The organism is Pseudomonas putida (genome assembly GCF_028682475.1).
GTDB classification, from domain to species: Bacteria; Pseudomonadota; Gammaproteobacteria; order Pseudomonadales; family Pseudomonadaceae; genus Aquipseudomonas; species Aquipseudomonas putida_AG.
The window spans coordinates 57,066-113,564 of record NZ_JANHLE010000009.1 but is presented as its reverse complement, the minus strand read 5'-3'; the positions used below and the strand labels follow the sequence as shown (position 1 = coordinate 113,564).

The window sequence follows — 56,499 nt, the reverse complement described above, 5'->3', positions numbered from 1 at the left end:
GCCACCCTCGAAGGCGACGACATCCTTTATATAGCCCGCTCGGCAACGGTGCAGCGTTTGATCTCGGTGGACCTCTCGGTTGGCGGCCGGTTGCCGGCCTATTGCACCTCCATGGGGCGGATCCTTCTGGCGGCGCTGGACGACGCGACCCTGCACGAATACCTGGAGCATGCCGACCTGCAGGCCAAGACCAGTCGTACCATCCACGATCCGGTGGCGTTGCTCGAATGCCTGCAACAGGTTCGCCAGCAGGGCTGGTGCGTGGTCGACCAGGAGCTGGAGCAGGGCCTGCGTTCGATTGCCGTGCCGGTCTACGATGCTTCCGGCCAGGTGCTGGCGGCGCTAAACGTCAGTACCCATGCTGGCCGGGTCAGCCGCACCGAGCTTGAGCAACGCTTCTTGCCAATCATGCTCGCCGCCAGCCGCGACCTCAGTACCCAGCTGTTTGCCTGAGTCTGTACGTTCCTGTTCGATAAACGCACAGTGTTGCGTTTATCGAATTGCGCAGTTTTCGACCTGTTATTAATGTCCTTCGCACCGATCGATCTGCCTGGATCGATTGAGTTGCTCACGCGCGCCCCGCACATAAGCGCGCTCAAACTGGATAAAAATAATGAACAGTCCACACGCTGCTGTCGGGAACTGCCTTGATGTGCAGTCCTTTATCAATTCGCAACCCCTGTCGCGCTATCAATGGCGCGTGGTGATCCTGTGTTTCCTGATTGTCTTTCTGGATGGCCTGGATACCGCTGCCATGGGCTTTATTGCCCCGGCGCTGTCCCAGGATTGGGGCATCGATCGCGCCAGCCTCGGCCCGGTAATGAGCGCGGCGCTGATCGGCATGGTCTTCGGCGCGCTGGGTTCGGGCCCCTTGGCCGACCGTTTCGGGCGCAAGGTGGTGCTGGTGGGGGCGGTGGTGGTATTTGGCGCCTTCAGCCTGGCCTCGGCCTACAGCACCACTGTCGACCAGTTGCTGGTGCTGCGCTTTCTGACCGGTCTGGGTCTTGGCGCTGGCATGCCCAACGCCACCACGCTGCTGTCCGAGTACACCCCGGAGCGGCTCAAATCGCTGCTGGTCACCAGCATGTTCTGTGGTTTCAACCTGGGGATGGCCGGTGGTGGTTTCGTTTCCGCCAAACTGATCCCGGCGTTCGGCTGGCATAGCCTGCTGTTGATCGGTGGCGTGTTGCCGCTGGTGCTGGCGGTGGTGCTGTTGCTGTGGCTGCCGGAGTCGGCGCGCTTTCTGGTGGTGCGCAACCGCGGTACAGACAAAGTGCGTCAGACCCTGGCACCGATCGATCCGGCCATTGTCGGCCAGGCCTCGAGCTTCAGCGTACCCGAGCAAAAGACCGTGAAGGCGCGCAATGTCTTTGCGGTGATCTTCTCCGGCACTTACAGCGTCGGCACCTTGTTGCTGTGGCTGACCTATTTCATGGGCCTGGTAATTGTCTACCTGCTGACCAGCTGGCTGCCGACCCTGATGCGTGACAGTGGCGCGAGCATGGAACAGGCCGCCTTTATCGGTGCCTTGTTCCAGTTTGGCGGAGTCCTCAGCGCCGTGGCGGTGGGCTGGGCCATGGACCGCTATAACCCGCACAAGGTGATCGGCACCTTCTATCTGCTGGCCGGGGTGTTTGCCTACGCGGTGGGCCAGAGCCTGGGCAACATTACCGTGCTGGCGACCCTGGTACTGATTGCCGGTATGTGCGTCAACGGTGCGCAGTCAGCCATGCCTTCTCTGGCGGCGCGCTTCTATCCGACTCAGGGCCGTGCCACGGGCGTGTCGTGGATGCTTGGGATTGGCCGCTTCGGCGCCATTCTCGGAGCCTGGATGGGCGCGACCCTGTTGGGACTGGGCTGGAACTTCGAGCAGGTGCTGACGGCGCTGGTTATCCCGGCCGGGTTGGCTACGGTGGCGGTGCTGATCAAGGGTATGGTCAGCCACGCCGACGCCACCTGAGTGAGTTATCGCGGGGCAAGCCCGCTCCCACCGGGCCAGAGATGACCCTGTGGGAGCGGGCTTGCCCCGCGATCGTTTCACATCATTAGGACAACAACAATTTGTTCGATAATCGAACAGTTAGTCGATTATCGGATTGTACCGCCCGCAGCCCCGTCTTAATCTGAAGTCCTACCGGCGCCATCCAAGGCGCCATGCACACCGACCTCGACTCAGCATATCCAGGAGTCTGCAATGGCTGAAATCCTCTCGCTCCACGATGCCGTGAAGCAGTTCGTCCACGACGGCGACAGCGTCGCCCTCGAAGGCTTCACGCACTTGATTCCGACTGCCGCCGGGCATGAAATCATTCGTCAGGGCAAGAAAGAGCTGACCCTGGTACGTATGACTCCAGACCTGATCTACGACCAGCTGATCGGTGCCGGTTGCGCGCGCAAACTGATTTTCTCCTGGGGCGGTAACCCCGGTGTCGGCTCGCTGCACCGTCTGCGTGATGCCGTGGAAAAGCAATGGCCGCAGCCTATGGAGATCGAAGAACACAGCCACGCGGACCTGGCCAACGCCTATGTCGCCGGCGCCTCGGGCCTGCCGTTCGCGGTGCTGCGTGCTTACGCCGGTTCCGACCTGCCCAAGGTCAACCCGCTGATCAAGAGCGTCACCTGCCCGTTCACCGGTGAAGTACTCGCCGCCGTACCTTCGGTACGCCCGGATGTCACCGTGATCCACGCGCAGAAGGCCGACCGCAAGGGCAACGTGCTGCTCTGGGGCATTCTCGGTGTGCAGAAAGAAGCGGCGCTGGCGGCCAAGCGTTGCATCGTCACTGTCGAAGAAATCGTCGACGACCTCAACGCCCCGATGAACGCCTGTGTGCTGCCGACCTGGGCACTGTCGGCGGTGTGCCTGGTGCCGGGCGGCGCCCACCCGTCCTACGCCCATGGCTACTACGAGCGTGACAACCGTTTCTACCAGGCCTGGGACCCGATTGCGCGCAATCGCGAAGCCTTTACTGCCTGGATCGACGAATACATTCGCGGCACCGCCGACTTCACTGAATTCAAGGCAAAACTGGCCAGCGCTTCGGAGGCTGCACAATGAGCTACTCCACCAATGAAATGATGACCGTCGCCGCAGCCCGTCGTCTGCGCAACGGTGCAGTATGCTTCGTCGGCATCGGCCTGCCTTCCAAGGCCGCCAACCTGGCGCGCCTGACGTCCTCGCCCGACGTGGTGCTGATTTACGAATCCGGCCCGATTGGCGCCAAACCAAGCGTTTTGCCGCTGTCGATCGGTGACGGTGAACTGGCGGAAACCGCCGACACCGTGGTGCCGACCGGCGAGATCTTCCGCTACTGGCTGCAGGGCGGGCGGATCGACGTCGGCTTCCTCGGCGCCGCCCAGGTCGACCGTTTCGGCAACATCAACACCACCGTGGTGGGTGACTACCACAACCCGAAAGTACGCCTGCCTGGTGCTGGTGGCGCGCCGGAGATTGCCGGTTCCGCCAAGCAGGTGCTGATCATCCTCAAACAGTCGAACCGCGCCTTTGTCGACAAACTCGACTTCATCACCTCGGTCGGCCACGGCGAGGGCGGTGATTCGCGCAAACGCCTGGGCCTGCCAGGCGCAGGGCCGGTTGGGATCATCACCGACCTGTGCATCATGGAGCCGGAAGCCGGTACCAACGAATTTGTCGTGACCTCGATCCACCCGGGCGTGACCCGCGAGCAGATCATCGACGCCACGGGCTGGGCGATTCGCTTTGCCGACAGCGTGCAGACCACTGCCGAGCCAAGCGACGTCGAGCTCAGCGCCCTGCGTGACCTCGAAGCGCGCACTGCCGCCGCCCACGGCCAAGCGCCAGGAGAAGCCTGATGCGTGACGTATTTATCTGCGATGCCATTCGCACCCCGATTGGCCGCTTCGGCGGCGCCCTGGCCGGTGTGCGTGCCGATGACCTGGCGGCAGTGCCGATCAAGGCGCTGATCGAGCGTAACCCGCAGGTGCAATGGGATCAGGTAGACGAAGTGTTCCTCGGCTGCGCCAACCAGGCCGGTGAAGACAACCGCAACGTCGCGCGCATGGCGCTGCTGCTGGCGGGCCTGCCGGACAGCGTGCCGGGGGTGACCCTCAACCGTCTCTGCGCCTCAGGCATGGACGCGGTCGGCACTGCCTTTCGCGCCATTGCCAGCGGCGAGATGGAGCTGGCGATTGCCGGTGGCGTCGAGTCGATGTCGCGTGCCCCGTTCGTCATGGGCAAGGCCGACAACGCCTATTCGCGCAACATGAAACTGGAAGACACCACCATCGGCTGGCGCTTCATCAACCCGTTGATGAAAGCCCAGTACGGCGTCGATGCCATGCCGCAGACCGCTGACAACGTCGCCGACGATTACCAGGTCTCGCGTGCCGACCAGGATGCTTTCGCCCTGCGCAGCCAGCAACGTACCGCAGCCGCCCAGGCCGCAGGTTTCTTCGCTGAAGAGATCGTGCCGGTGCGCATCGCCCACAAAAAAGGCGAAACCGTTGTCGAGCACGACGAGCACCCGCGGGCCGATACCACCCTCGAAGCGCTGACACGTCTGAAGCCGGTCAACGGCCCGGACAAGACGGTTACCGCAGGCAATGCCTCGGGCGTCAATGACGGTGCCGCAGCACTGATCCTGGCCTCGGCCGAAGCGGTGAAAAAACATGGTCTGACGCCACGCGCGCGGGTCCTGGGCATGGCCAGCGCCGGCGTTGCGCCGCGGGTCATGGGCATCGGTCCGGTGCCCGCAGTACGCAAGCTGACCGAGCGCCTGGGTGTGGCGGTGAGTGATTTCGATGTCATCGAACTCAACGAAGCCTTTGCCAGCCAGGGCCTGGCGGTGCTTCGTGAACTGGGCCTGGCCGACGACGCGCCGCAGGTCAACCCCAATGGCGGCGCCATCGCCCTGGGTCATCCGCTGGGCATGAGCGGTGCGCGACTGATCCTCACTGCCTTGCATCAGCTGGAAAAGTCCGGCGGCCGCAAGGGCCTGGCGACCATGTGCGTCGGCGTGGGGCAGGGCCTGGCGCTGGCCATCGAGCGGGTGTAAAGCCAATACCCCCGGACACGCGGCTCCCACGCAGGGTCGCGGGGCCGGGGGGATTGTTTGTGGAACGAGGGTGTTACTGATTGTGTCTAGACTCCAGTAACCCTCCAGGAGTGAATTGCCATGACAACAGCCTATTACACCGGTGAGGAACGCAGTAAGCGCATCTTCGCCATCGTCGGTGCCTCCTCGGGCAACCTGGTGGAGTGGTTCGACTTCTATGTCTATGCCTTTTGCGCCATTTACTTTGCCCCGGCATTTTTCCCTTCTGACGATCCGACGGTGCAGTTGCTCAACACCGCCGGGGTGTTTGCCGCTGGCTTTCTGATGCGGCCGATTGGTGGCTGGCTGTTTGGGCGGGTGGCCGACCGGCATGGCCGCAAGAATTCGATGATGATCTCGGTGCTGATGATGTGTGCCGGCTCCCTGGTCATCGCCTGTTTACCGACCTATGCCACGATCGGTGCCTGGGCGCCGGCGCTGCTGTTGCTGGCGCGGCTGTTCCAGGGCCTGTCGGTGGGCGGTGAATACGGCACGACCGCGACCTACATGAGTGAAGTGGCCTTGCGCGGTCAGCGCGGGTTCTTTGCCTCGTTCCAGTACGTGACCCTGATTGGCGGGCAACTGCTGGCGGTGCTGGTGGTGGTGATTCTCCAGCAACTGCTCAGCGAGGATGAGCTGCGTGCCTGGGGCTGGCGGATTCCGTTCGTGGTGGGGGCGGTTGCGGCGGTGATCTCGTTGTTCCTGCGCCGCTCGCTGGAAGAGACCAGCAGCGCCGAAACCCGTAACGACAAAGAGGCCGGCAGTGTCGCCGGGCTGTTCCGTCACCACACCGCAGCCTTCATCACCGTGCTGGGCTACACCGCAGGTGGCTCGCTGATTTTCTATACCTTCACCACCTACATGCAGAAGTACCTGGTGAACACCGCCGGCATGAGCGCCAAGACCGCCAGTTTCATCATGACCGGCGCACTGTTCCTGTACATGTGCATGCAGCCTTTGTTCGGCATGCTCTCCGACCGCATTGGCCGGCGTAATTCGATGCTGCTGTTCGGTGCTTTGGGTACCGTGTTTACGGTACCGATCCTGATGGCGCTGAAAACCGTCACCAGCCCGTTCCTGGCCTTCGTGCTGATCACCCTGGCGCTGTGTATCGTCAGTTTCTATACCTCGATCAGCGGCCTGGTTAAAGCCGAGATGTTCCCGCCGCAGGTCCGCGCCCTGGGTGTCGGCCTGGCCTATGCGGTGGCCAACGCAATCTTTGGCGGTTCGGCCGAATATGTGGCGCTGGGGTTGAAGTCGATGGGCATGGAGAACACCTTTTACTGGTACGTTACCGCCATGATGGCGATCGCCTTCCTGTTCAGCCTGCGCTTGCCTAAACAGGCGGCGTACCTGCACCACGATCAATGACCTGTTGAAGGACTAGGAAATGAACCCGCGACCGGGCAATCAGCTGTTCGATGCCTACTTCACTGCCCCCGCCATGCGCGAGGTGTTTTCCGACCGAGGCCGGGTGCAGGGCATGCTGGATTTCGAAGCGGCCCTGGCGCGCGCCGAAGCGGCCGTGGGGGTAATTCCGCGGGTGGCGGTGGCGCCTATCGTGGCGGCCTGTCAGGCCGAACGCTACGACTTTGCCGCGCTGGCCGAAGCCATTGGCATTGCCGGCAATTCGGCGATTCCGCTGGTCAAGGCGCTGGGCAAGGTGATCGCCAGTGGTGTGCCGGAAGCCGAGCGTTATGTGCATCTGGGGGCTACCAGCCAGGATGCGATGGACACCGGCCTGGTCCTGCAACTGCGAGCAGCTTTGAGCCTGATCGAGACTGATCTGCAACAACTGGCCGACGCACTGGCACGTCAGGCCGAGGCGCATGCCGATACACCGCTGGCCGGGCGTACCTGGCTGCAACATGCAACGCCCGTCACCCTGGGCATGAAGATCGCCGGCTGGCTGGGCGCTTTGACCCGTCATCGTCAGCGTCTGCAAGAACTCAAACCACGCTTGCTCACCCTGCAGTTCGGCGGTGCCTCCGGGACCCTGGCGGCGCTCGGTGAGCAGGCCCTGCCGGTGGCCGAAGCCTTGGCGGCGCAGTTGAACCTGCAGTTGCCGGAGCAACCCTGGCACACCCAGCGCGACCGTCTGGTGGAATTCGCCTCGGTGCTTGGTCTGATTGCCGGCAGCCTCGGCAAGATGGGTCGCGATATCAGCCTGCTGATGCAGACCGAAGCGGCGGAAGTCTTCGAACCCGCAGCGCCAGGCAAAGGCGGTTCATCGACTATGCCGCACAAACGCAACCCGGTGGGTGCCGCCGTGCTGATCGGCGCGGCAACGCGGGTGCCGGGATTGCTGTCGACCCTGTTTGCCGCGATGCCGCAGGAGCATGAACGTAGCCTGGGTTTGTGGCACGCCGAGTGGGAGACCCTGCCGGACATCTGCTGTCTGGTCTCCGGTGCGTTGCGTCAGGCGCAGATCATCGCCGACGGCCTGCAGGTCGATGCCGCGCGGATGCGCGATAACCTCGATCTGACTCAGGGCCTGGTGCTGGCTGAAGCGGTCAGCATTGTTCTGGCCCAACGCCTGGGTCGCGACACCGCGCATCATTTGCTGGAAACCTGCTGCAAACGCGCAGTAGCCGAACAACGCCACCTGCGCGCCGTGCTTGGCGACGATCCGCAGGTGAGCGCCGAACTTTCGGCAGACGAACTCGATCGTCTGCTCGATCCGGCCCATTACCTCGGTCAGGCCCGTGTCTGGGTCGAGCGGGCGCTGGCCGAACATCACCGTTTCAATGCCTGAAGGAGGCTGCAGTGGCACAGGTACAACTCGCCGATGGCGCACTCAACTATCAACTCGACGGCCCTGAAGGCGCGCCGGTGTTGGTGCTGTCCAACTCCCTGGGCACCGATCTGCACATGTGGGACACCCAGATGCCGGCCTTCGCCGCGCACTTTCGCGTGCTGCGCTACGACACCCGTGGCCATGGTGGCTCGCTGGTAACCGAAGGGCCGTACAGCATTGAGCAACTGGGCCAGGATGTACTGGCACTGCTGGATGCCCTGAAGATCGAACGTGCGCATTTCTGTGGCTTGTCCATGGGCGGCCTGATCGGTCAGTGGCTGGGGATCAATGCTGGCCAACGCTTGAACCGGTTGATCGTCTGCAACACCGCCGCCAAGATCGGCTCGCCGGACACCTGGAATCCGCGCATCGAGATGGTCTTGCGCGAGGGTAAAGAAGCGATGGTCGGTCTTCGCGATGCCTCGATCGAGCGCTGGTTCACCCCGGCCTATTCCTCGACCAACCCCGACCAGGCCAAGCGCATCACCGACATGCTCGCCGCCACTTCGCCACAAGGTTATGCGGCCAACTGTGGTGCGGTACGCGATGCCGATTTCCGTACTCAGCTGGGTGTGATCAAGGCGCCGATGCTGGTGATCTCCGGCAGTCACGACGCGGTGACGCCGCCGGCGGGTGGGCTGTTCATCCAGGAGAACGTGCAAGGCGCCAAATACGCCGAGTTCCATGCCGCGCACCTGTCCAACGTCGAAGTCGGCGAGCCGTTCAGCCGCCGGGTGATCGACTTTTTGCTGGCCCGTTGAGGAGCAATTCGTGGACGAAAAACAACGTTACGAAGAAGGCATGCAAGTACGCCGTGCAGTACTCGGCGACGCCCATGTCGACCGCAGCCTGAACAACCTGACGGCGTTCAACAGCGAGTTCCAGGAAATGATCACCCGCCATGCCTGGGGTGATATCTGGACGCGTCCGGGCTTGCCACGGCATACCCGTAGCCTGATCACCATCGCCATGCTGATCGGCATGAACCGCAACGAAGAGCTCAAGCTGCACCTGCGCGCAGCCGCCAGCAATGGCGTGACCCGTGAGGAGATCAAGGAAGTGCTGATGCAGAGCGCGATCTACTGCGGTATTCCGGCGGCCAATGCGACCTTCCACCTGGCCGAGTCGGTGTGGGATGAGTTGGGAGTTGAGTCCAGAGGTTGAGCCAGATCGCGGGGCAAGCCCGCTCCCACAGGTTTTCATCATCCCGGTGGGAGCGGGCTTGCCCCGCGACAAATTTTCAGCGAATCGCCACCGGCCCGGCGTTGTGTTCGATAGCCTGCTTCAGTTCCGGCCGCAGCCCCAGCACAAACCCCAACTCCGCAACCACGAACAACGGCCCGATGATCAATCCGCTCAGATCATCGACAAACGCTGGTTTGCGTCCTTCATAGTGATGACCGACAAACTGGATCACCCAGCCGACCACGAACAAACCCAGCCCTGCGCTCAACCAGACAAGGGTGCTTTGCAGCGCCAGCACCTGGCCGGCCCACAGGCACAGGCCCAGCAGCAACGCCATGATCAGACCAAACTGCTGATCCAGGCGCAGGTAGAACCAGGCCGTCACCAGTGCCACCAACAACGCTGGCGACAGCCACATGCCAGCCAGATCCAGCCCCGGACGCGATAACAACACCGTCACCGCCACCACGATCATCGGAATGCCGACGAAGTGGGTGGCGATATTGCGTGGGTCACGGTGGTAGGCCGCATATTGACTGAGGTGTTCGACGAGGTTTTTCATTATTGTTCCTCCTGAAGGGTGACGTGAGCTTGCCCTGCAGACATTCCGGCTGTCTGTCGGCTAGCCGACAGAGTTGACCTTCGAGGCGTTATGAACAGCGATCCCGCCTGGCGCCAGACCCTGCTCCAGGGCCACTGGTTCAAGCATCTGCCCCTGTCCCTTCAGGATAGCCTGCCGGGCTTGGCGCGGCTGCGCGAGCTGGCGCCGGGGCAGTACCTGTTCCAGCGCGGCGATGCGCCCTGCGGTTTGTACGCGGTACTGTCCGGCAGCATGCGCGTCGGGGCGGTCAGCAGCGAAGGCAAGGAGGCGTTGCTGACGCTGGTCGAGGCACCCCACTGGTTCGGCGAGATCAGCCTGTTCGACGGTCAGCCGCGTACCCATGATGCCCAGGCCGAAGGGGCGGTGCGCCTGTTGTGGATACCGCAGGCCGCGCTGCTGTCGTTGCTGGCGCAGCACCCTGAGCATTGGCGCGACTTCGCCTTGCTGATGAGCCAGAAACTGCGCTGGGTGTTCGTCGCCCTTGAACAGCAAAGCCTGCTGGCTGCGGCGCCGCGGGTCGCCCATCGACTGCTGCAGATTGCCGCCGGTTATGGCGAGATGGACGGCACCCGGCGGGTGCTGCAGCTGTCCCAGGAGCAACTGGCGCTGATGCTGTCGCTGTCGCGCCAGACCACCAACCAGATCCTCAAGTCGTTGCAACAGGAAGGCGCGCTACGTTTGGGCTATGGCGAGATCGAGATTCTCGACCTCGCGCGCTTGCAAGCCCTGGCTAGTCCGGCTGGAACGGCGATTCGCTGAGGATCACCCCGGTTTCCTCGACGTACTTTTGCCACTCGGCCAGCAGTGCCTGGAGCCTGGCCGGTTGTGTCTGGGCCAGGTCGTCGATTTCGCCAGGATCGCTGGCCAGGTCATACAGTTGCCAGGTCGCCGGACCCGCAGGTCCCGGGATATACACGGCCTTCCACTGCCCTTGGCGAATCGCCCGACGGCCGAACAGTTCCCAGCCGGTGACGGTGTTGTCGTCATGCACCTGTTCGGTCTCGCCGGACAGGTAACCCAGCCATGACTTGCCGCGCAGCGCCGCGACATCGCGTCCGCGCCAGCGCGTGCCGGGATGGCGGACACCGGCGAGGTCGAGCAGGGTCGGGGTGATGTCCATCACCGTGCTGAACTGATGGCTGATCTGCCCCTGACGCGCGAGGGCTGGGTAATGCACCAGCGCCGGCACCCGAATGCCGCCTTCGCTGGTGAAGGCTTTGTACAACCGCGATGGCGCGGTGGCTGCCTGCGCCCACTGCGGGCCATACCAGACGTAGGAGTTGGCCCGGCCGATGTTTTCCAGGCTGTTGTCGTAATGCTGGTCGAGGTAGCTGGCCAGGTGCGGGCCGAACTTGGGGAAGGCTTCGAGCAGTGCGCCTTCGGCACCGTTATCGGACATGAACAGCACCAGGGTGTTGTCCAGCTGGCCCTGGTTGCGCAGATAATCCAGGACCCGGCCGATGTTCCAGTCCATGCGCTCGACCATCGCCGCGTATACCTCCATGGACCGTGCCGAACGCTGGCGCTGCTCATCGCTGAGCGTATCCCAATGGTTGTCCACCGGGTGGGCACGGGTTTCGGCTTTGATCAGGCCGCGCTGGCGCAGTTTTTCCAGGCGTTCCTGGCGCAGTACTTCAGGCCCTGCGTCGTAGCGGCCCTTGTAGCGGGCGACCACTTCGGCCGGCGCCTGCAGCGGCCAGTGCGGCGCGGAGAAGGGCAGGTAGGCGAAGAACGGCCGGCTCTGGTCGCGTTCCTTGAGGTACTGCAGCAGTTTGTCGCCAAAGGCGTCGGAGGAATAAAAGCCTTCGGGCAGTTGCTCGACGAAAGTCTGGTCCTCGATGTACAGCGCCGGGGTCGACTTGAGCAGACGCGGGGTCTGCTCGTCGTAGGTCGGCTCGAAGCCATAGTGGTTGGCCGCGCCGGGCAGCAGGGCGAAGGAGCGTTCGAAACCACGGGCATGGGGCGCCAGTTCGGCTTTCAGGCCCAGGTGCCACTTGCCGCTCATCAGCGTCTGGTACCCGGCTTCGCGCAGCAGCTCTGGCAAAGCCACCACCCGGTCGTTGAGGTAACCCTCGTAGCCGGGCTTGCCGATCAGCTCCGGGGTCAGCGCCTCGGCCATGGTGCCGATGCCGGCGATGTGGTGGTCGGTGCCGGTCAGCAGCATCGAGCGGGTCGGCGAGCAGGTTGGTGCGGTGTGGAAGTCGGTCAGGCGCAGGCCGGCTGTGGCCAGGGCATCCAGGTTCGGCGTGGCGATTTCACCACCGAAGGCACCGAGGTCGGAGAATCCCAGGTCATCGGCAACGATGACCAGAAAGTTGGGGCGTTGGCTCATGGTCGGTTCTCAATAGGCAAGGTAGGACAGGGGCAGGTTGTGGATCTGTGCCGGCGCGGCCGGCAGGTAGCGGTCGTCGGCGGTCAGTTCGTGCAACAGCGCTTCGCGCAGACGGTGGAAGTCGTAGCTGGAGCGCTGGCGCGGGTGCGCCAGGTCGATGCTGTTGATGCGCTTGATGCGCCCCGGGCGCGGCTCCAGCACCACCACGCGGTCAGCCAGGAACAGCGCTTCTTCGACATCGTGAGTCACCAGCAAGGTGGTGATGCGCGCGCGTTGACGGATCGCCAGCAGTTCTTCCTGCATCTGCTGGCGGGTCAGCGCATCGAGGGCCCCGAAGGGTTCGTCGAGCAGCAGAATCCGCGGGCTGGCCACCAGGCCGCGGGCAATCGCCACGCGCTGGGCCATGCCGCCGGAGAGCTGGTGCGGGTAGGCCTGGCTGAAGTCCTGCAGGCCGACCAGGGCGATGTACTCGGCAATCCGTTGCTCGCGTTCGCTGGTGGCTAATGTGCTGTTGACCAGGCCCAGGGCGATGTTTTCGTGCACGCTCAGCCAAGGGAACAGGCGGTGTTCCTGGAACACGATGCCGCGCTCGCTACCGATGCCGGTGAGCGGCTGGCCGTCGATCAGAATCTGGCCCTGGTAGTCGTTGTCGAGGCCGATCAACAGACGCAGCAGGGTGGATTTTCCACAGCCACTGGCACCGACAATGGCGACGAATTCGCCGTCGGCGATCTGCAGGTTGAAGTCGCGGATGGCCTCCAGCTCACCACCCGCCACGGCGAAGTGTTTACCGACCTGATTGAAACTGACCAACGGATGGGCAATGGCGTTCATGCTCGTCTCCAGCGCGTGGCGCGCGATTCGATGTGTTGTCCGAGGGCGCCCAACAGCGCGCCGGTGAGGCCGACCAGGAGCATCCCGGCCATGATCAGGTCCATGCGCAGCAGTTGCTGGGCACCGATCATCAGGCTGCCGATACCGCCGCCGGAGGGCATGAAGTATTCGGCGCCGATGGTGCCCAGCCAGGCATAGATCAAGCCGACGCGCAGGCCGGCGAAGATGCCCGGGGCCGCGCCGGGCAACACCAGACGCAACAGGCGCTGGCGCAGGTTCAGATGGAGTACGCGAGCGGCTTCATCCAGCTGCGGCGAACGGTTGGCGACACTGCGCTGGGTGGCGATGAACAGCGGAAAGAACGCCGCCAGGCCGACAAACACCCATTTGGCCAGCTCACCCAGGCCGAACCAGGCCGTGAGTAGCGGCACCCAGGCAAAGATCGCAATCTGCCGCAGACCGGCCAGGCTTGGCCCCAGCAGGCGCTCGGCCGGTCGCGACAAGCCCAGCCACAAGCCCAGCGCAAAGCCCAGGCCGCCGCCGAGCAGCAAACCCGCCAGGGCGCGACCGACACTGACCGCCAGGGCCGCCGTCAGCGAGCCATCGACTACACCGTTCCAGGCCGTACTCAACACCTGCACGGGGGCTACGAGGATATTGCTGTCGACCCACTGCAACTGATTTGCCAGCTGCCACACCACCAGCAGTGCCAGGGGCAACAGCAAGGCTTGCAGGCGTTCGCGGCCGTGCAGACGCTGCACCCGCAGTTCGGCACCGGGCGGATGCGGCCAGTGCACCAGCCGTCGATCCAGCCAGCCGAGGCCGCGGTCCATGGCAAAACCGAGCAGGCCGATAACAGCGATGCAGACGAAGACGATGTCGAGCATGAACAGCTGCCGGGCCCAGACCATCAGGTAGCCGATGCCCTCACTGGAGGCGAGCAGTTCTACCGCCAGCAACGACGACCAACCGGTGGCCAGGGCCAGGCGCACCCCGGCGAGAAAAGCTGGCAGCGCGGCGGGCAGGATCAGTCGGGTAACCAGCAAGCGGCGTGGCAGCTGGAGCACGGCCGCCGCTTCGCGCAGACGCGGTTGCGCGTCACGCACGCCGACCAGGGTATGCAGGGTGACCGGCACGATGATCGCCTTGACCAGCACCACCAGCTTGAGCAGCTCGCCAATGCCGAACAGCACCATGAACAACGGCACCCAGGCCAGCGTGGGGATCTGCGCCAGGGCGTTGAAGGTGGGCAGCACCAGGCGTTCGGCGCGACGGCTGCAACCCAGCCAGGCGCCGAGCAGGGCACCGCTGCTGACCCCGGCCAGCAAACCGATCAGCAAGCGTTGCAGGCTGATTGCCAAGTGCGCCCACAACTCGCCGTGGGCCAGCTCCTGCGCGCTCTGCCAGACCAGACTCGGCGCTGGCAGTATCTGTTCGCTCATCCACTGATTGCGGCTGGCCAGCCACCACAGCAGGGCCAGGGCCAGTGGCAGGTACCAGGCCTGGAGGCGTGCCTGAAACGGTGTGCCGACTGTTTGCAGTCGCCTTGCAGGTATGGCCAGGGGCAGACTGGGGAGTGATGCTCGGGCCATGGCGGACCTCCGTGGATTGGCTATTTCTATATTCTATTCAGGTATATTTTTCTAAAAATAAATTCGAATAGGTGATAAGAGAATGCATTTAAAGCAGCCCCGTAGCGCGGTATCCAATGCATTCCAGGCATATTTTGCGTGTGCCTGAGGCATAGCCCGTCGCAGCCCCCGTGGCCGCTTGTTTATGTGTTTAAGTTATTAAAATGTAATTTATTAGTATTTATTTGCTTGTCGAATATCTGGTTAGCGTGGCCGCATCACTACAAGGAGTCGCGTGCCATGAACCTGTCGATCAACCGTGTTTTCAGTCTGTTTGCCGCTCCCGCCCTGGCCGCTGTGGTGGGCTGGCTGCCGCCGCTGGCGCACGCCGCTGCGGTCCGCGAGATTCGCATTGCCGTCCCCGATCTGAGCGCCGGCACCCAGCACTCCGGAGGCGGGGTCACCGATGTCCTGCGCAATCAGCAACTGCTGGAAAAAGCCTTCGCCGCCGATGGCATCACGATCCAGTGGAATTACTTCAAAGGGGCGGGGCCGGTGATCAACGAAGCCTTTGCCAACGGCCAGGTGGATTTCGCTTATCTGGGCGATCTGGCGGCCATCATCGGCAAGGCCAACGGTGTCGATACACGCCTGCTGGCCGCTACCGGGCGTGGCATCAAGCACTATCTGGGCGTGGCACCGGGCAGTGGCATCAAGACCTTGCAGGATCTCAAGGGCAAGCGCGTGGCGATCTTTCGCGGCACCGCCAGCCAGCTGTCGTTTGATGCCGCACTCGCCAGCCAGGGCCTGAGCGAGAAGGACTTCAAGGTCATCAACCTCGATTTCAATGCCGCGGTCGCTGCCTTGGCTGCCCGGCAGATTGACGCTACCTGGGGCCTGTCGGGCTTGACCGCGCTGCAGGAACGCGGCCTTGCCGAACTGCCGTTGAACACCAAAGACCTGGGGGGCGCCGGCAGTATCCAGGCGGTGCTGGTGGGGGCCGGAGCCTTCGTCGATGCCCACCCCGAACTGGTCCAGCGCCTGCTGGAAGCCCAGCAGCAAGCGGTGCAATGGCTCAGTGACGAGAGCAACAAGCAGGCTTACATCCAGCTGGTCTCAGGACTGGCCAGCTACCCGCCGGTGATCCTTGAGCGTGACCTGCAGGACGAAGTCCTCGGCCAGACCTTCCGTTCCAGCCTCGACCAGCCGTTCCTCGACCAACTGCAGGCCTCGGTCGACCTGGCTGCCGAACAACGGCTGATCCGCAAACCGTTCAAGGTCAGCCAGTGGCTGGCGCCGCAGGTTACCCAGCCAGCACCTGTAGCGCTGGCTGCTGATCGAGGCTGATCAGGGTATCGATCATCGCCCGCGCCGCCGGCGACAGGCGATAACCGCTGCGGCTGACAATGCCGCAGCGGGCATTGAGGCTGTCGAGATTGGCCGGCAGGTTGCGCCAGTGCAGGCGCACCAGGCGGCCCTGCTGGATCTCCTCGGCAAAGGCTTCTTCGGTACCGATACCGATGGCATCGCTGTCGAGTACCAGGCTGACCAGGGTCGGCAAGTGTTCGGTGAGCAGTTGCGGGGTGAAATCGGTCTTGCCGCTGAGGTTGGCCAGCAGCTTGCGCACCCCCGGCGGAATCAGCGTGGTGGCCAGCGGATAGTCGAACATGTCGTTGGTTGACAGGCTGTCCTTGGCCAGCAGTGGATGCCCGGGGCGGCAGAAGAACAGGCCGCGGCGCGGACTCAAGGGCAGGGTCTGATAGTTCGGGTCCGCCTCGAACTGGCGGATATCGGCGATGAAAAACTCGATCTCTTCACGGTTCAGCGCGCGGCTGAGTTTCTCCCAGTTATCCACCTCAAGGCAGGTGCGCACCTTGGGGTGCGCCTGAAGAAACCGCGCCAGCGCGCGCGGCACCAGCTGCACGGCAGGGGCCGGTCCGCAACCGAAATGCAGCTCGCCCGCATCGAGCTTGGTCATCTGCAGCACTTCACAACTCAACTGTGCCGCCCCCTGAACCAGGCGCAAGGCGTGCTGCAACACCACCTGGCCTTCCGGCGTCGGGCGCAGGTCCTTGTTGCCACGGTCCACCAGCACACAGCCGAATTCCTGTTCCAGGCCCTGGATACTGCGGCTGAAGGCCGGTTGAGTGATGCCCATGGCGTCCGCGGCGCGAACAAAACTGCGGTGTTCAGTGAGGGCGATGAAGTAACGCAGTTGGCGAAGATCCATATGCTTTCCCGGCATTCCAAAAATACGGCGAAGGTATTTGCCGCCACGAAGCCTCAGGTTTTAAATGCAAGCTCTTATTCCGTCAATGAAGCATTTGAATATCTATTAGAGCTTATTTGCATATAGATAGCGCAAGTGCTTCATCGGCATTTTTCCTAGAGCAGCCAGATGAGGGTCATACCATGAGCAATGCCGCACACGCCGTAGCGCCCGTCAGCCACGTGCTGGACATCCACCCGGTGGCCGGTCGCATCGGTGCCGAGATTCGCGGGGTGCAACTGAGCGCCGACCTCGAGCCCGCTGTGATCGAAGCTATCCAGGCCGCCCTGGTGAAGCACAAGGTGATCTTTTTCCGCGCTCAGCATCACCTTGACGATCAGGGCCAGGAAGCCTTCGCGCACTTGCTGGGTGAACCGATTGCCCACCCCACGGTGCCGGTCCGTGAGGGCACGCGCTTTCTGCTGGAACTGGACGGCGAGCGCCGGGCCAACTCCTGGCACACCGATGTAACCTTCGTCGATGCCTACCCCAAGGCCTCGATCCTGCGCTCGGTGGTCGCTCCGGTGTCGGGTGGCGATACGGTCTGGGCCAATACGGCGACGGCCTACCAGGACCTTTCCGCCGAATTGCAGGCGTTGGCCGACCAACTCTGGGCGGTGCACAGCAACGAATATGACTACGCGGCGGCGAAGCCGAATGTCAGTGCCGAGCGGCTGGAAGATTACCGCAGGATTTTCACTTCGACCGTGTACGAAACCGAGCATCCAGTGGTCCGTGTGCACCCGGTCAGCGGAGAGAAAACCTTGTTGCTGGGGCACTTCGTCAAACGCCTGAAGGGCTATTCGCTGTTTGATTCCTCGCACCTGTTCAACCTGCTGCAGAGTCATGTCACCCGCCTGGAGAACACGGTGCGCTGGCGTTGGCAGGCGGGCGACGTGGCGATCTGGGATAACCGCGCGACCCAGCATTATGCGGTGGACGACTACGGTACTCAGGAACGCGTGGTGCGTCGGGTGACCTTGCAAGGGGATGTGCCGGTTGCGGTGCAGGGGCAGCGTAGCCGGACTGTTCGCGGGGTGTGAAGCTGATCGCGGGGCAAGCCCGCTCCCACCGGGATGAATACATTCTCGGTGGGAGCGGGCTTGCCCCGCGATGCTTCAAAGAATACTGATCGGGTAGCTGATGATCAGCCGGTTCTCGTCAAAGGCATTGCTGCTGTAGTCGCGACGCATGGTCGAGTTACGCCATTTGAACGACAGGTTTTTCAGGCTGCCCGACTGGATCACATAGGCCAGCTCCGATTCCCGGGCCCATTCCTTGCCGTCGTTGACCGTCGCGGTGTGCACATTGTCACCGCTGATATAGCGGTTCATCAGGGTCAGGCCAGGAAACCCGACACCGGCAAAGTTGAAGTCGTGGCGCAGTTGCCAGGAGCGCTCTTTGGCGTTGTCGAAGCTGGAGTTGTAGCTGTCGTTGGCCAGGGTGCCGCCACTGGTGCCGTTGACCCGCATCCAGCCATCGTCGCCGCTGACCTTTTGCAAGCCGACATAGAACGTGCTGCTGCCGTACCTGGCCGAGAGCAATGCCGAGGCAGTTCGGTTGTCCAGCTCGCCGGCCCGTTCGGCGCCGTCTTCCTTGCCGATGAAGTAACCGAGGTTGGCACCCAGGGTCCAGTCGCCCAAGGGCTGGCTGTGCACCAGGTTGATGTACTGCTGGCTGTAGATGTCCTTGAGTTCGGCATTCCACAGGCCGATCAGGGTGCGCTTGTCGTTGAAGCTGTATTCGCCACCGGCAAAGTTGAAACGGTCGGAGGTGAAGGCGGCTTTGCCATTCAGCGACATGTCTTCCATGCTCGCGTCATTGCGCGGGCTGTTGGCGCGGAACTGGCCGCCATACAGTGTCAGACCGGCAATTTCCTGCGAGGTGATCTGCCCGCCGCGGAAGGTCTGCGGCAGCGAGCGGCCGTCATCCGAGCGCAGGATCGGCAGCACCGGCATCCATTCGCCGACTTTCAGTTCGGTGTTCGACACCTTGGCCTTGAGCGCCACACCCAGACGGCCGAAATCGTCGGCAGGGCGGCCATCGTCATGCACCGGCAACAGGTGCGTACCTGTCGTGCCCTTGCCGCCATCGAGCTTGAGCGAATACAGGCCGAGCACATCGACACCGAAGCCGACGATGCCTTGCGTGAACCCGGAGCGGGCGTCGAGGATGAAACTCTGGGTCCATTCCTCGGCCTTGCCTTGCGGGTTGGCCGGGTCGACGAAGTTGCGGTTGATGTAGAAGTTGCGCAGGTTGAGGTTGACCTTGGCATCGTCGGCAAAGCCGCTTTCGGCCGCCAGGGCCGGCAAGGTGAAGGTCATGGCCAGCAGGCCGGGAAGCAGGTGTCGTGCGGGTGCGGGTGTGTTCATCTGATGTGTCTCTTGTTTTTATTCAAGCCGAAGCCATCCGCTGCGACGTTTATGGGTCGCAGGCCGGGCAACGATCTTTGGGGTGTGCTTTGGAAAAGCTGCGAAGGGATGGTGCGGCGGCGGGAGGGGCGAATCAATTCGCGACAAGCGGTATTGGGCGGTAATCGAACGTTAACTGAACGGTTAAATAATTATCGCGGGGCAAGCCCGCTCCCACCGGTGGGAGGTGACTTTCGGGGGGAGCGGGCTTGCCCCGCGATAAAGACCTGCACAAAAAAGCCCACCGCAAGGGTGGGCTTGATCACACAACTAACACTCAGCCTTTAGCCGACTCCGCCGCAGCCTGTTGCTGCGCCTGACCGGTCTGCTCGTACCAGCCGCCACCGAGGGCCTTGTACAGGTTGACCTCGCTGACCAGCTGCGACAGGCGGTCAGTGATCAACGACTGCTGGCTGTTGAACAACTGACGCTGGGCGTCGAGGAAGGTCAGGTTGCTGTCGACACCGATACGGTAGCGACGCTCGGCCAGACGGTAGTAGTCCTGGTTGGCCGCAACCAGATCACGCTGGGCCTGCAACTGCTCGTTGAAGGTCTTGCGCGCGGCGAGGCCATCGGAGACTTCCTGGAAGGCGGTCTGGATGGTTTTCTCGTACTTGGCGACGTTGATGTCCTTCTGGATCTTCGAGTAGTCGAGGCTGGCACGCAGGGCACCGGCGTTGAAGATCGGCAGGTTGATCTGCGGCTGGAACAGCCAGGTGCCAGAACCGCCCTTGAACAAGCCACCCATGTCCGGGCTCAGGGTACCGGCGTTGGCGGTCAGGCTGATGCTCGGGAAGAACGCTGCCCGGGCCGCACCGATGTTGGCGTTGGCGGCCTTGAGCAGGTGTTCGGCTTCCTGGATGTCCGGACGCCGGTGCAGCACGTCGGACGGCAGGCCGGCCGGTACCTCGGCAAGCATGTCGCTGTCGAGGTCCTTGGCCGCTGGCAGGTTGTCCGGCACGCCGGTGCCGAGCAGTACCGCCAGGCTGTTCTGGTCCTGGGCAACCAGGCGCTGGTACTGGGCCAGCTTGACCCGCGCGCCTTCTACCGAGGTCCGCGCCTGGCTCAGGTCCAGCGCCGAAGCCACACCCACTTCGTTGCTGCGCAAGGTCAATGCGTAGCTTTGCTCGTAGGTCTTGAGGGTGTCTTCGGTCAGCTTGAGCAGGTCCTGGTCGGCCTGCCAGGTGAAGTAGGCGTTGGCCACACTGGCTACCAGAGCAATCTGGGTCGAACGCCGGGCCTCTTCGCTGGACAGGTAGATTTCCAGTTGCTGCTCGGTGAGGCTGCGCACGCGACCGAACAGGTCGAGCTCATAGGCGCTCACCCCGAGGGTTGCCGAGTACTGGCTGGTGATCTCGGCATCGCCGGTTTGCGACACATTGCCCGGCACCCGCTGACGGCTGCCACTGCCATTGGCGCTGACCGCCGGGAACAGATCGGCCCGCTGGATGCGGTACTGCGCCCGGTAGGCATCGATGTTCAGGGCCGCGACCTTGAGGTCGCGGTTGTTGACCAGCGCAGTCTGGATCAGTTGCTGCAGCGCCGGGTCTTGGAAGAACTGACGCCAGCCTTGCTCGGCGGCGGCCACATTCGCCGACTCGGTCGGCGAATAGGCAGGGCCTTGCGGCCACTGCGCGGCCACCGGCGCGTCCGGGGTCTGGTAGTCAGGGATCAGCGAACAGCCGCCAAGAATGAAAGCGGTGACCGCCAGGGACAACAGGGACTTACTCATTGCCCGGCCTCATAGCGTGGAGTTTCAGGGGTGGCGTCTTCTTCAATCTTCTTGCTACTGAACAGCGACGACACGCTAACGAAGAACAGCGGTACCCAGAAGATCGCCAGCACGGTAGCCGTCACCATCCCGCCGATTACCCCGGTACCGATCGCATGCTGGCTGCCCGAGCCCGCACCGGTAGAGATCGCCAACGGTACCACGCCGAGAATGAACGCCAGCGAGGTCATGATGATCGGCCGTAGACGCATGCGGCAAGCCTCGATGGAGGCATCGACCAGGCTGCGGCCCTGCTCGTGCAGTTCCTTGGCGAATTCTACGATGAGGATCGCGTTCTTCGCCGCAAGACCAATGGTGGTCAACAGACCCACCTGGAAGTACACGTCGTTGGACAGGCCGCGCAGGCTGGTGGCCAGCAGCGCACCGATGATCCCCAACGGCACCACGAGCATGACCGCGATCGGGATCGACCAGCTTTCATACAGGGCCGCCAGACACAGGAACACCATCAGCAGCGACAGGGCGTACAGCGCAGGCGCCTGGGAGCCCGACAGGCGCTCCTCGTACGACAGGCCGGTCCAGGAGTAACCGATGCCTTTAGGCAGTTGTGCGGCGATGCGCTCGACTTCGAGCATGGCTTCACCGGTACTGTAGCCAGGGGCTGGCGCACCGAGAATTTCCATGGCCTCGACACCGTTGTAACGCGCAAGCTTCGGTGCACCGTAGATCCACTCGCCCTTGGCGAAGGAGGAGAACGGCACCATTTCGCCGACGCTGTTGCGCACATACCACTTCTGCAGGTCTTCCGGGTTCATGCGCGAAGCGGACTCACCCTGGATGTAGACCTTCTTGACCCGACCGCGGTCGATGAAGTCGTTGACGTAGCTGGCACCCAGGGCAATCGACAGGGTGTTGTTGATGTCGGCGATGGTTACGCCCAGGGCACTGGCACGCTCGTCGTCGACGGTCAGCTGGTACTGCGGTTCATCGTTCAGACCGTTCGGACGCACCGCCGAAAGGATCTTGCTCTGCGCAGCCATACCGAGGAACTGGTTACGCGCTTCCATCAGTTTTTCGTGGCCGACACCGGCACGGTCTTGCAGGAACACGTCGAAACCGGTGGCGTTACCCAGCTCCAGTACCGCAGGCGGAGCAAAGGCGAACACCATCGCGTCACGGAAGGTGAAGAAGTGCTGCTGGGCGCGGGCCGCCAGGTTGAACACGTTGTTCTCAGCGGAACGCTCTTCCCATGGCTTGAGCATGATGAAAGCCATACCCGAGCTCTGGCCGCGACCGGCGAAGTTGAAGCCGTTGACGGTGAACACCGAGGCCACGGTATCGGCTTCCTTGTCCAGCAGGTAGCTGCGCATTTCGTCGATCACCACCTGGGTCCGTTCGGCACTGGAGCCGGCCGGGGTCTGCACCTGGGCGAAGAGTACGCCCTGGTCTTCCTCGGGGAGGAAGGCGGTGGGGATGCGCATGAACAGCCAGATCATACCGACCATGATCAACAGGTAGGCCAGCAGGTACGGTGCCTTGTTGCGCAGGATGTTGCCCACGCCACGCTCGTAGCTCTGCACGCTGCGGTCGAAGTTGCGGTTGAACCAGCCGAAGAAGCCACGTTTGGCAACGTGATGCTCACCCTTGGCAACCGGCTTGAGCATGGTCGCGCAGAGTGCCGGGGTGAAGATCAGGGCAACCAGTACCGACAGTGCCATGGCCGAAACGATGGTGATCGAGAATTGCTTGTAGATCACCCCGGTGGAACCACCGAAGAACGCCATTGGCAGCAGTACCGCCGAGAGCACCATGGCGATACCGACCAGTGCGCCCTGGATCTGGCCCATGGACTTTTTGGTGGCTTCCTTGGGTGACAGGCCCTCTTCGGACATTACCCGCTCGACGTTTTCCACCACAACGATGGCGTCGTCCACCAATAGACCGATGGCCAGCACCATGCCGAACATGGTCAGGGTGTTGATGCTGAAGCCCGCTGCGGCGAGGATGCCGAAGGTGCCGAGCAGTACCACCGGGACAGTCATTGTGGTGATGATGGTGGCGCGGAAGTTCTGCAGGAACAGGTACATCACCAGGAACACCAGCACGATCGCTTCGATCAGGGTGTGGATTACCCCGCTGATCGATTCGGTGACCACTGGCGTGGTGTCATACGGGAATACCGCTTTCATGCCTTCAGGGAAGAACGGCTCAAGCTCGGTGATGGTCTTGCGCAGCGCCTTGGCGGTGTCCAGGGCGTTGGCGCCGGTCGCCAGTTTGACCGCCAGACCGGATGCCGGCTTGCCGTTGAACTGGGCGCTGACCGCGTAGTTCTCACCGCCGAGGCCGACAGTGGCAACATCGCTCAAGCGGACTTGCGAGCCATCGCGGTTGACTTTGAGCAGGATCTTTTCGAACTGCTCGGCCGTCTGCAGACGGGTCTTGCCGATGATGGTGGCGTTCAGCTGGGTACCTGGCAGGGCCGGCAGGCCGCCGAGCTGACCGGAGGAGATCTGCACGTTCTGCGCCGCCACAGCGGTGCGCACGTCGATCGGGGTCAACTGGTACTTGTTGAGCTTGGCCGGGTCGAGCCAGATGCGCATCGCGTACTGGGCACCGAAGACCTGGAAGTCACCGACACCCGCAGTACGCGAGATCGGGTCCTGCATGTTGGAGACGATGTAGTTGGCCAGGTCGTCCTTGGTCATGCTGCCGTCTTCAGACACCAGACCGATCACCAGCAGGAAGTTCTTCACTGCCTTGGTCACCCGGATACCCTGTTGCTGCACTTCTTGTGGCAGCAGCGGGGTCGCCAGGTTCAGCTTGTTCTGCACCTGGACCTGCGCGGTATCGGGGTTGGTCCCCTGCTCGAAGGTCGCGGTGATGGTCATGGTGCCGTCGGAGTTACTTTCCGACGACACATAACGCAGGTTGTCGATACCGTTGAGCTGCTGCTCGATCACCTGCACCACGGTGTCCTGCACGGTCTGCGCCGAGGCGCCCGGGTAGGTCACAGCGATGGCGATGGCCGGCGGTGCAATGCTCGGATACTGGTTGATTGGCAATTTGAGGATCGACAAAGCGCCGACCAACATGATCACCAAGGCGATCACCCAGGCAAAAATCGGGCGATCGATAAAGAATCTCGACATGGTTTACTCCCCTTTGGCCCCTGCAGTCGTTGCATTGGCCTGGGTTGGCTGAGCAGGCTTGACGTTGGTGGCTTCGCTGACCTTGACCTCGATACCCGGCTTGACGAACTGCAAGCCCTCGGTGATCACTCGGTCACCGGCGTTCAGGCCTTCTTCGATCAGCCACTCGCTACCGACGGTACGGCTGGCCTTGAGCTGACGCAGCTCGACCTTGTTGTCCTTGTTGACGATCAGGGCAGTGGGCTGGCCCTTGAGATCGCGGGTAACCCCTTGCTGCGGCGCGAGGATGGCCTGGGCGTTGACCCCGGCCTTGAGGCTGGCGTGGACGAACATGCCCGGCAGCAGGTTGTGCTCAGGGTTCGGGAACACTGCGCGCAGGGTTACCGAACCGGTAGTCGGGTCAACCGAGACTTCGGAGAACTCCAGACGACCTTCCTGACGATAGGTGCTGCCGTCTTCCAGGGTCAGGGTGACCTTGGCGGCATTCTCGCCGACTTTCTGCAGCTGGCCGCTTTCCAGTTCGCGGCGCAGCTTGAGCAGCTCGGCCGAGGACTGGGTGACGTCGACATAGATCGGGTCGAGCTGCTGGATCACCGCCATGGCGTCGGCCTGGCCATTGTTGACCAGGGCGCCTTCGGTGACCGAAGAACGACCGATACGGCCGCTCAGCGGGGCCAGGACCTTGGTGTAGCGCAAGTCGATCTGCGCGCTGCGCAGCGATGCTTCAGCCTGCAAACGTTTGGCTTGCGCGTCGTCGTATTCCTGACGGCTGACCGCTTGCTCGGCAACCAGCTGCTTGTAGCGCTCGGACAGCGAACGGGTCGACTGCAGGTTGGCCTGGGCGCTGGCCAGGGTCGCTTCGTACACCGAAGGATCGATCTGGTACAGCTGCTGACCTTCCTTGACCTCGGTGCCTTCTTTGAACAGGCGCTTGAGAATGATGCCATTGACCTGTGGGCGAACCTCGGCGATGCGGTAGGCGGTGGTACGCCCCGGCAAGTCGGAGGTCAGGGTATAGGCCTGGGTTTGCAGAGTAACGACGCCGACCTGAGGCGCTTGCGCAACAGGCGCAGCCTCTTCCTTTTTACAGCCGCTGAGCAGTGTTGCCAGGGCGACGGCGGATACCAGAGCGGTAACAGCTGGCTTGAATTGCATGAAGATCCTCGGGTCGCAAGAGCTGAAGACGCTCAAGAATAAATGGAAAGGGTGCGAATAGAAAAAATGTTGTCGAGTGGATAAATAGCTTGCTAAGGAATATACTTACATTCATGGTTGTTTGTAAATACCTTGCAGACGAAGCTCCAGGCGTCGCAAGTCTTGAATTTTATCATCCGGTAACAACCTGTCAGAGGTTGATCCGGCCCAGCTCCCTGGTGCCTGAACGTGCACCCGGGTTTTGATGAGGTCGTACTGCCATGGTCCGTCGAACCAAAGAAGAAGCCCAGGAAACCCGCGCACAGATTCTCGAAGCTGCGGAAAAGGCCTTCTACAAGCGCGGGGTTGCGCGTACCACCCTGGCGGATATCGCCAAGCTGGCGGGGGTTACCCGCGGCGCTATCTACTGGCACTTCAACGACAAGGCCGAGCTGGTCGAGGCCATGCTGGAAAGCTTGCACGAGCCGCTGGATGCCCTGGCCCGGGCCAGCGAAAGCGAAGATGAGCTTGATCCGCTCGGCTGCATGCGCAAGCTGCTGGTCCAGTTGATGCACCAGATGGTGCTTGACCCGAAAACCCGGCGAATCAACGAAATTCTGCATCACAAGTGTGAGTTCACCGATGACATGTGCGAGATCCGCCAACAGCGGCAAACCTCGACCTTTGAGTGTCATGCCCATATCGCGTTGTCGCTGGGCAATGCAGTCAAGCGCGGGCAACTGCCCGCCGATGTAGATCCCGAGCGTGCGGCGCTGGCGATCTATGCCTATATAGACGGCCTGATCCGCCGCTGGTTGCTGCTACCGGAGAGCTTCGATCTGCTGGCTGAAGCCGAGCTGTGGATCGATACCGGGCTGGATATGCTGCGCTTGAGCCCCGCCTTGCGCAAATGAGACTTTGTGAAGGTTTGTGATGAATTGTTGCCGCAGCCTTCATAAACGTCCTACATGCGGCCGCGAAGTTGCCTATCCGGTAGGGCCAGCGCGGCTGTCAGTCCGAACAGCGACACCATGGCACTGCCAAGCAACAAATGGCGGAAGGTCCTGAGCAATTCGACCTGCGCCTGCACGCTAGGTTCCCCGGCCTGGAGGCTGCCGAGCAAGGCATCTCCCGCCAGACTCAGGCCACCGTCCTGCAGCATTGCCAGCAACAGTGCCGACATGCAGGCAACGCCCATGGCGCCGCCGAGGGAGCGGAACAGGTTGCTGGTGCTGGTGGCCACGCCGATATCGCGCGCCTCTACCGCGCTCTGGCTGGCGACCAGCGAAGTGGGAAACTGCAAACCCGAGGCGATCCCGGTCAAGACCATGAACAGGCCACTTAGCCAGGCTGATTGCGGTGCAGTGAAGGCCATGCCGACGATGGCAAACGGCATCAGCAGCGCACCGCCGAGAATCTGCGGTTTGTAGCGGCCGGTGAAACTGGTCAGGCGGCCACCGCAATAAGCGCCGATCGGCAGGCCCATGGCCAGGGGCAGCAAGTGCAGGGCGGCGCTGTCGGCACCTGCGCCGGTGATGCTCTGGTAGCGCAGCGGCATCAGCATGGTCAGGGAGATGGCCTGGAAGCTGGTGAAAAACAGGGTGCACCAGCACAACGTTGCGACCCGATTGCTGAACAGCTTGAGGGGCAACAAGGGTTCCGCTACTCGGCGTTCATGGATCACGAAAACCAGCAATCCAGCCAGCGCGCAGAGCAGCAGGGCGCCAACCTCGGAGGAGTGCCAGGCGTGGCCCTGGCCAATCAGGGTGATACCCAGCAGCAGGCTGCTCAGACCGAAAATCAACAGGGCGGCGCCCATGTAGTCGACCTGGGCCCGGCCTTGCGGCACCACCAGGGTTCGCAGGGCGCGCCGGGTCACCCACCAGGCGGTCAGCCCCAGCGGCAAGTTCAGCCAGAACACCCAGCGCCAGGACAGGTATTCGGTGAGGTAACCGCCGAGCACCGGACCGATCACGCTGGCCAGGGCGTACATGCTGCTGAAGTACCCCTGATAGCGCCCGCGTTCGCGTGGCGGAACGAAGTCACCGATGATCGCCTGGCTGACCGACACCATGCCGCCCGCACCGATGCCCTGTAGCACCCGGGCCAGGACCAGTTGTTCCATGTTCTGCGCCAGGGCGCAAAACAGTGAGGCCAGGGTGAACAGCGCGGTGCCGGTAAGAATCATCCGCCGCCTGCCGTACAAGTCACCGAGTTTGCCGTAGATCGGCACGGCCACGGTCATCGCCACCATGTAGCCGGAGATCACCCAGGCCAGCAGGCCAACATCATTGAATTGGGCGGAAATCGCCGGCATCGACACGGCGACGATGGTCTGGTCCAGAGCACCGAGGAAAATCGCCAGCATCAGCGCCACCAGCACGCTGCGCAGGACCGGTTGCGGGGTATTGAGTTGGGTCACGGGCCAGCTCGAAGGGCAGGGTTATTGCGCAGGTGTGTGCTGCGCAAGCAAGTGCTGGTCAGTGTACTCGATAGCTTGCTAAGCGTCTGCCCCGATCCACGCACCAGCGGGATTGCCTGTCTGGCTGAAGGTTATTTCAGGGCGCTCAGGGTGGCGGTGTGCGGGACGCAATTAGCCAGGCTGCAACTGGCTGCCGAATACGGCTGGTGACGGATCTGTTCGACCCGGTAGGCGGCGGTGGCATAAAGCCCGAGCACGGCGGCAATGGCACAGACAACGGCGCATCTTCTGGATTTGAGGCCCATGGTGCTCACCTCCTGCTAACTGCACACAGGTGCTATTAAAAGCATAGGCCAGCTTTGTCCGGATTGCCCGCGCTAGAGCAGCTCGCGGTCCCATTGCGGCTCGGTAGTAAAGCGTTCGGCGAGAAAGTCGAGCATGCTGCGCAAGGTCGCGGGCATGTGCTTGCGCGAGGTATAGACAGCATTGAGGTCGAGTTCGCGAGGTTTGGCCTGGGGCAACAGGCGCAGCAGTTCGCCGCTGTGCAGTGCGGGGGCGGCCTGGTAGGTGGGCAGCATGGCGATCCCGGCGCCAGCCAGGGCTGCACGTTGCAGGGTCAGCGCTTCATTGGCGCTGATATTCCCCTGTACCGGCACCGATACGCTTTCGCCCTCGACCTCGAAGTGCCAGAGGCTGCGGCCGAAATAGGAGTGAGTCAGGCAGTTATGCTGCGCCAGGTCCTGGACCTGCACCGGCATCGGGTGTTCCCGCAGGTAGGCGGGAGAGGCACAGATCACCGAGCGGCAGATGGTCAGGCGGCGGGCGATGAGGTTGGGGTCCAGATCGTTGCTGGTGCGGATGGCCAGGTCGATGCGTTCATCCACCAGGTTGACGGTGCGATCGAGCATCTGCAGGTCGATCTTCACCCCCGGGTAGCGTTTGACGTAAACGGCCATGGCATCCATCAGCTGGGCCTGGCCGAACGAGGTGCTGACGCTGATCCGCAGCTCACCCCGGGGCGCCTCGTCCGGTGCACTGACGGCCGCCTGAATGTCACCGGCCAGGTCCAGCAACTGCCGACAGCGCGGCAGGGTTTCCTGGCCAGCGGCGGTCAGGCTCAAACGCCGTGTGGTGCGTTGCATCAGACGCGCACCGACCCAGTCTTCCAGTTCAGCCAGATAGCGGGACACCACCGGGCGCGAGAGGTCCAGGTGATCGGCGGCGGCCGACTGGCTGCCCAGGTCGACCACACTGACGAAGACCCGCATTGCTGTCAGACGATCCATGATTTGCCCGCTTTTAGAAACAAACTATGTTCAAGCATCGCATTTTTTGTATTGGTTCGTGCAACTAAGCTGTTGTGCATCGCCTCTCTCACAGGAATTGCCTTGATGCGTCGTTCTTTCTCCTTGCGTGGTTTGTTGCTGGCCGTTGCCACCCTTGGTGTTCTGGCCCAGGCGCAGGCGGCCGAGCAGCCGTTGCACCTGGATGTCTATAACCCCGGCACCGAGGCCCTGTTTCCGGTCAGCTCGGTGATTGTCAGCGGCAAGCACGACGCCATTCTGGTCGATGCCCAGTTCGGCAAAGGCCAGGCCGAGCAGGTGCTGGCGAAACTGCGTGCCAGTGGCAAGCAGCTGACCACCATCTATATCAGCCACGGCGATCCGGATTACTACTTTGGCCTGCAGACCCTGACCGACGCCTATCCACAGGCCAAGGTCGTCGCTTCCGCAGCGACCGTCGCTCATATCAAGCAGACCATGGAGGCCAAACTGGCTTACTGGGGGCCGCAGATGGGCGCCGACAAGCCGAGCAAGCTGGTGGTCCCGCAAGTGCTCGAAGGCAATCAGCTGAGCCTCGAAGGGCAGCACTTGGAAGTACTCGGCCTTGATGGTCCGCAACCGGATCGCAGTTTTGTCTGGATCCCCTCGATCAAGGCCGTTGTCGGTGGTGTGGTGGTCGCAGACAACCTGCATGTGTGGATGGCCGACACCCAGACGGCGCAGTCACACAAGGACTGGCTTACCACCCTCAAGCGTATCGAACTGCTCAAGCCGCAGGTCGTGGTGCCTGGTCATTACCTGGGTGAGCCCGGCAAGTCGCTCGACGCGGTGCGGTTCACCGCTGACTACATCCGCGCCTTCGACAAGGAAACCGCCAAGGCCGGTAATGCCGCCGAATTGATCGCGGCGATGAAAAAACGCTACCCGGACCTGGGCGAAGAGAGTTCGCTGGAACTCAGTGCCAAGGTCGCCAAGGGCGAGATGAAGTGGTAAGTGACATTCAATCCTGACTGGAGGTTTTTCATGAGCAAGATCGCAATCATCGGGGCAACCGGGCGTGCCGGTAGCCAGTTGCTCGAAGAAGCGCTGCGTCGCGGCCACAGCGTCACCGCTATCGCCCGCAACCCGGCCCGACTGCAGGGGCGAGAAGGGGTGACCAGCGTGGCCCTGGATGTCAGTGATGCTGCAGCGCTGGAGCATGCGCTGAAGGGGCATGAGGTGGTGCTCAGTGCGGCGCATTTTTCCAGCATCAAGCCACAGGCGATCATCGAGCCGGTGAAAAAAGCCGGGGTCAAGCGTCTGCTGGTGGTGGGCGGGGCGGGCAGCCTGCTGCTACCGTCGGGGCACAAAGTGATCGACAATCCGGACTTCCCCGACGCCTACAAAGCCGAGGCCACTGCCGGTGGGCATTACCTCGATACCCTGCGTCAGGAAAAGGAGCTGGACTGGACCTTCCTGTCACCTTCGGCCGAGTTCGTTGAAGGGGCGCGCACCGGCAGTTACAAGACCGGCAAGGATCACCTGCTGATCGGTGCCGACGGCAAAAGCTGGATCAGCTTTGCCGACTACGCCATTGCCATGCTCGATGAAGTGGAAAAACCTGCTCACTCGCGGCAGCGGTTTACCGTCGGTTACTGACAGTCAGTCGCTGCGGTGGGAGCGGGCTTGCCCCGCGATTGCGGTTTTCAGTCACGACGCATCGCGGGGCAAGCCCGCTCCCACAGCCAGTTGAGCAGTTCCTGCAAGGTCGATGAATCGGAACCCTGCGGCCAGACCAGGTAGTAGGCCTGACCGGTGCTGACCTTGAGCGGGAAGGGCGTGACCAGGCGCCCGCTGGCCAGGTCATCACCGATCAGTGACCAGTCGCCGATTGCCACCCCGGTACCCTGGGAGGCCATCGACATGGCCATGTCCAGGGTTTCGAAATGCTGGCTCTTACCTTGCCGGGGCAGGTTGGCACCCGCAGCACTGAGCCAGGTGTTCCAGTCGTGCTGGTCGCGGGTCGGGTGCAGCAGCATGTGTTGCTCCAGATCCGCCAACTGCTGCAAAGGCAGGGGGCCTGCCAGCAATTGCGGGGCACACACCGGTGTCAGCTGTTCATCGAACAGCTTGAGCTTGTGCAGGCCATGGTTGGGGGCGGCGCCATACACCACCGCTGCATCAAAGCCTTCACGGCGAAAATCCACCCCGTGCTGCACCGTGGTGGTCAACTCCACTGGCACATCCGGTCGCAGGGCCTGCCACTCCATCAACCGTGGCAGCAGCCAGCGCATCACGCAAGTGGGTGCCTTGAGTTGCAACGTGGCGCTGCGCGCGCCGACCTGCTGCACACCTTCCTCGATCAAGGCGAACACCTGCTGCACCCGTGGCAGCCAGTCCTGGCCTTCGCGGGTCAGGCTCAAGCCCCGGGCCTGACGCAGGAACAACGGATAACCGAGATGATCCTCAAGACCTGCAATCTGCCGACTGACCGCACCCTGGGTAATGTGCAGCAGCTGCGCCGCTCGAGTGAAGTTGCAGCACTGGGCGGTGACCAGAAAGGTATGCAGTGCGGGCAGCGGCGGCAGGCGTTTCATCGGGCATCAGCCATGATCTGTGGACATGGCTAGTATGAGCTTTTTTGCATTGTGCCGGTAGCGGGGCGGCGGTCCAATAAAGCCTGTTTTCAGCACAATAACAGGCAAACGAACATGGCAACTTGCGGTGAAGTACTGGTCAAACTCCTTGAAGGCTATGGCGTCGATCATGTCTTCGGGATTCCCGGCGTGCATACCGTCGAGCTCTACCGCGGGCTGGCGCGTTCCTCGATCCGGCATATCACGCCGCGTCACGAGCAAGGCGCAGGTTTCATGGCTGATGGCTATGCACGCACTCGCAGCAAGCCGGGCGTCTGCTTCATCATTACCGGCCCGGGGATGACCAACATCACCACGGCCATGGGCCAGGCCTACGCTGACTCGATCCCGATGCTGGTGATCTCCAGCGTGCAGTCGCGCAACCAGCTCGGTGGCGGGCGCGGCAAACTGCATGAGTTGCCGGCCCAGGGCAACCTGGTGGCCGGCGTGGCGGCGTTCTCCCACACGCTGATGAGTGCCGATGATTTGCCGATGGTTCTGGCCCGCGCCTTCGCGGTATTCGACGGTGCGCGCCCACGTCCGGTGCATATCGAGATTCCGCTGGATGTCCTGGTTGAAGACGCCGATCACTTGCTGGCCAGTGCCCCTGTGCGCATTGCCCGTGCTGGCGCGGCCCCGGCCCCCGTCGCGCAAATGGCAGCACTGCTGGCCGGTGCTCGACGTCCGCTGATTCTCGCCGGTGGTGGCGCAATTGATGCCAGCCCGGTACTGACTCGCCTGGCCGAGTACCTGCAGGCACCGGTGGCACTGACCATCAACGCCAAAGGTGTGCTGCCTGCCAGCCATCCGCTGCAGATCGGTTCGACCCAGTCGCTGGTGGCAACCCGTGAGCTGGTAGCCGAAGCCGATGTGGTGCTGGCAATCGGTACCGAGCTTGCCGAAACCGACTATGACGTAACCTTCAAAGGTGGTTTCGAGATTCCTGGGCGTTTGCTGCGCATCGACATCGACCCGGACCAGACCGTGCGCAACTATCCTCCAGAGATCGCCCTGGTGGCCGACGCCACGGTAGCGACCGAAGCCCTGCTGGTAGCCCTGGCCGAACAGCCAGCACCGGCACGCGCTACCGAGTGGGGCGCCAGCCGTGCCGCGCGCTTGCGTGAGCGGCTGCTGGCCGACTGGGATCTGCCGATGCACAGCCAGACGCGCATGCTCAAGACCCTGCTCGAGACCCTGCCGAATGCGGTATTGGTCGGCGATTCGACGCAACCGGTGTACACCGGCAACCTGACCCTGGACATGGATCAACCGCGGCGCTGGTTCAACGCCTCCACCGGTTACGGCACCTTGGGTTATGCCTTGCCTGCGGCCATGGGCGCCTGGCTGGGTAGCGCCGAAGCCATCGAGGAACGCGCACCGGTGATCTGTCTGATCGGTGACGGTGGTCTGCAGTTCACCCTGCCGGAACTGGCCAGCGCTACCGAGGCGCAGGTGCCGCTGATCGTCCTGCTGTGGAACAACCAGGGTTACGAGGAAATCAAGAAGTACATGGTCAACCGTGCCATCGAGCCGGTGGGCGTGGACATTCACACTCCGGATTTCATCGGCGTGGCCAAGGCCCTGGGCTGTGCCGCCCAGGCTGTAGGCGATGTCGAGCAATTGCGTGAGGCGCTGCGTCAGGCGTGTGACCGTAAAGGCCCAAGCCTGATCGAGATCGATCAGAACCGCTGGATGCAGGCGGTGCCAGCATGATGAAACTTCCTGGTGTCTACATTGCAGGCGTCTGGCAGCACGGTCCGCAAGTACTGACGGTGATCAACCCGAGTAACGAGCAGCAACTGGCCGAAGTGGCTGGCGGCGACGGCGCGGCGGTAGAGCGCGCCACCGAGGCGGCGCGGGCTGCATTCGCGGGCTGGTCGAGCAGCAGCGGTGCCGAGCGCGCATCGGTACTGCGGACGATTGCCGAGGGGGTCGAGGCGCGTCGCGAGCGCCTGGTGTTCCTGCAGGCCTGCAACAACGGCAAGCCGCTCGCCGAAGCGCACATGGACGTGGACGATGTCGTCGCCACTTTCCGCTATTACGCCGAGCTTGCCGATCAGCTGGATGCCGGGCAGGACCGCCCGGTGGCACTGCCCAGTGACGATTTCGTCGCACGGCTGCGGCGTGAGCCCTGTGGCGTGGTCGGGCTGATCGTGCCGTGGAATTTCCCCATGGTGACCACCGCGTGGAAACTGGCGCCGGCATTGGCGGCCGGTTGTTGCGTGGTGCTCAAGCCTTCGGAAGTGACACCGCTGGCGGAGCTGGAGCTGGCCTGCGTGATTGCCGAGGCCGGATTGCCGGAGGGTGTGTTCAATCTGGTCTGCGGTACCGGGGTTGCGGTAGGCGCTGCCCTGGCGGCCGATCCACGTATCGCCAAGGTATCTTTCACCGGCAGCAATGCGGTGGGCGTGCAGGTCATGCAGCGGGCGGCGGAGACCGTCAAAGGCGTGAGCCTGGAGCTGGGTGGCAAGTCGTCCTTGCTGGTACTGGAAACAGCTGACCTGGAGCTGGCTGTGGAACTGGCCTGTATGGGTGGCTTCTTCAATGCCGGACAGATGTGTTCGGCTACCAGCCGGGTACTGGTTGCCGAAGCCTTGTATCCGGACTTTATTGCGCGGTTGAAGACCCGGGCCGAGGCGATCCGCGTCGGCGATCCTTTTGCTGGCGACAATGAAATGGGCGCACTGGTCAACCAGGCGCAGTACCAGCGTGTACGCAAGCACATCACTGCGGGCCTGGAGGCTGGCGCGCGGCTGCTCTGTGGTGGTCAGCGACCCGTAGCGCTGCCGTGCGGATATTTCATCAGCCCTACGGTGTTCACCGATGTCCCGCTGGACAGTGCGCTGTGGCGTGAGGAAATCTTTGGTCCGGTGCTTTGCGTACGGCCGGTGGCCAGCGAAGCAGAAGCGGTGGCTTTGGCCAATGACAGCGAGTTTGGTCTGGTGGCCAGCGTTGTCAGTAGTGACCTGAGTGCCGCCGAGCGAGTGGCCAACGCCCTTGAGGCCGGGCTGGTGTGGATCAATGCGCCGCAAGTGATCTTCCCACAGACGGCCTGGGGTGGTTACAAGCAGAGCAGTATTGGGCGAGAGCTTGGGCCTTGGGGCTTGAGTGCTTTTCAAGAGATCAAGCATGTCGTGAGGGCGGTGTAGGCCTTTTCGCGGGGCAAGCCCGCTCCCACCTGTGGTTACAGGATCCCTGTGGGAGCGGGCTTGCCCCGCGATAGCGAACTAAAGCGTACTGCGCAACCGTGCCAGATCCCGCACTGGCGGCGCGCCATACAGCCGGCTGTACTCCCGGCTGAACTGCGACGGACTTTCATACCCCACCCGATACCCGGCCACCGCCGCTTCCAACCCATCGTTGAGCATCAGTCGCCGCGCTTCCTGCAGGCGCAGCTGCTTTTGATATTGCAGCGGACTCATGGACGTCACCGCTTTAAAACGGTGGTGCAGGGTTGAACTGCTGAGATTCACTTCCCGCGCCAGATCCTCAATGCGCAACGGACGGTGGAAGTGCTGGTTGAGCCATTCGATGGCCTGGCACACCCGATGGGTCTGGCTGCTCGACATGGCTATTTCATACAGCCGATAGCCCTGCGGCCCACGCAGCAAACGGTACAGAATCTCACGCCGAATCAACGGCGCCAGCACGGCAATATCCTTGGGCGTATCCAGGAGGCGGATCAGGCGCAACAAGGCATCGAGCAGCAATGGGTCGGTGCGCTCGACAAATAACCCGCGCCCCGAAGGCAGCGCCGGCACCCCCATGGGCCCGGCCTCGGCGATCAGGTTGTTGATCTGCGCCGGGTCGATGTTCATGCGCACCCCGAGGCTCGGGTTCTCCGGGCTGGCCTCGAGCAACACCCCACTGATCGGCAGGGCCACCGAGAGCACCATATAGTGCAGCGGGTCATACACGTAGCGTTCATCGCCCAGGCAGATTTCCTTGCTGCCGTGGGCGAGGATGCACAACGCCGGTTGGGCCAGCGCCTTCATGGAGCGCACGCTTTCTTCGTATTGCACCAGGTACAGGTCTTCGATAGCCGATTCGCCGCTGATGCTGCGCGGTGCGTGACGGCGCACCAGATCAGCCAGCTCCTGGCGCTGTTGTTCCAGGGCGGAGTCGAGGGTAGTCATTGCAGCGCTTCCAGACAGGGACCTGAGCAGCATAGGTTTGTGCAAGCCGTGACGCTAGCCGGATGCTGTCGTCTGCTTGCCTGATCCTGCCGCGCGCAGGATCAGGCAAGCAGACGACAGGAATGGCCTAACGGCGCGCGCGAGCGGTTGCTTAACCTGTGCAACCTGGCAATAACAACCGGCTGCTCTAGGAGAACTGCTCATGACCTCGCCACATTCGGTCACCCACCTTGCTTTTATCCGGGCCAGCAGCGGTCGCACAGTGGAGCTGGGCCAGCGCCTGCGGCAATTGCTCGAACCATCGCGGCAGGCACCGGGTTGTCTGCACTTCAACCTGCAGCAATCCCAGGCCGATGCCGATCTGTGGCTGCTGAGTGGTAACTGGCGCGATCAGCAGGCGATGAGCGGCTACTTTGCCTCGCCGACCCTCGACCTGTTCGGCGAACTGGTGCAGGCGCAGGTAGTCGCCAGCCTGGATCTGCATACCTTTGGCGAGCCGTCTGCAGGTTAGAATGGCGCTTTCAGGCAATCGATGTGGATTTGAGGCACATGGCACGTAAAGAATTTTCGCAGTTCGAAGCAGTATCGGCCGCTGTGCGTGGCGAAGAAGGCTACTGCGCGGCGATCGCCGTGAAAGGCCTGGGTGCCAGTGGCGCACCGCGCTTTCATAAAGTGCTCGACGGGCAGACGTTCAAGACCGCCATGGCCGCTGACGAGGCGGCCTGCGCCGAACTTGAACGCCTGCAGGACGTCAGCGACGACGCCGAGCTGGTCTGGTAACTCAGCCGTTGACCTGCGGACGGGCCATCTTGAACAGGTTGCCCAGCTCGAAATAGTCCGCAGGGCCGCCGCCGCGCAGGATCGGTTGCGCGGCGGCGGTGTCGTAGATGCCCTCCTTGAGCAGATGCTCGGCAATATGCACGGCCACCACTTCCCCGAGGATCAGCCAGCTCGGCACCAGCTCCCGATCGGCGCGCTGCAGTTGAATGATCTGCGTCACCTTGCATTCGAACGACACCGGGCTTTCCTGCACCCGTGGCACCGCGATGACCCTGGACGCCACTGGAGTCAGGCCGCTCAACGCGAACTCATCGACGTCGGCCGGCACCGCTGCGCAGCTCTGGTTCATCGCCTCGGCCAGTGGCCGGGTCGCCAGGTTCCAGGCGAATTCGCCGGTTTTCTCGATGTTGTTCAGGCTGTCTTTGCGCCCGACGCTGGAGAAACCGATGATCGGCGGAATGTAGTTGAAGGCGTTGAAGAAGCTGTAAGGCGCAAGGTTCAAGCGGCCCTCGGGATCCTGGGATGAAATCCAGCCGATGGGGCGCGGGCCGACGATGGCGTTGAAGGGGTCGTGAGGCAGGCCGTGGCCTTTTGCGGGTTCGTAGTAGTACATCTGCGCTGGCCTTGCGGCCTTCCCTGTGAGTAAGCGCCTAGTGTGCCAAGGCTTTGCCTGGCTGAAAACGATTAAGCCCGGCCGAAGCCGGGCTGACTGCAGCGCATCAGGGATTAGCTGATGCGGTGGGCCTGGGTGCGATCGAAACCGTCTTCGGCAAATTTGGCCGCGCCGGTGCGATCGAAGCCATCTTCAGCGAATTTGGCGCCGCCGGTGCGATCGAAGCCGTCTTCGGCGAATTTGGCGCCGCCAGTGCGATCGAAACCGTCTTCAGCGTAAGTCGCCGACTGGGTTTGTACGGCACCGAAGTTGTGGCTGTTGGTACGGTCAAAGCCGTCTTCGGCGAAAGCGTTGGCAGCCAGTACCGAGAAGGCCAGGGTCAGGATCAGTTTGCTTTTCATGGTCGTTGCTCCGGGGTGGTGAGGGGTTGTTTGTTTCTATGGGTTTGATGTTACGCCGATTAAGTTGATTAAAAAGCGCAAAAAACTGCGTATGTATATCGAATAAATCGATCTATATGGCAACAGTCAGGGCCTCATCGCCGGCAAGGCCGGCTCCCACAGGGTTTGAGTTCAACAGCAAAATTGTGGGAGCTGGCCTTGCCAGCGATGCAGGCGACTCGGTGTGGCGATGATTGAAGTGTGCAGGGCTGGGATTAATCACGCGTTAAGCAAAAAAAAGGGGCAATCCGCTGGCGGATGCCCCTTTTTTACAGCCTGAGAATTTATCTTCAGTCAGTGGTGATCCGCGAGTGCTTGCGCGTGTCTTTCATGAACACATACACCAGCAACGAGCAGGCGATACAGGCGGTCACGTACCAGTAGAAGCCGGTTTCCATGCCGATGCTCTTGAACCACAGCGCCACGTATTCAGCGGTGCCGCCGAAGATCGATACGGTCAGTGCGTAAGGCAGGCCAACGCCCAGGGCGCGGATTTCAGTCGGGAACAGTTCGGCTTTGACCACAGCGTTGATCGAGGTGTAGCCGCTGACGATGATCAGCGCCGCCATGATCAGGAAGAACGCGCCCCACCAGGTCTGGATGGTGTGCAGGGTGGTCAGGATCGGCACGGTGCACAGGGTACCCAGCACACCGAAGGCGATCAGGATCGGACGGCGGCCGATCTTGTCGGAGAGGCTGCCGATGATCGGTTGCAGGCACATGAACAGGAACAGGGTCGCCGCCGAAATGGTGGTCGAGTCGGTGATGCTCATGCCCACCGTGTTCACCAGGTACTTCTGCATGTAGGTGGTGTAGGTATAGAAGGCCAGGGTGCCGCCCATGGTCAGGCCGACCACGGTCGCCAGTTCCTTGGGATGGCGCATCAGGGTGCGCATCAGGCTTTCCTTGGACTTTTCCTTCTTGGTGAAGGAGGCGGTTTCTTCCATGCCACGACGCAGGTACAGGGCCACGACCGCGCACAGGGCGCCGATCACGAACGGTACGCGCCAGCCCCAGGCATACAGCTGCTCGGTGGTCAGGGTCTGCTGCAGCACGATCAGCACCGCCAAGGCGATGAGCTGGCCGGAGATCAGGGTCACGTACTGGAAGCTGGAGAAGAAGCCGCGACGCTCTTTGGTCGCCATCTCGCTCAGGTAGGTGGCCGAGGTGCCGTATTCGCCACCCACCGACAGGCCTTGCATCAGGCGGGCGACTACCAGCAGGACCGGTGCGGCAACGCCGATGGTTTCATAACCCGGGGTCAGGGCGATGACCAGCGAACCTGCGCACATCAGCAGGACCGAGGCCATCAGCGCGGCCTTGCGGCCCTTGCGGTCGGCATAGATACCCATCAGCCAGCCACCGATCGGGCGCATCAAAAAGCCCACGGCGAAGATCGCGGCAGTGTTGAGCAGTTGGGCGGTGGTGTCGCCGGCCGGGAAGAAGGCTTTGGCGAAGTACAGGGAAAACGCGGCGTAGACGTACCAGTCGTACCATTCGACCATGTTGCCGATCGAACCGCTGAAAATCGACTTGAGTCGGCTTCGGGTGGTTTTTTCCGTGGCGGGCGCAACGGCCGCCCCGGCTGGCAGGGTGGTGGAGTTATCCATCGAAGAGACCTTCATAGTTGTTTTTGTGGAGCGCGCCGAAACGCAACCTGCCAGGGCTATAGCAGGAGCTGTGCCAGGTGCTGAAGGCCCGGTTTAGAAGGGTTGTCGCAGATTGGTGAGCGGAAATCCGCTCACCTTCTGACAGCTGATCGGCAAGATTCCGCTTATTGCGGGCGGTCCGCGTCGAGGAAGTCTTCACGCAGCAGGCCGTGACGCTGCATCTTCTCGTTGAGCGTGCGCCGCGGCAGTTGCAGTTCTTCCATCACCGCTTTGATCTCGCCCTTGTGGCGGCTCAGGGCGGCGCGCAGGCATTGGGCTTCGAACGCTTCCTGCTGGGCGGCCAGTGATTGTCCGGGTTCTACCTCGGCAATGCTTGGCTCACCCAGACCGAGGGCATGGCGTTCGGCGGCATTGGCCAGTTCGCGGACGTTGCCGGGCCAGTCGTGGCTGAGCAGACGGCCCAGGTGCGCGCCGCTGAGCCGTGGCGCGCTGCGACCGACGCGTTCGGCCGCCAGGCGGGCAAAGTGTTCGAACAGCAAGGGGATGTCTTCACGCCGCTCGCGCAACGGCGCCAGGCGCAATTCGGCGACGTTCAGGCGGTACGCCAGGTCTTCGCGAAAGCGTCCGGCGCGGGCTTCCTCGAGCAGGTCAGGCTTGGTCGCGGCGATGATGCGCAAGTCGACGCTGATGCTCTGGTTGGCGCCCAGGCGTTCGAGTTTCTGCTCCTGCAGCACGCGCAGCAGTTTAGCTTGCTGGGCCAGCGGCATGCTTTCGATTTCATCGAGGAACACCGTGCCGCCATTGGCGTATTCCAGCTTGCCGATGCGCTTGCCCTGGGCACCGGTGAAGGCGCCGCTTTCATGGCCGAACAACTCGGCTTCGAACAGGGTCTCGGGAATCGCCGCGCAGTTGAGCGCCACGAAGGGCTTGTCGGCGCGCGGGCCGAAGTCGTGGAGGCAGCGCGCAACCTGTTCCTTGCCGCTGCCGGTCTCGCCGCGAATCAGCACGTTGACCGGCAGGCTGGCGAGGTCCAGCACCTGTCTGCGCAGCTGTTGCATGCCCTGCGACATGCCCAGCAGGTGCAGATCCAGGCGCGCCTTGAGGTCGGCCTGTTCATGCAGGCGGTGGTTTTCCAGCACCAGCTGGCGTTTCTCCAGGGCACGGCGCAGGCTGCCCAGCAGGCTTTCCGGGCTGAAGGGTTTTTCCAGAAAGTCATAGGCGCCGTTGCGCATGGCTTCGACCGCCATGGGCACATCGCCATGGCCGGTCAGGAGAATCACCGGCAGGTCGGCATCGCGGGCCTGGAGCTGTTCGAGTAACTGCAGGCCATCCATGCCGGGCATGCGCACATCACTGAGGATGACCCCGGGAAAGTGCGCGGGCAGCTGGTTCAGGCAGTCTTCGGCGCGGCTGAACAGCTGCACGCTGAAGCCGGACAGGCTCAGCCACTGCTCGACCGCAGTGCGGATGCTGGCTTCATCGTCGACGACCATTACCGAATTGAACATCAAGGCTCCAGATCACAGGGCAGGGTAAGGCTGAAACGCGCGCCGCCGGGTTGATTGTCGACGGTAAGGCGCCCGCCGGCTTCATGAATGATGCCATAGGAAATCGCCAGGCCAAGGCCCAGGCCTTCACCCACCGGCTTGGTAGTGAAGAACGGGTCGAAGACGTTGGCCAGGTGCTCGGCGGCGATCCCGCCGCCGCTGTCGAGGACGCTCAGGTGCCACTGCTCGGCCTCGATTTCGATACGGATTTCCAGGCGTTTGTAGCTTTTCCCGGCCATGGCGTCGAGGGCGTTGCGCAACAGGTTGATCAGCACCTGCTCCAGACGGATCGCATCGCCGCGCACCCAGGCCGGCCGCGCCAGGTACAGCGAGACTTTCACCTGTTCGGCGCGAATCCGTGTGTCGAGCAACTGCAGGGCTTGATCGACCACGGTGGCCAGGTCGAGGCGTTCGCGCAGGCCACTGGGGCTGTTGCGGGCGAAGGTTTTCAGATGGCCGGTGAGCGCGGCCATGCGCGTCAGCATCTGTTCCAGGGGTTCCAGCGCCTGGCGGGCTTCATCGTAACGCTGGTTGTCGAGCAACAGACGCAAGGTTGCCAGTTGCATGCGCTGGGTGGTCAGCGGTTGATTGATTTCATGGGCCAGGGCTGCCGACATCTGCCCCAGGGCCGCCAGCTTGGCCGATTGCACCAGGCCTTCCTGGGCAGTACGCAGGTCGCGGGTGCGTTCTTCGACCAGGCGCTTGAGCTCTTCACGGCTGCGCTGGCGCATGCGTGCCAGGCGCAGGCGCTGGCTGATGAACAGCAGGGCAAAGACCAGGCTCAGCCACACGGCGGCTGCGGCGAGGGCGGCATTGCGCCCGTCGTCGCTGACCTGCGGCTTGCGTAGCAGGTGCAAGGTCCAGCCCTCGGCTTCCAGCGGCAGACTCTCCCACAGGTATTCAGTGCTGCCTTCAGGGCCCTGCACGCGCATCAGGTGACTGTCGTCATCGAAACGGCTGAGCACCTGGTGCTGCAGCGGCACCAGCTGTTGCTTGTCGTACTGGCGGGTGGCGGCCAGTTCGGCGTGGTCGGCGCTGCTCAGCGGCTTGAGCTGGCGGTAGCGCCAACCGTCCTGATTGGCGATGAAGATAATCCCGCGGGCATCGCTGACCAGCAGGATGTCGTTGCCCTGGCGCCACTCACGTTCAAGCTCCGGGAACTCCAGCTTGACCACCATGGCCCCGAGGAAGCGGCCATGTTCGTCCTGCACGGCGCTGGAGAGGAAGTAGCCCGGCACGCCGCTGGTTACGCCGACGGCGTAGAAGCGCCCGCTGCCCTGGCTGCGGGTCTGTTTGAAGTAGGGGCGAAAGCCGTAGTTGGAACCGACATAGGTGCTGGGCAGGCGCCAGTTGCTGGCGGCCACGGCCAGGCCGGTGCGGTCGAGCAGCTCCAGGGTCGAGGAGTTGGCGGCGCCGTTGATGCGTTCGAGTTTGCGGTTCAGGGCATCCTGGACCTGCTCGGTGACCGGGCCACTGAGCGCACTGATCAGTTCCGGGTCCAGGGCCAGCACGGCGGGCAGGGCGCGGTAGCGCTCGATCAGGGTGTGCAGCGAGGTGGCGTACAAGCCCAGTTGCTGGCTGGCCCGGCCGGCATCCTCGACCATCGACTGGCGTTTGGCATGGTGCATCGCCCAGCCAGCGGTGAACAGCGTGCCGGCCAGGATGAAGAAAATGATCAGCCCCAGTCGCAGGGCACGAAACGAGTAAGGCATGATGCAGATCCCGGCAGAGGGGGAAGGCCTCCTGGCCTTCCCTTGGCGCTTGGTAACGGATTACAGCAGTTTGAAACGCTGTTGCTGCACCGCCTGCGAGTCAAGCCCGACCTGGACGTTGAAGTCGCCGGGCTCGGCCACCCATTGCAGTTGGGTGTTGTAGAACTTCAGGTCTTCTTCACTGATCTGGAAGCGTACGGTGCGCTCTTCACCGGCCTTGAGCATGACCTTCTGGAAGTTCTTCAACTCCTTGATCGGGCGGCTCATGGACGCGGCAATGTCTTGCACGTACAGCTGCACCACGGTTTCGCCGTCACGCTTGCCGGTGTTTTTCACCCGGATACTGGCTTCGAGGGTCTGGCCCTTTTTCAGGGTCTCGCTCGACAGGGTCAGTGGCGACAGGCTGAATTCGCTGTAGCTCAGGCCATAGCCGAAAGGATAGAGCGGGCCGTTGGGCTCCTCGAAGTACTGCGAGGTGTAGTTGCCAGGCTTGCCCGGGGTGAACGGCCGACCAATGCTCAGGTGGTTGTAGTACATCGGGATCTGCCCGACCGAGCGGGGGAAGGTGATGGGCAGTTTACCCGAGGGGTTGTAATCGCCGAACAGCACATCGGCAATGGCATTGCCGCCTTCGGTACCGGTGAACCAGGTTTCCAGGATCGCATCGGCCTGTTCGCGTTCCCAGCTCAGCGACAGTGGCCGGCCGTTCATCAGCACCAGTACCAGCGGTTTGCCGGTGGCTTTCAGGGCCTTGATCAGCTCGCGCTGGGCCGCCGGGATTTCCAGGGTGGTGCGGCTCGACGATTCGTGCGACATGCCACGCGACTCACCGACCACGGCGACGATCACATCGGACTGCTTGGCCGCCTTGACCGCTTCGTCGATCAGCACCGCGGCCGGACGAGGGTCGTCGACGATTTCCGGCGCATCGAAGTTGAGGAAGTTGAGGTAGTCGAGGATCGCCTTGTCGTGGGTGACGTTGGAGCCTTTGGCATAGATCACCTTGGCCTGGTCACCGAGCACCTGGCGCATGCCTTCGCGCACGGTCACCGACTGGTGCGGCCGACCAGCGGCGGCCCAGCTGCCCATCATGTCGATCGGCGCGTCGGCCAGCGGCCCGACCAGGGCGATGGTGCCGGCCTTTTTCAGTGGCAGGGTCTGCTCGCGGTTTTCCAGCAGGACCATGCTGCGGCGCGCCACGTCACGCGCTTCGGCACGGTGCAGGCGGTTTTCGGCGTAAGTATCGGCCGGGTCGTCGCTGGCCTTGCCGATGCGTCGGTACGGGTCGGCGAACAGGCCCATGTCGTACTTGGCGCCAAGCACTTCACGCACGGCGTTGTCGATGTCGGCCTGGTTGATTTCGCCGGCCTTGAGCAGGCTGGCCAGTTCTGAATCGTACAGCGAGTCGTTCATGCTCAGGTCGATGCCGGCCTTGATCGCCAGCTTCGCCGCCTCGCGGCCATCGGCGGCGACACCGTGGCGCACCAGCTCGGTGATCGCCCCGTGGTCGCTGACGGTCACGCCCTTGAAGCCCCAGTCCTTGCGCAGCAGGTCGTGCATCAGCCAGGTGTTGGAGGTGGCCGGCACGCCGTTGATCGAGTTCAGCGCAACCATCACCCCGCCGGCGCCAGCATCGATGGCGGCGCGGTAGGGCGGCAGGTAGTCGTTGAACATCTTGGTCGGGCTCATGTCGACCGTGTTGTAGTCGCGGCCGCCTTCCACCGCGCCGTACAGGGCGAAGTGCTTGACGCTGGCCATCAGGCTGGTTGCCTCGGCCGGGCTCTTGCCCTGGAACGACTCGACCATGACTTTGGAGATGCGCGAGACCAGGTAGGTGTCTTCGCCAAAGCCTTCACTGGTGCGGCCCCAGCGTGGGTCGCGGGCGATATCGACCATTGGCGCGAAGGTCATGTCGATGCCGTCGGCGGAGGCTTCCAGAGCGGAGACGCGGCCGACCTTGGCGATAGCGTCCATGTCCCAGCTCGAGGCCAGGGCCAGGCTGATCGGGAAAATCGTGCGGTGGCCGTGGATCACGTCGTAGGCGAAGAACATCGGGATCTTCAGGCGGCTGCGGCCTGCCGCGTCCTGCATCGGACGGTTCTCGGCACGGGTGATCGAGTTGAAGGTACCGCCGATGCGGCCGGCGGCGATTTCCTTGCGGATCTGCTCGCGGGGCATTTCCGGGCCGATGCTGATCAGCCGCAACTGGCCGATTTTTTCGTCCAGGGTCATCTGTCCCATGAGCTCGGCGATAAAGGCCTGTTTGTTCTTCAATGGCTCTGCGGGGGTATCGGCAAAGGCCGACTGACTGGCCAGGCTGACGACGAGGCCCAGCAAACACAGCTTGTTCATTAATTCTGTTCTCAAGGCCCGGAGCAGTATTCATGGTGATACTGCCCAGCCGAAGTTGGGGAAACGGCTATTGTTGTAGTTTGCTGGGGCATCTTTTAGCCGATTGGGCCATCACGATCCAGCGGCGGTGACGGATTATGCCTCAAGTACACGGGTTCACGCTGATCAAGGAGTAGGGCAACTATGCAGGTAATCCAGTTCAAGGGCGTTAGGGTATGGCTGTTGCTGATGCTGGGCAGCCTGCTGACCGGTTGCGGGATCAACAACATTCCCGACTACGATGAGCAGGTCAAGGCCGCCTGGGCCCAGGTGCAGAACCAGTACCAGCGCCGCGCCGACCTGATCCCCAACCTGGTGGAAACGGTCAAAGGTTACGCCAAGCAGGAACAGGAAACCCTGACCGCGGTCATCGAAGCGCGGGCCAAGGCGACGTCGATCCAGGTGGATGCCAGCACCCTGGATGATCCGAAGAAACTGCAGCAGTTCCAGGAAGCGCAATCGCAATTGACCGGGGCACTGAGCCGCCTGATGGTGGTGTCGGAGCGTTATCCGGACCTGAAATCGAACCAGAACTTCCTTGCCCTGCAGTCCCAGCTCGAAGGCACGGAAAACCGTATTGCCGTGGCCCGCAAGGATTTCATCGCCGCGGTTCAGCGTTACAACACCGAGATCCGCACCTTCCCCGGGCGTATCTGGCACACCGTGATGTACAGCAGCCTGCCGCTGCGTGAGACCTTCGAGGCCACTGCCGCCGATGCCGACAAAGCCCCTGAAGTGAAATTCTGATGCGTCTGTTGCAGTGGACGCTGCTGCTGGCGCTGCTGATCGTCACGCCGCTGCGCGCCGAGCCGAGCTTCCCGGCCCTGACCGGCCGGGTGGTGGACAATGCCGGACTGCTCGACACTGGCAGCAGCGCTCAACTTGAGCGAATGCTCACGGCCCATGAACAGGCCACCGGCGAGCAGGTCGTGGTGGTCACGGTAAAGGACCTGCAGGGGCTGCCCATCGAGGACTTCGGCTACCAGCTGGGCCGCCACTGGGGGATCGGTCAGAAGGGCAAGGATAACGGCGCGCTGTTGATCGTCGCACCGCAGGCACGCAAGTTGCGCATCGAAGTCGGCTATGGCCTGGAAGAGCGTCTGACCGATGCCCAGGCATCAGTGATCATCAATGGCATCATCACCCCGGCGTTTCGCCGCGGCGAGTTCAGCTCAGGGATCGTCCAGGGCACAGCGGCAATGCTTCAGGTGCTGGGCGGCAATCCTTTGGCCGAGCCGTCGCGCGCTCAAGGTGGCGGGGGTGAAGAAGGCGCGCCGGCCTGGGCGGTCGGCCTGTTTGTCCTGTTGATCATCGTGGTCTTCGCCGCGCAATCCATGGGGATTGGCGGCGGTCGCGGTGGCCGTGGCGGCATGGGCGGTATGGGCGGCGGTTTCGGCGGCGGCTATGGCGGTTTTGGTGGCGGCGGCGGTGGCGGTTTCAGCGGCGGTGGCGGCGGCTTCGGCGGTGGTGGATCCTCCGGTGGCTGGTAGAACAATACTCAACGAGATACCCAGTGCATGACATTGCTCAGTGAATTTGAACAGCGCCAGGTCGCCGAGGCCATTGCCCAGGTCGAGCGGCGCACCGATGCGGAACTGGTCACCGTACTGGCGACCCGTGCCGACGACTACGCCTATATCCCCTTGCTCTGGGCCAGCCTGCTGGCTTTGCTGGTGCCGGGCATGGCGTATTACCTGGGCGGCTGGTTGAGTGTCGATGGCTTGCTGATCGCCCAGTGGCTGACCTTCATTGTCTTGAGCCTGTTGTTTCGCCTGCCCAGCCTGACCACCCGGCTGATCCCGCGTACGGTGCGCCACTGGCGCGCCTCGAACCTGGCCCGGCGGCAGTTTCTGGAGCAGAACCTGCACCATACGGCGGGCAGCACCGGGGTGCTGATCTTCGTCAGTGAGGCTGAGCGCTACGTTGAAATCCTCGTTGATGAAGGAATCTCCCGCCATCTGGATAACCAGGTGTGGGAGGGCATCGTCCAGCGCTTTACCGAACAGGTGCGCCAGGGCCAGACCCTGCAGGGTTTTGTCACCTGTATCGAGGCCTGCGGCGAACTGTTGAGCCAGCATGTGCCCTTGACCCATGAGCGCAACGAGTTGCCCAACCGTCTGGTGGTGTTGGCTTGAGCCGGGAACGCTGATCGACAAAAGCTGTGCGCAGGCCGGTCATCCACGTAAAATACCCGGCATTGCGCCTAGCCGCTCCCTCCGCAACCCGAGGCACCCACTCCCGATGTCCGATTCCCCCACCGCCCAGGCCGCGCCGGATGCGCGTGCGCAGTTTCTGAGCCTGCTCGCCACCAGCCTGCAACAAAATGCGCTGATCAAGCTGGTTTTGGCGCGCCATGTCGGCACTGAAGAAGCCTTGCAGCGGATCATCGCCAAGCCGTTGACCGTCAAGGGCCAGGCTTGTCTGTCGCTGGTCTACCGCTACCAGACTCGTGACATCACCCGCAACCTGCCGAATGAAGAAGCGCTGGCGCTGGTTGCCGAGTTGCTGCCGGGTTCGTTCCGCAATGCCCACCTGCTGAGCCTGAGCGATGAAGCGCAACTGGAGTTCAGCAAGAAGGGCAAGCCGATGCTGCATCGCAGCGCCGTGCAGCAGGAGCGTCAGGTGCCAGCCGGTGAACATGACCGGGAGAAAAAGCGTTTCCTGGAACTGAGTCGTCCGTTCCTGCATGACCTGGGCGTCACCGACAAGCAGCAGGCGTTGATCCCGGCGATGTCGCGCAAGTGGAAGCAGATCAACAAGTTCATCGAAGTATTTTCCCATGCCCTGAACTCGGCGCCGCTGGCCGTCGATCAACCGTTGCGGGTGGCCGACTTCGGTTCGGGCAAGGGCTACCTGACCTTTGCCATCCATGATTACCTGCGTAACACCCTGCAGCGTGAGGCGCAGGTGACGGGGGTCGAGTTGCGTCAGGACATGGTCGAACTGTGCAATGCCGCCGCATCGCGCCTGGAGCATCCGGGGCTGGTATTTGAATGTGGCGATGTATGCAGCGTGGTGCCCAGCGCTATCGAAGTGATGATCGCCCTGCATGCCTGTGACATCGCCACCGACTATGCGATTCATACCGGCATCCGCTGTGGTGCGGCGATCATCATGTGCTCGCCGTGCTGCCACAAACAGATCCGTCCGCAATTGCACAGCCCGGGCTTGCTCAAGCCGATGCTGCAGTATGGCTTGCACCTGGGGCAGCAGGCCGAGATGCTTACCGACAGCTTGCGTGCCTTGTACCTGGAAGCCTGTGGTTACGAGACCAAGGTGTTCGAGTTCATCTCGCTGGAGCACACCAACAAGAACAAGATGATCCTCGCGGTGAAGCGCCAGACGCCGGGGGATGCAACGGCGCTGCTGGAGAAGATTCAGCAGTTGAAGGCGTTTTACGGGGTCACGGAGCATTGCCTGGAGACCCTGTTGCGCGCCGATGGCTTGATCGCGGCCTGAAACAAACACAAAACCTGTGGGAGCCGGCTTTGCCGGCGATGGCATCAACATGGTGTCAGTTGCTACGCGTTGTCCGCATCGCCGGCAAGGCCGGCTCCCACAAAAAATGGACTGCTCCCGCTCAGGCCCGTACCGGTGCCGGATGCACACGAGTCTTGCGCCCCAACACCACCGTACCGATTACCCCCGCAGCAAACACCCAGGTAATCGGCTCGACCTGTTCACCAAAGAACAGCGCGGAAAAGGCGATGGTGAAGAAAATCTGCAGCAACTGGATCTGACTGACCCGGGCAATGCCACCCAAAGCCAGCCCGGCATACCAGGCAAAAAAGCCGATGAACTGCGAGAACAGCGAGACATAGCCAAAGGCCCACCAGGCCTGCGCGCTGACCGGCCCCTGATGTTGCAAGGCCAGGTACACCACCGGGCCGATCAACAGCGGGCTGGCCAGCACCAGCGCCCAGCAGATCACCTGCCAGCCGCCCATCTCCCGCGCCAGTCGCCCCCCTTCGGCATAACCCAGACCGCCGACGGCAATCGCCGCCAGCATCAACAGGTCACCGGCCTGAATCTGCCCGGCGCCCATGATCATCGCGTACACCAGCACCAACGCACTGCCCAGCGCCGCGCAGGCCCAGAAGGCTTTCGACGGCCGCTCGTGGGATAGCCAGGCAGCATAGAACGCCACGCACAAAGGTTGCAGGCCGTTGACCAGGGCACCGTGGGACGCCGGCACCGTCTGCATGGCCCAGGCGGAAAACACCGGAAAGCCCAGGATCACCCCCAGTGCCACCAGGCTCAGGCCTTTGATCTGTTGCCAGGTCGGCCATTTCTCGCGGCGCCAGAGCAGCAATGCCGCAGCCGGAATCGCCGCCAGCAGGGCACGGCCGAGGCCATTGAGCAGCGGATGCAGTTCTTGCACGACGATACGGGTCATCGGCAGGGTCAGGCTGAAGATGATGACACCGAGCAGACCAAGGGCCATCCCGGTGTTTTCGCGGCTGGACATAGCAAAAGCCTGTGACAGATAAGTCCAGTCATTGAGCCACAGCCGCCGCGGATGATCTTGTTACAGTTGCTCACAAGTTCATCCGTACAGTTTGCCGCGCTGTCAGCGTCGTTTGCGAACCAGCACGGGCACCTGGACTTCCAGGCCGGGCGCGCCCAAGGGGTGGCTGCTGGCGTCGAAGAAGTACAGCGGCAGGTCGGCAGCGTCGGCAAAGCGTTGGGCGTAATGCTGCTTCTGGCTGATGATCGAGGCCTCGCTCAAGGGCCGGATGGCAATCGCCAGGTGCGCCGGGCGAGCTTGCTTGATCGCTTGCAGCAGGTGGCGGTCGCTGCTGTCCAGATGCTGGCCGAACAGACACAGCCCGCCTTGATGGCCCGCCAGTTCGCCGAGGCACCAGCTCAGGTAATCGGAACTGCGGATCGCCTTGAGCTTGTCGTCGCTGCTGCTTTCGTTGACGAACAGCGGCACATCGCCGGGCGTGTTCACGGCAAAACCATCGAGCAACTGGCTGTCGCTGGCGCTGCGTTGACGGGTGCTGCCGTCCTGTTGCTTGAGCAGGTGCAAGCCACCGTGCAGGTACAACAGGCGAGTGCCGGGGGCACGTGTGTGGCGGATATCGAAGACGCCTTCGTCATCGAACAACGGCTGGAAACCGCCCGCCGACTGACTGGCTGCCCAGTGACAGATCAAGTCGTAGTTGCTGGAGTAGACGCTGCGGTAATTACGAAGTTCGTTGTTGATCAGTTGCAGGGTCGACTGCGGCAGCAGGCGCCAGGGGATGTGCACGCTGCGCACGGCATGGATCAGCGCTTCCTTGATCGCGTAATAGCGGTTCAGCGGCGCAGACGAGCTGATCGCCAGGGCGGCATTGATGCGTACCGTGGTGTTCAGGGCGCTGAGCACCGGCTCGAACAGTTCGCTGCCGAGGGATTTGAACAAGGCCTGGTCGGTCAGGCTCAAGGGCTTGTGACGCACCCGCTGGGCTTCTTCGAACAGCGAGAAATAGGTGAACGGGCGCCACAACGCTCGACTGGCGCCATTGCCCAGCAGCAAGCCGCTGCACGGGTGCTTAGCGATCAGTTCAGGCCAGAGGTGGAGGCTGGCGTCGAGGTCGGTGTCGGGCATGGGTTCATTGTTCCAGGTGGGTCGCTTGATCGGCGCGACTTTAGCATGCCGCCGGGTTGTCATCAGTGTCGGTGACTATGCTGGATTCGCTGGCAAAGAAGAGGAAGGGTCATGACGTTGCAAGGAATCAGCATAGTTGCCTGTCTGCTTTTACTGCCCCAGGCCGGGCTGGCTGCGGCCGAGCCCGGCCGTGAACTGGCGGCTCGCCAGGGCATTGCGTACCCGGCGGTGATTGCCCACCGCGGTTCATCCTTTGATGCGCCGGAGTCCACCGCCCCGGCGTATCTATTGGCCCGGGAGCTGGGGGCCGACTACCTCGAACTGGATCTGCAGCGCAGCAAAGACGGCGTGCTGGTTGCGCTGCACGATGACAACCTGCAGCGCACCAGCGATGTCGCCCAGCGCTTTCCCGAGCGCAAGGACAGCCCGGTCAGTGCCTTCACCCTGGCCGAACTCAAGTCGCTGGATGCCGGCAGCTGGTTCAACCAGGCCAATCCGGAACGGGCGCGGCAGCGCTTCAAGGGCTTGCAGATCCTCACTCTGGACGAGGTCATGGACATCGCCGAAGGCCATCCGGACAAGCGCCCCGGGCTGTATATCGAGACCAAGGTGCCGAGCTTGTTCCCCGACATCGAAGCGGACTTGAAGACGCGGTTGCAGGCCCGTGGCTGGCTCGACACACCTGGACGGGTGGTGCTGCAGAGCTTTGATCGCAACAGCCTGGCGTTGCTGCACACGGAAATGCCGCAAGTGCCCAAGGTCCTGCTGTTGTGGATCGGCAAGGGCAGCATCGAGCCTGCGTCCGGGCAGAGTTTTGCTGAATCCGGCGAGCGCGACAAAGCGGCGTTTTATGCCCGTCAGCAACCCAAAGACAAGGCCGAGTTTGCCCGCTGGCTTGACTATGCCAAAGACGCCGGGGCCATCGGCACCGGACCTTCGGCAGCGCTGACAGCAGGCGGGGCGCAGAGCTATGCCGACCTGGTGCAACCCTGGATGAACCAGCTGGCCCATGACAAAGGCCTGCTGGTGCATGTGTACACCGTCGATGAAGAGGTCGACTTCGCCAAGGTCATGGCGGCCGGCGTCGACGGCATCTTCACCAATCGCAGCGGTCAGCTTCTGCGTTACTTCGCCAGACCACCCGCGCTGAACGAGGCGCAGACCCTCGAGGCGCAGGGCTATTGAGGATCTGGCCTGACGCCAACGGCTCCCGTAGACTTCGCCCTTTGCGCACTTGCTCAGGATCCCATCGCCGATGACCTTCTCGCTGCTGTTTGCCGTGCTGGCTTCCGGATTCATCTATGGCATCACCCCGGGGCCGGGCGTCCTCGCGGTGCTGGGCATTGGCGCATCGCGCGGGCGCAAGGCCGGGGCCGGCTTCCTGTGTGGTCATCTGCTGGGCGACGTGTTGTGGTGCAGTACGGCACTGGTGGCGATTGTCGGTGCCCGCCAGATTGGCAGTTCGGTGTTTGACATCCTTGGCCTGCTCAGCGGCCTGTACCTGTTCTGGCTGGGTTTGCGCGCGCTGCGCAGTCGTCCGGGCAATGGCCAGGGTGAGCAAGGACCGGTACGCCAGCCGTTCTGGCACGGCATCGTGTTTGGCCTGACCAATCCCAAGGCCTACCCGGTGGCGGTGGCGACGTTTACCGCGCTGATCTCCAGCCGCGCCGAAACCCTGGAGTGGTCGATGCTGCCTGCGCTGATTGCCCTGAGCTTTCTCGGCGGTCTGCTGGCCTACGTGATCCTCATCGCCATTGTCGGTGCCCGTCATGTGCGCACCCTCTACACCCGTTATGAACTGTGGATCACCCGCGCCTGCGGGGTGATGTTCATCGGTTTTGCCGTCAATGCCCTGATGCATGCCTTGCCGGGGTTGATGCCGCAACGCTAGCGGCGCTTCCATCGCGGGGCAAGCCCGCTCCCACCGGCTATTAACCGGTGGGAGCGGGCTTGCCCCGCGATCATTCAGCCACCGTCTCCCTGCGCATGCGGTTACGCCACAACCGATACGCCCGAATCCCCGAACGCACCGAGCCGAACAGCATCCCGTTCTCCATTTCCCGGGCGATCCCCGAGCGCACCAGCATGCGCAGAAAACGCCCGCGCGCCCGTGCAATACCGAAGTGGATGCCGCGAGCCTCAAGGGTTTCACGTACTTCCCGCAGCGCCGCAATGCCGCTGACGTCGATGGAACTGACCGCCTCGGCGTCGAACAACACCGCACGCGGCTCAAGCTCGCGCTGCACCGCTTCGAGCAGGCGCATCTTGAAGTAGTCGGCATTGAAGAACAGGATCGCATCGTCGAAGCGATACACCACCAGGCCTTTGACCGTGCGCGCGTCCTTGTGCCCTGCGATATCAACCTGGCCTTCAATGCCAGGCACCCAGCCGAGCACCGCGTCGGTGGGTTGGTAGATGCTGTAGAGCAAGCGCAGGATGGCCAGGGTCACGGCGATGATGATACCCGGCAGCACCCCGACACCGAGCACGCCAACGGTGGTCAGCACACACAGCCAGAATTCGAAACGGCTGAGCTTGTAGATCTTGCCCAGGGATTTCACGTCGATCAGGCCCCAGCCGGCCATCAGCAGTACCGCGCCCAGGGCTGCCTGGGGAATCCAGGCCATGGGCGCGGTGAAGAACAACAGGATCATCGCGATTACCAGCGCAGCGATGATGCCCACCAGCTGGCTCTTGCCACCGACCATGTCGTTGACCGCAGTGCGCGAGTCGGCGCCGCTGACAGCGAACCCCTGGGAAACCCCGGCGGCGATGTTGGTCACCCCCAGCGCGAGGAACTCGTGGTTGGCATTGATCGCATAGCCGTGCCGGGCGGCAAAGCTGCGGGCGGTCAGCATGGCGCTGCAGAAGCTCACGGTGGCGATACCCAGGGCGTCACGCAGCAGGCTTTTCATTTCTTCAAGGTTGGTTTGCGGCCAGGCCAGTTCCGGCATACCGGCGGGCACCGGGCCGAGAATCGCTACACCGAAGCGGTCCAGGCCGAACACGCCGACCACCAGTGTCGCCAGCACCACTGTCACCAGTGCGGCAGGAAGCCGGGGAAATCGGCGCGGCAACCCGATCAGCAGTGCCAGGCCAACCAGCCCGATACTCAGCGTCACCCAGTGGATTTCCTCCAGGCGTTGCAGCAGGTTGATCAGGCTCAGAATGAAGCCGTTGCCTTCGATCTGAAAGCCCAGCACCTTGCCCAGTTGGCCCGCCAGCAGGCTCAGGCCGATGCCGTTGAGGTAGCCGATCAGAATCGGGCGTGAGAAGAAGCTGGCGATAAAACCGGCACGCGCCAGCCCGGCCCCGATCAGCATCAGGCCGACCAGAATGGTGACAATCACCGATAACTGCGCCAGTCGAGCGGGGTCACCCAGCGCCAGCGGGGCAATGGCCCCGGCGACCATGGCGCAGGTCGCCGCATCCGGACCGACCATCAACTGCCGCGAACTGCCGATCAGGGCGTAGACCATCATCGGCAAAATGCAGGCGTAGAGCCCGTATTGCGGCGGCAGGCCGACAATCTGCGCATAGGCGATGGCGATCGGGATCTGGATCGCCGCTACCGACAACCCGGCCTGCAGGTCGGCATGGAACCATTCACGGCGATAGTGCAAGAGATTGGCCAGGCCTGGAAGCCAGCGAGAGAGCAACATGAACGGGTCCTTTCGAGTGTTTCGCAACAAGGCTGAGGAATACGCAATAGCGTTAATTAAAGCGCATTGCGTGCTCCGGGGAAGGGCGCCAGATCAAAAGGCAGAGGTTTGTTCAATCTGCTCTTCAAACCAACTGAGCACGGCTCGGCAGGCGGGGTGCGTCACGCCGCTGTCGCGCAACCACAGTGCATAGACCGCGCCGGTCTTCAGCGCCTCGCCGAAAGGGACTATCAGGTCGCCGCGTACCAGTGCGTCGTGGGCCAGCATGCAGTCCGTCATGGCGACACCCAGGCCGCGGCTCGCAGCATCCAGGGCCAGGTCGTCGAGGTTGAACATTATATGTTTGAAGCTGCGCTCAGCCCGGTCCTGCTGTGCCTGCAGCCAAACCGTCCACTCATGCTGGCGGGTGGAGCCGTGGATCAGGGCATGTTGTTCAAGTTCGTCGAGTGTACGCGGAGGTGTGCGGCCATCGCTGAAAGTCGGCGCGCAGACCGGAACCAGGTACTCCTCGAACAACAGCGTCAGTGGGCGTTCGTCCAGGCCGTCGGGCAGATACAGCACATAGGCATCGCAGTCGCCGCCGGTGTCGACCAGCTCGCCGCTGACGGTCTCGATCGACAGGCACAGGCCGGGATTGACGGTGTAGAACGAACTCAACCTGGGCAACAGCCAGCGCACCGCCAGCGACACGAAAACGCGGATGCGAAAGGGGCGATCAAGCGGGGCCGGCGCCAGGCGCTGTTCCAGGCTCCGTAACGACTTCAACATCTCCCGTGCGACCTCACACACCTCGCGTCCCTGCGCGGTCAGCGCCACCTTGCGACTGGTGCGCTCGAACAGCACGGTCTGGTAGTGCTCTTCGAGCTGCTGAACCTGTCGGCTGATAGCACTCTGGGTCAGGTGCAACTGCCGGGCAGCTTCGGTGAAGTTGCTGGTGTCGGCCACTTTGACCAGGGTTTGCAATGCCTGCAATGAGGGCACGCGAAGCATTTTATCCATGCTAAATCCGAATGGATGGATGAATTTTTAGCGTTAGAGTCAATGCCCTTATGCCCGTAAATTAAAGATGTACACGGCGCATCTGCGGGTTATTGCCAATAACTCCTGCGCATTGATTGTGGAGGAGAGACAGACAATGAACAACCACTGTGGCTGGATCGCCCTGGCGGGCGAATCCGCGTTGCGGCCGCGGCTCGCAGGCCGGCAAAAGGTCGACTGGCTGATCATCGGCGGTGGCATCACCGGCCTTTCGGCAGCTCACACCCTGGCCAGCCGTTTTCCGTCCCAGCGCATTGCTTTGCTCGAGCGCCAGCGGGTTGCCCAGGGCGCTTCTGCGCGCAACTCGGGCTTTGTGGTCAGCCACGAATTGCCTGGCGCAAACGAGTTAGTCGGTTCCCCGGGATTTTCGGCCTATCAGGTTGCTTCGCGGATTGGCGTTGCAGCCGGCATTGAGGTTCGCCAGCGCATCGCCGAACAGGCTATCGACTGCGAACTGAGCAATGACGGCTACCACTTTGCGGTACACGAGCCTGCGCACCTCGACGCTGTCGAGCAGACCCTGGAAACGCTGAAGGCGGTTGGCGCCCAGGCACGCTTCCTCGACGCGGGCGACCTCAAAGCGCGGTTGGGTACAGCGTTTTATCGTCGAGCCATTCACTGTGGTGGAGGGAACGGGCTGCTGCAACCCGCGCGCTACGTCAAAGGCCTGGCCGAAAGCCTGCCTGCACAAGTAGAAGTCTATGAACACACTGCGGTCAGCGATTTGCAGCGTGCGCCGGGCAAGGGCTGGACAGTCCGTACTGCGGGCGGCGAAGTGCAGGCAAAGCAGGTACTGATTTGTGTGGGTGCGTTCTTGCCAAGGGTAGGGGTGAAGCGCAGCGGCACGTTCCCGCTGGAGCTGAGCGCCAGCATCACCCGGCCGTTGACCGAAGCGCGGTGGCAGCAGTTGTTCGACGAACAGGGCTGGGGCGTGCTCTCGACCTTGCCAGGCGGTTGCACGCTACGCCTGCTACCGGAGCGTCGCTTGCTGATTCGCAACACGGTCGAGTACCGCCAGCGCGACCTCGATGCCCAAGCGCTGGCGGTGCGCCAACGCGAGCACCTGCTCGGCCTGCAAAAGCGCTTCCCCGGCATCACCGCACAAGACCTCGAGTACACCTGGACCGGCCATCTGAGCGGCACCCGTTCCGGTGAACCGTACTTTGCCAGGGTCGATGACGGCCTGCATACCGTGGCCGGTTGCAACGGTTCCGGCGTCGCCCGCGGCACGTTGTGGGGGCGCTTGCTGGTCGAGATGGCGATTGGTGCCGACTCGGCCTTGCTCAGCGATGTGCTGGGCCAGGCCAAGCCCGGCTATCTGCCACCCACGCCGTTCTTCGATATGGGCGCCAAAGCCCGCATGGCCTGGGAAGTCTGGCGGGCCCGCAACGAACGTTGAAACCTTCGGCACACACGCCGGAACAAAAACAAGAGAGGCACACCTCATGATCAAGCGCACCTGCATGACCCTGTTGTCGATGGCGTTGCTGACCGCGACGGCCCAGGCGGATGAAACCGTCAACATCGCCAACTGGAGCGGCTACATCGCCGACGACACCCTGAGTGAGTT

General features: G+C 62.7%; 51 protein-coding genes (2 of these 51 running past the window's edge). 27 read left to right on the top strand and 24 right to left on the bottom strand.

All coding sequences use genetic code 11. The annotated features are described in order from the left end of the window. From pcaR to pcaC, 9 genes are all read left to right on the top strand, one after another. On the top strand, positions 1-453 hold the 3' portion of the coding sequence (gene pcaR, locus NPS47_RS10360) for a pca regulon transcriptional regulator PcaR (RefSeq protein ID WP_274294894.1). Its footprint begins 423 nt before the window's first position; only the last 453 of its 876 coding nucleotides appear in the window; the start codon falls outside the window, past its left edge; its stop codon occupies positions 451-453. A gap of 160 nt (positions 454-613) precedes the next feature. Next, positions 614-1,960 carry an MFS transporter gene (locus tag NPS47_RS10355; RefSeq protein ID WP_274294893.1) on the top strand — a complete coding sequence of 449 codons (1,347 nt, stop codon included), beginning with the start codon at positions 614-616 and terminating at the stop codon, positions 1,958-1,960. A 234-nt stretch (positions 1,961-2,194) separates the two neighbouring features. Then, entirely contained in the window at positions 2,195-3,055 is an 861-nt protein-coding gene (locus NPS47_RS10350; RefSeq protein ID WP_274294892.1) for a CoA transferase subunit A, read from the top strand. Further along, entirely contained in the window at positions 3,052-3,831 is a 780-nt protein-coding gene (locus NPS47_RS10345) for a CoA-transferase subunit beta (protein WP_274294891.1), read from the top strand. The genes NPS47_RS10350 and NPS47_RS10345 overlap by 4 nt, the downstream gene beginning before the upstream one ends. After that, entirely contained in the window at positions 3,828-5,033 is a 1,206-nt protein-coding gene (gene pcaF / locus NPS47_RS10340; RefSeq protein ID WP_274294941.1) for a 3-oxoadipyl-CoA thiolase, read from the top strand. Before NPS47_RS10345 ends, pcaF begins: the two co-directional genes overlap by 4 nt. 120 nt (positions 5,034-5,153) lie before the next feature. Then, the gene (locus NPS47_RS10335; RefSeq protein WP_274294890.1) at positions 5,154-6,443 is read left to right on the top strand and encodes an MFS family transporter; all 1,290 of its coding nucleotides are present in this window, start codon (positions 5,154-5,156) and stop codon (positions 6,441-6,443) included. 19 nt (positions 6,444-6,462) lie between these two features. Then, the gene (locus NPS47_RS10330) at positions 6,463-7,827 is read left to right on the top strand and encodes a 3-carboxy-cis,cis-muconate cycloisomerase (RefSeq protein ID WP_274294889.1); all 1,365 of its coding nucleotides are present in this window, start codon (positions 6,463-6,465) and stop codon (positions 7,825-7,827) included. Between the two features lie 11 nt (positions 7,828-7,838). Next, on the top strand, positions 7,839-8,630 hold the full coding sequence (gene pcaD, locus NPS47_RS10325; RefSeq protein ID WP_274294888.1) for a 3-oxoadipate enol-lactonase: 792 nt from the start codon (positions 7,839-7,841) through the stop codon (positions 8,628-8,630). Positions 8,631-8,640: 10 nt separating this feature from the next. Continuing rightward, positions 8,641-9,033: a 4-carboxymuconolactone decarboxylase gene (gene pcaC, locus NPS47_RS10320; RefSeq protein ID WP_274294887.1), complete on the top strand. Its 393-nt coding sequence runs from the start codon at positions 8,641-8,643 to the stop codon at positions 9,031-9,033. A 76-nt stretch (positions 9,034-9,109) separates the two neighbouring features. Here the strand turns inward: pcaC and NPS47_RS10315 are convergent, their stop codons facing one another. Then, positions 9,110-9,616, bottom strand: coding sequence for a DUF962 domain-containing protein (locus tag NPS47_RS10315; RefSeq protein WP_274294886.1), 507 nt, complete (start codon positions 9,614-9,616; stop codon positions 9,110-9,112). Positions 9,617-9,706: 90 nt separating this feature from the next. Between NPS47_RS10315 and NPS47_RS10310 the strand changes: the two genes are divergently transcribed. Next, the gene (locus NPS47_RS10310; RefSeq protein WP_274294885.1) at positions 9,707-10,414 is read left to right on the top strand and encodes a Crp/Fnr family transcriptional regulator; all 708 of its coding nucleotides are present in this window, start codon (positions 9,707-9,709) and stop codon (positions 10,412-10,414) included. On the opposite strand, the gene NPS47_RS10305 is transcribed toward NPS47_RS10310, so the two are convergent. From NPS47_RS10305 to NPS47_RS10295, 3 genes are read right to left on the bottom strand one after another with little or no spacing between them, the layout of a single operon-like run. Further along, the gene (locus NPS47_RS10305; protein WP_274294884.1) at positions 10,386-11,987 is read right to left on the bottom strand and encodes an arylsulfatase; all 1,602 of its coding nucleotides are present in this window, start codon (positions 11,985-11,987) and stop codon (positions 10,386-10,388) included. The two genes, NPS47_RS10310 and NPS47_RS10305, sit on opposite strands and share 29 nt — an antisense overlap. A gap of 9 nt (positions 11,988-11,996) precedes the next feature. Next, positions 11,997-12,821 carry an ABC transporter ATP-binding protein gene (locus tag NPS47_RS10300; RefSeq protein WP_274294883.1) on the bottom strand — a complete coding sequence of 275 codons (825 nt, stop codon included), beginning with the start codon at positions 12,819-12,821 and terminating at the stop codon, positions 11,997-11,999. Further along, positions 12,818-14,413: an ABC transporter permease gene (locus NPS47_RS10295; protein WP_274294882.1), complete on the bottom strand. Its 1,596-nt coding sequence runs from the start codon at positions 14,411-14,413 to the stop codon at positions 12,818-12,820. Before NPS47_RS10295 ends, NPS47_RS10300 begins: the two co-directional genes overlap by 4 nt. A gap of 279 nt (positions 14,414-14,692) precedes the next feature. Between NPS47_RS10295 and NPS47_RS10290 the strand changes: the two genes are divergently transcribed. Beyond that, positions 14,693-15,739 (top strand): ABC transporter substrate-binding protein, encoded by a 1,047-nt coding sequence (locus NPS47_RS10290; RefSeq protein ID WP_274294881.1) that lies wholly within the window; start codon positions 14,693-14,695, stop codon positions 15,737-15,739. Here the strand turns inward: NPS47_RS10290 and NPS47_RS10285 are convergent. Then, positions 15,696-16,622, bottom strand: a complete 927-nt coding sequence (locus NPS47_RS10285; protein WP_274294880.1) for a LysR family transcriptional regulator — start codon at positions 16,620-16,622, stop codon at positions 15,696-15,698. The two genes, NPS47_RS10290 and NPS47_RS10285, sit on opposite strands and share 44 nt — an antisense overlap. 182 nt (positions 16,623-16,804) lie before the next feature. Between NPS47_RS10285 and NPS47_RS10280 the strand changes: the two genes are divergently transcribed. Beyond that, a complete protein-coding gene (locus NPS47_RS10280) occupies positions 16,805-17,704 on the top strand; it encodes a TauD/TfdA dioxygenase family protein (RefSeq protein ID WP_274294879.1) in 900 nt (299 codons plus the stop codon). Between the two features lie 75 nt (positions 17,705-17,779). Here the strand turns inward: NPS47_RS10280 and NPS47_RS10275 are convergent, their stop codons facing one another. The 4 genes from NPS47_RS10275 to NPS47_RS10260 all read right to left on the bottom strand — a co-directional run bounded on the left by NPS47_RS10275 (position 17,780) and on the right by NPS47_RS10260 (position 25,108). Continuing rightward, entirely contained in the window at positions 17,780-19,033 is a 1,254-nt protein-coding gene (locus NPS47_RS10275) for an OprD family porin (RefSeq protein WP_274294878.1), read from the bottom strand. 316 nt (positions 19,034-19,349) lie between these two features. Beyond that, a complete protein-coding gene (locus NPS47_RS10270) occupies positions 19,350-20,804 on the bottom strand; it encodes an AdeC/AdeK/OprM family multidrug efflux complex outer membrane factor (RefSeq protein WP_274294877.1) in 1,455 nt (484 codons plus the stop codon). Next, entirely contained in the window at positions 20,801-23,953 is a 3,153-nt protein-coding gene (locus NPS47_RS10265; protein ID WP_274294876.1) for an efflux RND transporter permease subunit, read from the bottom strand. Before NPS47_RS10265 ends, NPS47_RS10270 begins: the two co-directional genes overlap by 4 nt. A 3-nt stretch (positions 23,954-23,956) precedes the next feature. After that, the gene (locus tag NPS47_RS10260; protein ID WP_274294875.1) at positions 23,957-25,108 is read right to left on the bottom strand and encodes an efflux RND transporter periplasmic adaptor subunit; all 1,152 of its coding nucleotides are present in this window, start codon (positions 25,106-25,108) and stop codon (positions 23,957-23,959) included. A 260-nt stretch (positions 25,109-25,368) separates the two neighbouring features. Between NPS47_RS10260 and NPS47_RS10255 the strand changes: the two genes are divergently transcribed. Beyond that, on the top strand, positions 25,369-26,001 hold the full coding sequence (locus NPS47_RS10255; RefSeq protein WP_274294874.1) for a TetR family transcriptional regulator: 633 nt from the start codon (positions 25,369-25,371) through the stop codon (positions 25,999-26,001). 50 nt (positions 26,002-26,051) lie between these two features. Here NPS47_RS10255 and NPS47_RS10250 read toward each other — a convergent pair whose 3' ends face one another. The 3 genes from NPS47_RS10250 to NPS47_RS10240 form a co-directional block, all read right to left on the bottom strand. Then, positions 26,052-27,509, bottom strand: a complete 1,458-nt coding sequence (locus tag NPS47_RS10250) for an MDR family MFS transporter (protein WP_274294873.1) — start codon at positions 27,507-27,509, stop codon at positions 26,052-26,054. Positions 27,510-27,640: 131 nt separating this feature from the next. Continuing rightward, complete coding sequence (locus tag NPS47_RS10245) at positions 27,641-27,814, bottom strand: hypothetical protein (RefSeq protein WP_274294872.1); 174 nt, start codon at positions 27,812-27,814, stop codon at positions 27,641-27,643. Positions 27,815-27,886: 72 nt separating this feature from the next. Continuing rightward, positions 27,887-28,795: a LysR family transcriptional regulator gene (locus tag NPS47_RS10240; RefSeq protein WP_274294871.1), complete on the bottom strand. Its 909-nt coding sequence runs from the start codon at positions 28,793-28,795 to the stop codon at positions 27,887-27,889. Between the two features lie 105 nt (positions 28,796-28,900). Between NPS47_RS10240 and NPS47_RS10235 the strand changes: the two genes are divergently transcribed. Further along, positions 28,901-29,785: an MBL fold metallo-hydrolase gene (locus NPS47_RS10235; protein ID WP_274294870.1), complete on the top strand. Its 885-nt coding sequence runs from the start codon at positions 28,901-28,903 to the stop codon at positions 29,783-29,785. Positions 29,786-29,815: 30 nt separating this feature from the next. Beyond that, a complete protein-coding gene (locus NPS47_RS10230; protein WP_274294869.1) occupies positions 29,816-30,430 on the top strand; it encodes an NAD(P)-dependent oxidoreductase in 615 nt (204 codons plus the stop codon). Between the two features lie 47 nt (positions 30,431-30,477). Here NPS47_RS10230 and NPS47_RS10225 read toward each other — a convergent pair whose 3' ends face one another. After that, entirely contained in the window at positions 30,478-31,368 is an 891-nt protein-coding gene (locus NPS47_RS10225; protein ID WP_274294868.1) for a LysR substrate-binding domain-containing protein, read from the bottom strand. 114 nt (positions 31,369-31,482) lie between these two features. Here NPS47_RS10225 and NPS47_RS10220 point away from each other — a divergent pair, with 114 nt between their 5' ends. Together NPS47_RS10220 and NPS47_RS10215 are read left to right on the top strand one after the other, a co-directional pair. Beyond that, positions 31,483-33,120, top strand: coding sequence for a 5-guanidino-2-oxopentanoate decarboxylase (locus NPS47_RS10220; protein WP_274294867.1), 1,638 nt, complete (start codon positions 31,483-31,485; stop codon positions 33,118-33,120). Further along, positions 33,117-34,556 carry an aldehyde dehydrogenase family protein gene (locus NPS47_RS10215; protein WP_274294866.1) on the top strand — a complete coding sequence of 480 codons (1,440 nt, stop codon included), beginning with the start codon at positions 33,117-33,119 and terminating at the stop codon, positions 34,554-34,556. The genes NPS47_RS10220 and NPS47_RS10215 overlap by 4 nt, the downstream gene beginning before the upstream one ends. Before the next feature lie 78 nt (positions 34,557-34,634). Here the strand turns inward: NPS47_RS10215 and NPS47_RS10210 are convergent, their stop codons facing one another. Beyond that, on the bottom strand, positions 34,635-35,543 hold the full coding sequence (locus NPS47_RS10210; protein ID WP_274294865.1) for an AraC family transcriptional regulator: 909 nt from the start codon (positions 35,541-35,543) through the stop codon (positions 34,635-34,637). A 202-nt stretch (positions 35,544-35,745) separates the two neighbouring features. Here NPS47_RS10210 and NPS47_RS10205 point away from each other — a divergent pair, with 202 nt between their 5' ends. Further along, positions 35,746-36,054 (top strand): antibiotic biosynthesis monooxygenase family protein, encoded by a 309-nt coding sequence (locus NPS47_RS10205; protein WP_274294864.1) that lies wholly within the window; start codon positions 35,746-35,748, stop codon positions 36,052-36,054. Between the two features lie 38 nt (positions 36,055-36,092). Beyond that, the gene (locus NPS47_RS10200) at positions 36,093-36,323 is read left to right on the top strand and encodes a hypothetical protein (RefSeq protein ID WP_274294863.1); all 231 of its coding nucleotides are present in this window, start codon (positions 36,093-36,095) and stop codon (positions 36,321-36,323) included. 1 nt (position 36,324) lies between these two features. Here the strand turns inward: NPS47_RS10200 and NPS47_RS10195 are convergent, their stop codons facing one another. The 6 genes from NPS47_RS10195 to bglX form a co-directional block, all read right to left on the bottom strand. Next, complete coding sequence (locus tag NPS47_RS10195) at positions 36,325-36,936, bottom strand: flavin reductase family protein (RefSeq protein WP_274294862.1); 612 nt, start codon at positions 36,934-36,936, stop codon at positions 36,325-36,327. Between the two features lie 113 nt (positions 36,937-37,049). After that, complete coding sequence (locus tag NPS47_RS10190; RefSeq protein ID WP_274294861.1) at positions 37,050-37,337, bottom strand: hypothetical protein; 288 nt, start codon at positions 37,335-37,337, stop codon at positions 37,050-37,052. 329 nt (positions 37,338-37,666) lie between these two features. Then, positions 37,667-38,986, bottom strand: coding sequence for an MFS transporter (locus tag NPS47_RS10185; protein WP_274294860.1), 1,320 nt, complete (start codon positions 38,984-38,986; stop codon positions 37,667-37,669). 164 nt (positions 38,987-39,150) lie between these two features. Continuing rightward, complete coding sequence (locus NPS47_RS10180; protein WP_274294859.1) at positions 39,151-40,494, bottom strand: sigma-54-dependent transcriptional regulator; 1,344 nt, start codon at positions 40,492-40,494, stop codon at positions 39,151-39,153. Continuing rightward, positions 40,494-42,245 carry an ATP-binding protein gene (locus tag NPS47_RS10175; RefSeq protein ID WP_274294858.1) on the bottom strand — a complete coding sequence of 584 codons (1,752 nt, stop codon included), beginning with the start codon at positions 42,243-42,245 and terminating at the stop codon, positions 40,494-40,496. Before NPS47_RS10175 ends, NPS47_RS10180 begins: the two co-directional genes overlap by 1 nt. Positions 42,246-42,305: 60 nt before the next feature. Continuing rightward, positions 42,306-44,597, bottom strand: coding sequence for a beta-glucosidase BglX (bglX, locus tag NPS47_RS10170; RefSeq protein WP_274294857.1), 2,292 nt, complete (start codon positions 44,595-44,597; stop codon positions 42,306-42,308). 183 nt (positions 44,598-44,780) lie between these two features. Between bglX and NPS47_RS10165 the strand changes: the two genes are divergently transcribed. The 4 genes from NPS47_RS10165 (at position 44,781) to NPS47_RS10150 (ending at position 48,095) form a co-directional block, all read left to right on the top strand. Next, a complete protein-coding gene (locus NPS47_RS10165; RefSeq protein ID WP_274294856.1) occupies positions 44,781-45,383 on the top strand; it encodes a LemA family protein in 603 nt (200 codons plus the stop codon). Further along, complete coding sequence (locus NPS47_RS10160; protein ID WP_274294855.1) at positions 45,383-46,126, top strand: TPM domain-containing protein; 744 nt, start codon at positions 45,383-45,385, stop codon at positions 46,124-46,126. Before NPS47_RS10165 ends, NPS47_RS10160 begins: the two co-directional genes overlap by 1 nt. 27 nt (positions 46,127-46,153) lie before the next feature. Beyond that, positions 46,154-46,771, top strand: a complete 618-nt coding sequence (locus NPS47_RS10155) for a TPM domain-containing protein (RefSeq protein WP_274294854.1) — start codon at positions 46,154-46,156, stop codon at positions 46,769-46,771. A 106-nt stretch (positions 46,772-46,877) separates the two neighbouring features. Further along, a complete protein-coding gene (locus NPS47_RS10150) occupies positions 46,878-48,095 on the top strand; it encodes a class I SAM-dependent methyltransferase (RefSeq protein WP_274294853.1) in 1,218 nt (405 codons plus the stop codon). 121 nt (positions 48,096-48,216) lie between these two features. Here the strand turns inward: NPS47_RS10150 and NPS47_RS10145 are convergent, their stop codons facing one another. Together NPS47_RS10145 and NPS47_RS10140 are read right to left on the bottom strand one after the other, a co-directional pair. Further along, positions 48,217-49,104, bottom strand: a complete 888-nt coding sequence (locus tag NPS47_RS10145; RefSeq protein ID WP_157191324.1) for a DMT family transporter — start codon at positions 49,102-49,104, stop codon at positions 48,217-48,219. 102 nt (positions 49,105-49,206) lie between these two features. Next, complete coding sequence (locus NPS47_RS10140) at positions 49,207-50,229, bottom strand: DUF4917 family protein (protein ID WP_274294852.1); 1,023 nt, start codon at positions 50,227-50,229, stop codon at positions 49,207-49,209. A gap of 111 nt (positions 50,230-50,340) precedes the next feature. On the opposite strand from NPS47_RS10140, the gene NPS47_RS10135 reads away from it, so the two are divergent. Further along, positions 50,341-51,414 (top strand): glycerophosphodiester phosphodiesterase, encoded by a 1,074-nt coding sequence (locus tag NPS47_RS10135; protein WP_274294851.1) that lies wholly within the window; start codon positions 50,341-50,343, stop codon positions 51,412-51,414. A 70-nt stretch (positions 51,415-51,484) separates the two neighbouring features. Further along, on the top strand, positions 51,485-52,120 hold the full coding sequence (locus NPS47_RS10130; protein ID WP_191830954.1) for a LysE family translocator: 636 nt from the start codon (positions 51,485-51,487) through the stop codon (positions 52,118-52,120). A gap of 70 nt (positions 52,121-52,190) precedes the next feature. Here NPS47_RS10130 and NPS47_RS10125 read toward each other — a convergent pair whose 3' ends face one another. After that, positions 52,191-53,891 carry a SulP family inorganic anion transporter gene (locus NPS47_RS10125; protein ID WP_274294850.1) on the bottom strand — a complete coding sequence of 567 codons (1,701 nt, stop codon included), beginning with the start codon at positions 53,889-53,891 and terminating at the stop codon, positions 52,191-52,193. Between the two features lie 93 nt (positions 53,892-53,984). Beyond that, positions 53,985-54,890: a LysR substrate-binding domain-containing protein gene (locus NPS47_RS10120; protein ID WP_274294849.1), complete on the bottom strand. Its 906-nt coding sequence runs from the start codon at positions 54,888-54,890 to the stop codon at positions 53,985-53,987. 136 nt (positions 54,891-55,026) lie between these two features. Here NPS47_RS10120 and NPS47_RS10115 point away from each other — a divergent pair, with 136 nt between their 5' ends. Both NPS47_RS10115 and NPS47_RS10110 read left to right on the top strand, forming a co-directional pair. After that, positions 55,027-56,328, top strand: a complete 1,302-nt coding sequence (locus tag NPS47_RS10115) for an NAD(P)/FAD-dependent oxidoreductase (protein ID WP_274294848.1) — start codon at positions 55,027-55,029, stop codon at positions 56,326-56,328. A gap of 46 nt (positions 56,329-56,374) precedes the next feature. Further along, positions 56,375-56,499, top strand: the 5' portion of a protein-coding gene (locus tag NPS47_RS10110) for a polyamine ABC transporter substrate-binding protein (protein WP_274294847.1). The gene runs 964 nt beyond the window's last position; 125 of the gene's 1,089 nt are visible here — the first part of the coding sequence; it begins with the start codon at positions 56,375-56,377; its stop codon lies beyond the right edge, outside the window.

Bases quoted from the DNA above. Each gene is read 5' to 3' on its own strand.
- NPS47_RS10155 (WP_274294854.1), top strand. From the start codon at position 46,154: ATGACATTGCTCAGTGAATTTGAACAGCGCCAGGTCGCCGAGGCCATT.
- NPS47_RS10215 (WP_274294866.1), top strand. From the start codon at position 33,117: ATGATGAAACTTCCTGGTGTCTACATTGCAGGCGTCTGGCAGCACGGT.
- NPS47_RS10285 (WP_274294880.1), bottom strand. From the start codon at position 16,622: ATGGATCTTCGCCAACTGCGTTACTTCATCGCCCTCACTGAACACCGC.
- NPS47_RS10220 (WP_274294867.1), top strand. From the start codon at position 31,483: ATGGCAACTTGCGGTGAAGTACTGGTCAAACTCCTTGAAGGCTATGGC.
- NPS47_RS10125 (WP_274294850.1), bottom strand. From the start codon at position 53,891: ATGTTGCTCTCTCGCTGGCTTCCAGGCCTGGCCAATCTCTTGCACTAT.
- NPS47_RS10290 (WP_274294881.1), top strand. From the start codon at position 14,693: ATGAACCTGTCGATCAACCGTGTTTTCAGTCTGTTTGCCGCTCCCGCC.
- NPS47_RS10265 (WP_274294876.1), bottom strand. From the start codon at position 23,953: ATGTCGAGATTCTTTATCGATCGCCCGATTTTTGCCTGGGTGATCGCC.
- NPS47_RS10210 (WP_274294865.1), bottom strand. From the start codon at position 35,543: ATGACTACCCTCGACTCCGCCCTGGAACAACAGCGCCAGGAGCTGGCT.
- NPS47_RS10205 (WP_274294864.1), top strand. From the start codon at position 35,746: ATGACCTCGCCACATTCGGTCACCCACCTTGCTTTTATCCGGGCCAGC.
- NPS47_RS10240 (WP_274294871.1), bottom strand. From the start codon at position 28,795: ATGGATCGTCTGACAGCAATGCGGGTCTTCGTCAGTGTGGTCGACCTG.
- NPS47_RS10225 (WP_274294868.1), bottom strand. From the start codon at position 31,368: ATGAAACGCCTGCCGCCGCTGCCCGCACTGCATACCTTTCTGGTCACC.
- NPS47_RS10185 (WP_274294860.1), bottom strand. From the start codon at position 38,986: ATGGATAACTCCACCACCCTGCCAGCCGGGGCGGCCGTTGCGCCCGCC.
- NPS47_RS10345 (WP_274294891.1), top strand. From the start codon at position 3,052: ATGAGCTACTCCACCAATGAAATGATGACCGTCGCCGCAGCCCGTCGT.
- NPS47_RS10255 (WP_274294874.1), top strand. From the start codon at position 25,369: ATGGTCCGTCGAACCAAAGAAGAAGCCCAGGAAACCCGCGCACAGATT.
- NPS47_RS10315 (WP_274294886.1), bottom strand. From the start codon at position 9,616: ATGAAAAACCTCGTCGAACACCTCAGTCAATATGCGGCCTACCACCGT.
- NPS47_RS10310 (WP_274294885.1), top strand. From the start codon at position 9,707: ATGAACAGCGATCCCGCCTGGCGCCAGACCCTGCTCCAGGGCCACTGG.
- NPS47_RS10280 (WP_274294879.1), top strand. From the start codon at position 16,805: ATGAGCAATGCCGCACACGCCGTAGCGCCCGTCAGCCACGTGCTGGAC.
- NPS47_RS10330 (WP_274294889.1), top strand. From the start codon at position 6,463: ATGAACCCGCGACCGGGCAATCAGCTGTTCGATGCCTACTTCACTGCC.
- NPS47_RS10120 (WP_274294849.1), bottom strand. From the start codon at position 54,890: ATGGATAAAATGCTTCGCGTGCCCTCATTGCAGGCATTGCAAACCCTG.
- NPS47_RS10275 (WP_274294878.1), bottom strand. From the start codon at position 19,033: ATGAACACACCCGCACCCGCACGACACCTGCTTCCCGGCCTGCTGGCC.
- NPS47_RS10350 (WP_274294892.1), top strand. From the start codon at position 2,195: ATGGCTGAAATCCTCTCGCTCCACGATGCCGTGAAGCAGTTCGTCCAC.
- NPS47_RS10295 (WP_274294882.1), bottom strand. From the start codon at position 14,413: ATGGCCCGAGCATCACTCCCCAGTCTGCCCCTGGCCATACCTGCAAGG.
- NPS47_RS10160 (WP_274294855.1), top strand. From the start codon at position 45,383: ATGCGTCTGTTGCAGTGGACGCTGCTGCTGGCGCTGCTGATCGTCACG.
- NPS47_RS10355 (WP_274294893.1), top strand. From the start codon at position 614: ATGAACAGTCCACACGCTGCTGTCGGGAACTGCCTTGATGTGCAGTCC.
- NPS47_RS10165 (WP_274294856.1), top strand. From the start codon at position 44,781: ATGCAGGTAATCCAGTTCAAGGGCGTTAGGGTATGGCTGTTGCTGATG.
- NPS47_RS10115 (WP_274294848.1), top strand. From the start codon at position 55,027: ATGAACAACCACTGTGGCTGGATCGCCCTGGCGGGCGAATCCGCGTTG.
- NPS47_RS10150 (WP_274294853.1), top strand. From the start codon at position 46,878: ATGTCCGATTCCCCCACCGCCCAGGCCGCGCCGGATGCGCGTGCGCAG.
- NPS47_RS10305 (WP_274294884.1), bottom strand. From the start codon at position 11,987: ATGAGCCAACGCCCCAACTTTCTGGTCATCGTTGCCGATGACCTGGGA.
- NPS47_RS10230 (WP_274294869.1), top strand. From the start codon at position 29,816: ATGAGCAAGATCGCAATCATCGGGGCAACCGGGCGTGCCGGTAGCCAG.
- NPS47_RS10190 (WP_274294861.1), bottom strand. From the start codon at position 37,337: ATGAAAAGCAAACTGATCCTGACCCTGGCCTTCTCGGTACTGGCTGCC.
- NPS47_RS10300 (WP_274294883.1), bottom strand. From the start codon at position 12,821: ATGAACGCCATTGCCCATCCGTTGGTCAGTTTCAATCAGGTCGGTAAA.
- NPS47_RS10235 (WP_274294870.1), top strand. From the start codon at position 28,901: ATGCGTCGTTCTTTCTCCTTGCGTGGTTTGTTGCTGGCCGTTGCCACC.
- NPS47_RS10270 (WP_274294877.1), bottom strand. From the start codon at position 20,804: ATGAGTAAGTCCCTGTTGTCCCTGGCGGTCACCGCTTTCATTCTTGGC.
- NPS47_RS10145 (WP_157191324.1), bottom strand. From the start codon at position 49,104: ATGTCCAGCCGCGAAAACACCGGGATGGCCCTTGGTCTGCTCGGTGTC.
- NPS47_RS10130 (WP_191830954.1), top strand. From the start codon at position 51,485: ATGACCTTCTCGCTGCTGTTTGCCGTGCTGGCTTCCGGATTCATCTAT.
- NPS47_RS10135 (WP_274294851.1), top strand. From the start codon at position 50,341: ATGACGTTGCAAGGAATCAGCATAGTTGCCTGTCTGCTTTTACTGCCC.
- NPS47_RS10200 (WP_274294863.1), top strand. From the start codon at position 36,093: ATGGCACGTAAAGAATTTTCGCAGTTCGAAGCAGTATCGGCCGCTGTG.
- NPS47_RS10260 (WP_274294875.1), bottom strand. From the start codon at position 25,108: ATGCAATTCAAGCCAGCTGTTACCGCTCTGGTATCCGCCGTCGCCCTG.
- NPS47_RS10335 (WP_274294890.1), top strand. From the start codon at position 5,154: ATGACAACAGCCTATTACACCGGTGAGGAACGCAGTAAGCGCATCTTC.
- NPS47_RS10140 (WP_274294852.1), bottom strand. From the start codon at position 50,229: ATGCCCGACACCGACCTCGACGCCAGCCTCCACCTCTGGCCTGAACTG.
- bglX (WP_274294857.1), bottom strand. From the start codon at position 44,597: ATGAACAAGCTGTGTTTGCTGGGCCTCGTCGTCAGCCTGGCCAGTCAG.
- NPS47_RS10245 (WP_274294872.1), bottom strand. From the start codon at position 27,814: ATGGGCCTCAAATCCAGAAGATGCGCCGTTGTCTGTGCCATTGCCGCC.
- NPS47_RS10180 (WP_274294859.1), bottom strand. From the start codon at position 40,494: ATGTTCAATTCGGTAATGGTCGTCGACGATGAAGCCAGCATCCGCACT.
- NPS47_RS10175 (WP_274294858.1), bottom strand. From the start codon at position 42,245: ATGCCTTACTCGTTTCGTGCCCTGCGACTGGGGCTGATCATTTTCTTC.
- NPS47_RS10195 (WP_274294862.1), bottom strand. From the start codon at position 36,936: ATGTACTACTACGAACCCGCAAAAGGCCACGGCCTGCCTCACGACCCC.